Origin of the sequence: Eubacterium sp. AF36-5BH (assembly GCF_003460505.1) — a bacterium.
GTDB lineage: Bacteria > Bacillota > Clostridia > Lachnospirales > Lachnospiraceae > Eubacterium_G.
Genome location: NZ_QTVG01000003.1, coordinates 271482 through 319539, shown reverse-complemented (window position 1 = coordinate 319539; position 48058 = coordinate 271482). Strand labels below are relative to the sequence as shown.

Genomic DNA, 48058 nt, shown 5'->3' with positions numbered 1-48058 from the left:
TTGTGTTATTTTGTGGTGATTTAATTATAATGGATTTGGGTGTCTATACCTATTTTTTTATTTATAGGGCGCAGCCCTCTACTGAGAAGAAGCGACCAGAGGGAGCGTATTCGAAGTAGGGCACGGCTGGAGTAGTAGCACACGAAGAGAGAAAATTGAGTTATGCTTGCAAAAACGAGAATTTCTCTCTTTTTATGTTATGCGTCATTCTGGGAATGACGCGTTCTAATTGATTTGTGGAACAAATCAATTAGAGAAGTGGTGTGGTAAATTACCGTTCATATTACACCAAGTTGGATAGAATGGGGGAATAGAGTAATTACCAAACCTTTCCAAATTTTTAGTGTGTGACAACGTGAGATTACTAACTTTGGGTAAGTTGTTGTGGAAATATTTTCCAATTGAAGAAAAGTGGAATTGAGATTATAATAGGGAAAAACAGGTGGACGAATGTTATGATGAAGGTATATATAACATATAAGTTTGAGACTTATAAATAGGGTTGATTTGTATAATAACTTTGCATTATATAGAAAATTAAATGAAAAGAAGTTGTGTTGGTAGGATAATATTTTAACTTAGGAGAAAATAAAATGATTGATTACGAAAAATGGGATAAATACTACGACGAAAATTTTGCAGATGATGAATCTGTAGATAGTTTTTGGAAAGAATATGATGCTAAAAGATTAGAAGCTCAAAAAAATTATTATTATGGTCAAAAGACTAATGTCACAGTTGAACAAATTATAAAAGAAATGGGAGTAAAAGCAGTGAATGATAAATTTTTATACGGAGAAGATATTGTTGTTGTTCTACTTGATTATTCCAAAGGCATTTTTGATAAATGGAAGAATGGTACAATATTGTATTGTAATGGAGAAAAAGATTACACAATAGAGCAAGATATTGAAAATTTATCTATAATTGACAGTATGCTTTTTAATGCAGATTCTATTGGAAAAACCATTATTCGTGTATTCTGGAAGGATGGAGACAGTAATTATAGATTTGTCAATGGAGAGTTGATGCTAGGAAAAGAACGACCATATCAAATTGAAGAAAACGGAAAATATAGATGGGTATTTCCTTTATCATTAATATCAACATATCATTTTCGTATGCCTGAAAAATACTCTTTTTACGTGGATGTAAGGAGAATTAAACAGTCAGTAATTGAAGAAATAAATAAAGAAGATGAGACAAGATTGTTGGAATTTAATAAATATGCTAATTTTGATTCATACAATGGAGTATGTGGGTATAAACTTATACCACAAGAAAAGAATTGTTACCTTAGTGTTAAGGAAAAAATAATAAGAAATAGGAAAAAAGCAGAAAATGCCTTGCTTATTGCTGATTTTAAATGCGAAATAGATAAAAAACATATTACTTTTGTTAGAAAAAATCAAAATGTACCATATATGGAAGCTCATCATCTAGTTCCATTAGCGTACGCAGATTTGTTTAGGTATTCATTAGATGTGGAAGAAAATATAGTTTCCTTATGCAGTACTTGTCATAACCAAATTCATTATGGTAAAGATGCCGAATTACTTATTAAAAAATTATATTCAAGTAGGAAAGAATTATTGAGAAAAGTAGGAATTATATTATCAGAAAAGGAATTATTAAAAATGTATGATATTTAATAGATTTCGCAAAACGCTAAGATAATGTAAAATCTAACCTAGACGTATTTTCTCAAAAATTAAGTGAGATGAAATAAAAATATACGAGAAGAACGATGTAAAAATAGATAATAAAGTTATGTCGACCACAACAAATAAGCGGTAGTATTGAAGTTGGACTCAACAAATAATTGTGTAAGACTAAAATTCGCTTTGCCCACTTTAAAGTGAAAATAAACTTTTCACTTCACGCAAAAAATAATTGTGTATACAAATGGAGAAAAATTAGAAGGTGTGAAAAATAACAATCAGTTAATGAAGTCACCAAAAACATTTGAGGAACAAATGAAAATTATTAAAGAAAAAGGCTTTATAGTAGATAATGAAGAGTCATGTATTGAATTTCTAAAACAGGCAAATTATTATCGCGTATCAGCTTATCTTCTTCCGTTTCGAAAAAGAGATGGAAAATATTTTCCAAATATAAATTTTCATAGAATTAAAAGGATTTATGAATTTGATAGCAGATTAAGGGGCGTATTGTTTAATTGTATAGAAAAAATTGAGTTGCATTTGCGAACACAGTTAGCTTATTACAGTGGACATAACTATGGTGCCATAGGATATACGAATGCAGACATATATAATGAAAAACATAACGATGAAAAATTTAAGAATTTGATTCAGGTATGTATTGAATAAAATAAGAGAACATTGGTTGTTAAACATCATAATGAAAAGTATGGAGGAAAGTTTCCTATATGGGTCATAGTTGAGTTCTTTTCAATGGGAATGCTATCATATTTTTACGCCGACATGTTATCAGTAGATCAGAAGTATATAGCAAAAGCGTTGTATCAAACCTCTGTGCCATGTTTAAAAAGTTGGTTAAGGTGTACTACTGAATTAAGAAACAGATGTGCTCATTATTCAAGATTATATTATTGGTCTTTTCCAGCATTGCCTAAAATGCCAAAGGAAATGGAAGTATCTGGGAATAGAAAATTATTTTCACAAATACTGGTTTTAAAGTTGTTGTATCCAGACAAAGATGAGTGGAATAATTCATTTTTAGTAGAAATGAACTCAATTGTGGAAGAATATGAGCATGATATATGGTTAAAGCACATAGGTTTTCCACAAGATTGGTATAGACAATTAGTAAAATAGAAGAATACTGGTAAGGGGCTGTTGAATTAACGACAGCCTATTTTTATGTGATTGGAAAGATTACAAACATAGCAATTAAAAGAAAACTGTTTTGTGAATGTTAATAATATAACAAAGGTTGAAATTTGAAGCAAAATGTCACATAATTATAGGTGTATGTGAGGGACAAAATGGAAAATTGTAACATAGATGCCTACACGAATTAATTTGGAGTTATCCATTGAAATTTGAGTAGGATTTTTTACTATAAGTGAAGTGGTAGATAAAAAAGCGAAACAGAAAGTTTTAGGAAGCGAGGAAAACAGTGGCCAATAAGAATAATGCGAACATTGGATTTGAAAAAGAAATATGGGATGCGGCGTGTGTGCTGTGGGGACACATTCCAGCAGCAGAATATAGAAAGGTTATTGTAGGACTTATATTTTTAAGATATATATCAGCAGCATTCGATAAAAGGTATAAAGAGCTTGTGGATGAAGGCGATGGATTTGAAGATGATATAGATGCATATACAATGGAGAATGTATTCTATGTTCCTGAAGAAGCAAGATGGGAGACTATAGCATCAGCAGCACATAAAGAAGAAATAGGAACCGTCATAGATAATGCGATGAGAGCAATTGAAGCTGATAATAAAACATTAAAAGAGGTGCTTCCGAAAAATTATGCAAGTCCTGATTTGGATAAAAGAATATTAGGTGATGTAGTGGACATATTTACAAATAGTATAGATATGTCATCTACAGAAGTAGACGAAGATTTATTAGGAAGAACTTATGAATATTGCATTGCCAAATTTGCAGAAAAAGAAGGAGCTAGTGGAGGAGAATTCTATACACCAGCAAGTATTGTAAAAACATTAGTTGAAATTCTAAAACCATTTGACAATTGTCGTGTATATGATCCTTGTTGTGGTTCAGGAGGAATGTTTGTACAAAGCTCAAAGTTCATAAAAGCACATAATGGAAAAATAGGAACGATATCTGTATATGGTCAGGAAGCAAATGCAGACACATGGAAAATGGCAAAAATGAATATGGCAATCAGAGGAATAGATGCGAACTTAGGAGCATATCAGGCAGATACATTTACCAGTGATTGGCACAAGACTTTGAAAGCAGACTTTATATTAGCAAATCCTCCATTTAATTATCACCCATGGAACCAGGAAAAATTAATTGATGATCCAAGGTGGAAGTATGGATTGCCACCAGCAGGAAATGCCAACTATGCTTGGATTCAGCATATGATACATCATCTTGCACCAAATGGAAAAATAGGCTTAGTACTTGCAAATGGAGCACTTTCTACACAAACCAGTGGAGAAGGAGAAATAAGAAGAAAAATAATAGAAGATGATTTGATTGAAGGAATTGTAGCTATGCCTACACAGCTTTTTTATAGTGTAACAATTCCTGTAACATTGTGGTTTATAACAAAAAATAAGAAACAAAAGGGAAAGACTTTGTTTATAGATGCCCGAAATATGGGACATATGGTAGACAGAAAACATAGAGATTTAGATGATGAAAAAGATATAAAACTATTAGCGAATACTTTTGAGGCTTTTCAAAATGGAACGTTAGAAGAAAAGAAGGGATTTAGTGCAATAGCAACTATAGAAGATATTGCTAAACAAGATTACATCCTTACACCGGGACGTTATGTGGGAATTGCAGAACAAGAAGATGATGGTGTACCTTTTGAAGAAAAAATGACAAGACTTACATCTGAATTATCAGATATGTTTAAAAAGTCACACGAACTTGAAGAGGAGATTAAGAAAAAGCTAGGAGCTATTGGATATGAAATGTAAATTAAAAGATATTGTAAATGTTACTATGGGACAATCACCAAAATCTGAATTTTATAATACAACTGGAGAAGGAGTTCCTTTTTTACAAGGAAATAGAACTTTTGGATTGAAATATCCAACATTTGATACATTTACAACAAAGGTTACAAAAATGGCTAATGCTGGGGATGTAATTATGAGTGTACGAGCGCCAGTTGGTGATTTAAATATTACACCAAGTGATGTATGTTTAGGAAGAGGTGTTTGTTCTCTGAGAATGAAAAATGAAAATCAGGAATTTTTGTATTATATGATGAAATATTATGTTCCAAAGTTGGTAAATATGGAAAGTGGAACAGTGTTTGGTTCCGTAAATAAAAATGATATAAATGAATTAAAAATTGATATACCAGCTGATGAAAATCAACAGTTGAAAATATCAAAAATTTTATCAATTATAGATGAAAAAATAAAAATTAATAATGATATAAACAATAATTTAGTGGCTTAAAGTTCAATGTTTGAAACATCAAGTTCACCGGACATCAGTTTCGGTAAAAAAGTATCTCTGATTTCAGCTAACCTCTTTGTTTCTCTTGTTTTTGAAAGCATCATAGAGAAAATAGGTTGAACTAATCCGTCAAATTCTTTCAAGACATTTTCGGTAGGCAAATATGTTGGATAGTTCTTTAGAATATCCGTTTTCAAATTTGTGAAAACACTACCATTACCAAGTGCAATTAGATTGCCTCGAATGTGTTTGAAATAAAGATACAGATACTCATTTGAAAACTTTGACGATGGAAAATAGAGCCAGCCATCGTGTATACAAGTATCTATATCAAGTATCTTAGGTAAACCAGGTGTGGCACTATTTGATAAAACCAAACTTCCTGATTTAAGGTAAACAGTTTTTTTCAAACCAGCCTCAATGATATATTCCTTGATTTCATTGATAAATGGAGAACTAATACAAGTTGCATCAGATATTTTCAGCCAATGAAATCCATTATTTGATAAAAATTTTTGGATAGGTCGAGGTGAACCACCACGCTTTATTTCAACAAATTCGCCAAGTACACCATTTATCCAAGTTTTAGGTACTTGCCATTCAAATGGTTCAAAATCTATGAACCACGATTTGAAAAGAGCCATTGCTTGCTGCTCTAAATTATTGTTTACATTAATTGAAGTACTTTGGCTTGCAGTGAAAGAGAGGCGTGTATTAATTGCTATTTCGTCGATCATAGTTTTGTTGGTTGTAACTATAGTTAGAACTGTGTGTAATATGAGAGGGGATGGTGCTATGAGGAGTATAATAATAAAAAGTATAAATGTAAGTTTCGACATTGTATATACTATGAGTGTAAATATAGCAAGTGGTGCACTGCTAGATAAAGTGTTTCAATACCTTAGTGTTTAAAAGAAGTCCCATAACTTTTGTGGGTGGCAAGAGTTGACAAAGGGAACGTCCACCTATAATTGTTCTCTAAAAAATATTAAAAAAGGAGAACATAAAATGAAAGATAATTTAATTAAAGATATTATTCAAGAAATGTTACCATTTTTGAATAATGCACAAGGTGAAAAATTAAGGGATGTTTTGCAGTATACTTTTGCAAAATATGAGATTAATGGCAATGTAACAGAAGATAAAGAAGTAGAACAAAACTTTGTGGAGTTGTTTTTGTCTGCAAAAAGAATAGAAGGTTGTTCAGAGAAGTCTTTAAAATATTATCAAGCAACTATTGATAAGATGTTAGATGAGCTAAACAAAGATGTGAAAAGAATTAGTACGGATGATGTAAGAACGTACTTGATACGATATCAAGAGAGAAAGAAGTCAAGTAAGGTTACAATAGACAATATACGTCGCATTCTATCAAGTTTTTTTTCATGGTTAGAAGACGAGGACTATATATTGAAAAGTCCTGTTAGGCGAATACATAAAATAAAGACAAGAACAAATATAAAAGAAACATATTCAGATGAAGCATTGGAAATGATGAGAGACAATTGCAAAGAAGTGAGAGATTTGGCAATTATAGATATGCTTGCATCAACAGGGATGCGTGTTGGTGAAATGGTTTTACTAAATCGAAATGATATAGATTTTAACGAAAGAGAATGCATTGTTTTTGGAAAAGGGAGTAAAGAAAGAGTTGTTTATTTTGATGCCAGAACAAAAATACATTTACAGAATTATTTGGAAAGTCGAAAGGACAATAATCCAGCTTTGTTTGTGTCGTTAAAATCACCGCACGAAAGATTGAAAGTAGGTGGTGTTGAAGTTCGTTTGAGAGAATTTGGAAAGCAATTAGGACTTAATAAGGTACACCCACACAAGTTCAGGCGTACACTTGCAACTATGGCAATAGATAAAGGAATGCCTATTGAACAGTTGCAACAACTTTTAGGACATAGAAAAATAGATACAACCTTGCAATACGCAATGGTTAAACAGAGCAATGTTAAGATTGCTCATCGTAAATATATTGGATAGGAAGGGAAATTATGGCTGAGTGGAAAGAATATACAGTTGCAGATGTGATTTCGACTGTTATTGATTACAGGGGAAAGACCCCTAAAAAGTTAGGTGGAGAATGGGGTGATTCAGGATATAGGGCTTTGTCGGCTAAGAATATTAAAACAGGAAAGATCGTTCAAGCTGACAGTATTAGATATGTTTCAGAAGAAATGTATAAATGTTGGATGAAAGAAGAAGTACAAAAGGAAGATATTCTTATAACATCTGAAGCTCCTTTTGGTCAGATATACTATTGGGATAGTGATGAAAAAATTGTTTTAAGTCAAAGACTGTTTGCTGTTAGAGTCAATCAACGATTCTATCCCAAATATATTTATTTTTATATGACATCTTCTTTCTTTCAAGCGGAGCTTGATGGTAGAGCAACGGGAACAACTGTCGTAGGGTTACGTCAGCCAGAATTATTAAAATGTAAAATTTTTGCTCCTGACTATCAAGAACAAAAAAGAATAGCGGATACACTATGGTGTATAGAACAAAAAATAAACAATAATGAAGCGATAAACAATAATTTAGAGCAGCAAGCTCAAGCTATCTTTTCAAATGAGTTCTTAACTCTTGAAACGCTGCCTGACGGTTGGAAGCAAACCAGTTTGATAGATATTGCAGACTATCTAAATGGTCTTGCTATGCAAAAATATCGTCCAACTGCTAGCGAAACAGGCATTCCGGTTCTTAAAATCAAAGAACTTCGTCAAGGCTGCTGTGATGATAACAGTGAACTGTGTTCTCCAAACATTAAAAGTGAGTACATCATTCACGATGGCGATGTTATCTTCTCTTGGTCAGGCAGTCTGTTAGTTGATTTTTGGTGTGGCGGTATCTGTGGCTTAAATCAGCATTTGTTCAAAGTAATGTCAAACAAGCATGACAAGTGGTTCTATTATGTTTGGACAAAACACCATCTTGACCGCTTTATTGCCGTTGCTGCCGATAAAGCTACAACAATGGGACACATCAAGCGTGATGAACTTTCAAAAGCAGAGGTTCTCATACCCAACAAAGCAGACTACAAGCGAATTGGAGCCTTGCTTCAGCCAATTTATGATTTGATTATCGCAAATCGAATAGAGAACAAAAAACTTGCTGAAACAAGAGACACGCTTCTTCCAAAACTTATGAGTGGAGAGATTGATATATCGGAGGTGGATTATGAATAAGAAAGACCTCTCAATACCTTTTAATGTACTGCTACATTCACAAGACACAGAATTACAAGCATACGTTTGCAGAGCTAATAACCCAGATATATGTGGGAATAACGGATTACCGAATGTCTGTGCCTTTTCCTCGGAAGATTGTTTTTGCAAAAAGCCGTCACGAACTTGGAAAAAGCAATATGCCAAGCTTAAAGGCTAAGCCACTAAATTATTGTTTATTGTAATTATATTAAAGAAATAAAATATGTAAAAATGATATGCTGAGTAGCAAATTATATTATTGGCAATTTATACAAACGAGAAGGAGACAAAGTATGGGGCTTGTTTTAAATAATGAGAAAGAAAAACATCTGATTCTAAATACAGATAATGGAATTGAAATAAAATCAGTAGATGATTATATAAAAAAAGTAGGAATATTAAATTCAAATAAAAATAATCCTAGCGCACAATTATTTTTTAGGGGACAGGCTGTAGATTATTGGAATATTAGTTCAACTATTGTTAGGGATAAAAAGTTGGGAATAGAACATTATTTGATGTCAGAGCCATTGAGACAAATTCCAAATGAGTTTGTCAACATAGGTGATGGCTTTGAGATTATGGAGAAATATCAACATTATGGCATGTGCACTAGATTGTTAGATGTAACAACTAATCCGTTGGTGGCACTTTACTTTGCTTGTGAACATCATAAGGAAGAAGAGTACACAGATAGTGTTTCAAAAGAAAGTTTAAAAATGTCACCAATGGGTATTGTATATTTTAAAGAAGAAAATGCACCGTTAAAATATGATGATTTTGAGGTTAGAATTATATCGAAATTAGCAAGTTATGATTTAAATGAGTCTAGAACATTAGAAGAAGTCATTCATAAATTATATGAAGATAAAATTATAAGTGGTGAACAATTGAAAACGTGGTCTAATGATAAAGGTCTATTGGAATTTATTAACATTTGTCAGAACGTGTTTACAGTATTGCCAATTATGAATAATGATAGATTGATTAGGCAGAGTGGAGCATTTTTATTGCCAGGTCAATTTAATATTGAATGCAGAAAAGAAAAAATAAAAGATGCTGTAATTACTAAAGCAGAAGCAAATTTAAGAAGCGAATTTGAAAAGGAATTTTTTTATATTGATGATGAGGATAAGGAGAAAGTCAGGAGAGAATTAGAGCATTGTAATATAAGTGAAGCAAATTTGTTTCCTGAATTAGAATATCAATTAAATTATATTAGAAACAATAACAATCAACAAAAAAGAGCGGTTTCAGATTTTAAAAGATTTGAAATTTTTTCTAATATAACAGATGAACGCTTGGTAGTATCAGATGAATATAATTTGGATGATATTAAAAAGTCTATAATTGAATCAGGAATAGAAGAAAAATTGGCAGATGATTTGATGAATATACTGAAAGAAAATCAAGAGGTCGATTGGTTAAAGAGAGAAAGAGTTTTAAGCAGAATAAGAGTGTTAATGTGTAAAAAATTAATAAAGAATAATTATTCTAAGCGTGATGCAGAAAATATAGTAAAAAATCTTATTGATAAAATAATTGAAAAATATACAACGAGGTGATACATATGTTCACAGTATTTACAGAAGCTGACTACGAAAATTCCATAATAGAGTTATTCCAAAATATGGGATACGAGTACGTTTACAGTCCGGAGATTGAAAGAGATTTTTATAGTCCGTTATACAATGATGTGTTAATTGAATATATGCATAGGTTAAATCCTTCTCTTCCAGAGGAGGCTATTTCTGATGCTTTATACAAATTGAAAAATTATGATAATGGAGACATTGTACAGAAAAATGAAGCATTTATGGAATATATTCAAAATGGAATTCCTGTTAGGTATACAGTCGATGGAGAACAAGCTTCATCTATAGCATATATTGTGGATTATAAGAATGTAGATAACAATTCTTTTATTGTAGCAAATCAATGGACATTTATTGAAAATAGTAACAAGAGACCGGATATAATATTGTTTGTTAATGGATTACCGGTTGTATTAATAGAATTAAAATCACCATCGAGAGAAGAAACAGATGCTTCAGAAGGTTACGCACAGATACGAAATTATATACATGAGATTCCATCTATGTTTATTTACAATTGTATAAGTGTAATAAGCGATCAGTTAACATCTAAGGCGGGTACAATTACTTCTGGTGAGGACCGTTTTATGAAGTGGAAGACGAAAGATGGAAGCTATGAGAATACACAGCATGCTCAATTTGACACATTTTTTGAAGGAATGTTTGATAGGGCAAGATTATTGGATATTATTAAAAATTTTATTTGTTTTTCTGACGAAGGTTTAAAGAAATATAAAATTTTGGCTGGATATCACCAATATTTTGCTGTAAATAAAGCTATTGAAATGGCAAAAAAGGCTACAGTTACAGATGGAAAAGGTGGAGTTTTTTGGCATACACAAGGTTCAGGAAAATCTCTTTCTATGATATTTTATGCACATTTGTTACAGGAAGCACTAGACAGTCCAACTATAGTTGTTATTACAGACAGAAACGATTTGGATGATCAGCTTTTTGGTCAGTTTGCAAAATGCAGTAAATTTTTAAGACAAATGCCAGTTCATGCTACATGTAGAAAACTTGGAAAGAATGCATCAAAAGATGATATCGGACTAAAGGATTGGTTAGACGGCAGACAAGCTAATGGAATTATATTTACTACAATGCAGAAGTTTGAAGAATCAGAAGAACCATTATCAGAAAGACGAAATATTATTGTAATGGCTGATGAAGCTCATAGAGGACAGTATGGTTTAAAAGAAAAGGTCAAAATGGTAAAAGATGAGGATGGAAATGAAGAAGCAAAGATAGTAACAGGAACTGCAAGAATTATTAGAAATTGTTTGCCAAATGCTACTTATGTAGGATTTACAGGCACACCTATATCTATGAAAGATAGAAGTACAAGAGAAGTTTTTGGTGAGTACATAGATATATATGATATGACACAGGCAGTAGAAGATGGTGCCACAAGACCGGTTTATTATGAAAGTCGAGTTATTAATTTAAAGCTTGATGAAACAACTCTTAAATTAATTGACAAAGAATATGATCTTATGGCAATGAATGCAGATGCTGAAGTTGTACAAAAAAGTAAAAAGCAATTAGGACAAATGGAAGCTATCCTTGGAAATGACAAGACTATAGATTCTCTTGTTTGTGATATTTTAGATCATTATGAAAATAATAGAGCAAATATTCTTACAGGAAAAGCAATGATAGTTGCATATTCACGTCCTATTGCAATGAAAATATATAAGAAAATATTAGAACTACGTCCTACCTGGAATGAAAAAGTAGGAGTAATTATGACTGACAGTAATAAGGATCCTGAAGAATGGAAAGAAATTATTGGAAATAAACGTCATAAAGAGGAAATGGCAAAAAAATTTAAAGATAATGATAGCCCATTTAAAATCGCAATAGTAGTTGATATGTGGTTGACAGGATTTGATGTACCTTCATTGGCAACTATGTATGTTTATAAACCAATGAAGGGATATAATCTTATGCAGGCAATAGCAAGGGTTAATCGTGTTTTTGAAGATAAAGAAGGTGGACTTGTAGTTGATTATGTTGGCATTGCATCAGCTCTTAAGGAAGCAATGAATGATTATACTACTAGAGACAAGAAGAATTACGGGGATACTGATGTTGCAAAAGTGGCATATCCTAAGTTTTTGGAGAAGTTATCTATATGTCAGGATTTCTTCCACGAATATGATTATTCTAAATTCATTACAGGAACAGATTTAGAAAGATCAAAAGCAATAAGTGGTGGCGTAAACTTTATAGTGGACATAGGAAAAGAGGAAGAAAAAGCAGAGTTTCTAAAAGAAGCATTGCTCTTGAAAAAGTCGTTATCATTATGTTCATCTATGGTAGAAGAGTCATTACGTATTGAAGCAGCATTTTTTGAGTCAGTTAGAGTGCTCGTGACAAGATTAATGAATCAAGGACAAGGAAAGAAGATTTCTCTTCCTGAAATGAATGCAAGAATAAATGAATTATTAAAAGCAAGCATTAAAAGTGATGGAGTTATTAATTTATTTTCAGATGTGTCACAAAATTTCTCGCTTTTTGATCCTAAATTTTTAGAAGAAATATCTAAGATGAAGGAAAAAAATCTTGCGGTTGAGTTGTTGAAGAAACTTATAGCAGAACAGGTGCGTATATACAGAAGAACAAATGTAGTTAAATCTGAGAAATTTAGCGAAATTATACAGAGTGTTATGAATAAGTACCTTAATGGAATGCTTACAAATGAACAGGTAATAGAAGAACTTCTTAATATCGCTAAACAGATTACATCAGCAAACAATGAAGGGGAGAAGTTAGGGTTAACAGCAGATGAATTAGCGTTTTATGATGCATTGACTAAACCACAAGCTATTAAAGATTTTTATGAGAATGAAGAGTTAATTGCAATTACAAAAGAATTGGCAGATACATTACGAAAAAATAGAACAATTGATTGGCAAAAAAGAGATTCAGCACGTGCAAAAATGAGAATGATGATTAAACGTTTACTTAAGAAACATAAATATCCACCGGAAGGTATGGATGATGCTGTTCAGACAGTAATGACACAGTGCGAATTATGGACCGATAATAATGATATGGAAAGAGAAAATGATAAAGTTATAAAATTCAATAAAGGTACTGTGTTATACGGAGATATGCAGGAAAAATGTATGAAGATTGCTGAGTCGGAAACGGGATATGATGAAAAAAGATAAGAGGTGTAAAATAATATGTGGATAATTGCGGGTATTACGGTTATAATTTTTCTTTCGACAACAATTTATGCAATAATTACGAAAAATAGCTATGAAATAAAAGCACCGGATAAAGAGAATGTTAATATTAGATTATTTATGATGCAAGGAGCAATATTTGTAGTTGTTTTTTCAACGATAACATTTTATATAGGAACATTTATTGATGAAAAAACAGCATTGATTTATCCTTTTCTTTTAATATTAGTGTATATCTTTTACAATGTTATGTTTGACATATGGTTTAATAAAGAAGAGCTAAGCAAGGAAGAGAAGAAATGGGTTATATTAGTTACGGAAATTAGTTGTTGTATTGTAATGGTAAGCTCAGTAGATGTGAAAGAAATAAAATTAACAATTGTGTTAGTATTAGCATATATGTTTTCAGCACATTTTCCTTATATGGATATGATTAAAGAAGATGCTAGAAAAGAAATTAGCATAAAATATTTGCTTGCAACATTAAAAAAGAATATGCTTAAAATAAAAGATATTTTATTGTTAGAGAAAAACAAACGAATGAGTTTAGTACTTGGGGGATTGTTGACAATTGTGTTTATTTTTTTAGAAAGATACCGTGATTATACTATTCCAATAATAAGAGGGATAGGTATAGGAACAGGTGTATCAGTCCCGTTGATATTTATATTATTTTTGGGAGAAGATAAAATTTTAAAAATTGAAACCAATCTAAAAGAAAAAGTGATATTTTACATAAAACATAGGAAATAGTTGTGATATAAAAAATGAAATAGGAGAGAATTTGTAAATGAAAAAATAGAAGAATATATATGATGATCAGCGAGTTTTAGAAATATGGAAAAAATGGTATAGCAAATCGGTAGAGGATAATTACTTAACGAGAACATTTTGTGTGTTTTTTTCCGAAAGTGAGGATCAGCTGAGCCAATGGAGAGGATATGCACAAAATGGAAAAGGTCTTGCTATAGGATTTGATAAGAGAATACTTGAAGAATTAAATTTAATAAATGAGTATAATATTGCATTTGGAAAAGTAATATATAATGATACTGAGGCATATGTTCAAGATATAGTTCAAGATAATATTGAAAAATTTCAATGTAAAAGCCTTGTACATGTAGCATTGGAGTTATGCCAAGATTATAGATTAAAATTCCCATTTATGAAGAAACCAGGATTTGAAGAGAAAAAAGAATGGCGCGGAATTGTATGTTCGAGAATTGGAAATTATAACATTCCTTGTTCAGAACAAATACTGTTTTCAAAAATCAAATATATCATATCGATAGAAAGTGTTGTGATAAAAATGGAAATATATATTTGAAAGTTAAAATAAAAGTGTCTGAAATATGGTGAAGGATAAATAGAAAATGAAAAAATCGGAATGTAGAATGGAAGAAGGTGCGTTATGGATTCAATTGTAAATATAATTTTAAGTGGAATAACTTATGATTTAATAAAAAAAGGAACAGAGTTAACTTTTAATAATGTATTTGGAAGATTTCATGGAAAAAGAATTAATGAAAACATTAATATATACAATAATTTCTTAGATGAAATTAATAACGAAAAAGACTTAAATAACAAAGAAAGAGTTATGCAGGATATTTTATCAAATAAAGAGTCATACACAAATATATTCGAAAATGATTTGTATAATACAAATTTTGCAAAGAGACTTGATTACATAATATTTCTTATTAATAAATCAAGAAAAAATAGTAAAAAGATAAACTTAGAATATTTAGGAGAGTTTTTAGGTCTTAGTTCAGTAAATCCATTATTGAAATATTATAAATGTGATGAAGAACCATCATATAATTTTTGTGAATCTGTTGCTGAGAAGCTAGGTGTAAATACAGAATGGTTAAAAAATGGAAATATTAATGAAGCTGTATTTGGAACAAGCTTGCCTACAATATATGAGCCAGAGAAATTATTGGAAAATATAAATCAAAGAGATGATAAGATTCATTTTGTGATTAATGAAGATGAAAATAATCGAAGAATAATTGTAGTTAAAAAATATAATGAATTAAAATATGAATATTATCCATATGAGTATGTTTTTAACAGTAGTGTAGGTGCGAGTGGAATGAGCCAGTTGGTATCTTTGTATAAGTTTTTATATAAATTTAGAATCAACGAAGGAAATATAGATAATGTACACATAGTTACGCAGGAAACATTTGATGGAATTTTAATGGGAAATATATATTGTGGAGTTATTGAGCAATATATGCCGATAAAATTTAGAAATATTTTAGATGATTTTTTAGATATATGCTATAAACATTTTACAACTAGGGAGTATAAGGAATTGTATGGTGATGATTTTTTGAAGATACAAGAAATAGTGATGGCGGAACTGAAAAGAGAAAACTAATAAAGAATAAATAGAAACAAATGTATAACAGATTTTTTTGCGAAAAATTTAATTGAAAATAGTTATTATTTATTAATAAAGCAAATTTTGAAAGTTACAGGAGGTAACAACCATGGAAGATTGTGGATTTACAAAAGAAAACAAATGGTTTAGATATCGTGCAGCAGCAATTATAATTGAAGAAGGTTATGTGCTATTTGCAGGAAATGAAATAGATGACTATTACTATTCAATTGGTGGTGGCGTTCATATGGGAGAAACATCTGAGCAGGCAGTAAAAAGAGAAGTCCTTGAAGAAACAGGTGTGCCTTATGAAATCGACCGCCTTGCTGTTATTCACGAAAACTTTTTTGATGAAAATCAAGGAACTTTAAAAGGAATGGATTGTCACGAAGTTTCAATGTACTATTTAATGAAGCCTAGAGGAACAAGAAAAATTAATAGCAATAGTTACACGCAGGGAGTAAGGGAGAAAATGCATTGGATTCCACTAGAAGATTTGGATAAATATAAGGCATTTCCAACTTTTCTAAAGGAATATCTTAGCGTGGAACATACTGGTATTGAACATATAGTTACAGATGAAAGAAAATAAACCACCGATATAAACCGGTGGTTCTCATTGAATTTAACTTAGAATCTATTTAAAAATGTCACTTTGGGCAATATCTTTCAATGCATTAATAGCAACTTCATAAGGTATAGATTCTTCTAGAAGTTGAGTGGTTAGAGTATCATAATCGTTTTTGTAGGCTTTTTCCGTTATAATTTGTTCAAGTAGTTGTGGAACATTTACATCTGGAAGAGCAGAGGGACAAATTGGTGATTGTGCTCTAATGCTTCTTACTTCATTTACAAGATTTTTGAAATTCTCATCAAGACGAACAAGTGGAAGTAACTTATAAATATCATATATGTGTCGTGAATGTTTTTGTTTTTTACCTTGCAAATAGTAATCACAAATGGCAAAAATTTTGTCTGCTAAAGTACGATCAATACCTTGTATTTTCATAGAAAAGGGTATTAATGAAAATTCTTCAGCATAGTCTGGTGCTTCTGTTTTCATCATATCGCCAATATAGCTGTGAACAGGCAATATTACTGTTGGAAAAGAAACAGCAGTATAAGAAGTTTCTAGTAGCACAGCAGGTTTTAAGGCTACACTGGGTAAGGGAAGTACAGAATTATAACTGATGATATAGCGATTATAATCACGACGGCTTCTGGTTTCATTGAGATTTTCAATATTCATTCCCAGTTCATCTGCTGAAGAAACAATTGCCTGTTTTATTTTCTTCTTTTGCCCCTGTGATATTTGAGTATCAATTGTAATATCTATATCTTCTGAAAAGCGTTGTATAACTTTATGACATTTACTTAAAGAAGTGCCCCCTTTGAAAACGATGTAAGGCATTTTTTCGGACAATAGTCGAAGAAGCATGGTGACATAATAGTCCTTTTCTATTGCCTGTGCCATTATACCAGTCTGTTCGTAAGCTAGTTCTATTGCGTTTAGAAATTGTTCATTATTCTTGTGTAAGTACATCATTGTAAATCACCCTAGTTTCTACCAGATTTTTATAAAGTTTGTCTGGATAATATGGAAAATAAGATTCTAAATCAGAAATTCTTAAACCTACCTTGCGCATATATTGATATAAACGTTTCTGCAAAGCTATTCCAGACATTTCAGAATAGACATCCACATCTTTTAACATATCAAGAAACTGTAAAGCCATATAATTTTCTTCTGTTACAGGGACTTTAGGCTTTCTGATAATTATACGGGACTTAGCCAGAAAAGTTTCACGGTATTCGTTTGTTGCTTTGTTTGTTACAATCTCATATTGCATTGGAACCTGTGTAGTAAGCCCCAGCTGGTTGAAAAATAATAATCCACTGATATAACCACAACGATTACTTTTATCACAAAGATATTTATATTCTAAAACTCTTTCTAATGTGGGTCTTGCCCCAGACTTGAAAATGCTTGGCTGGGGAAGGTAATAAATACCTTTGTCAAAACGTTTTACTTTTTCTGAATCAGTTAACTTTTTGAGCTGTTGGCGAATATTATTTTCAGTCATTCCTTCAATCTGTATGTCGGAAAGAAAAAAAGGCTCATTTTCTTTGTAATTTTCCGTAATGTATTGATATAAATTAGACATTTCATACCTCCAATAACAAAAACGTATTTTCATATTTCTCTTTTGTTATTATATCTGTTTCTGAAATAAATATCAACATTTTAACAAAAGAAATCGACATCGAGGTTGAAGGCAAAACTAACTTATGGTTTGCTTTTCCTGTTTTAATTTTGCAGGATAAAATCAATCTTGATTCAGAAAAAATCATGGAGATTGCAGAGTTTAGAATAGATGGATAAATTGAAGGAATAATGGCATCTGATGGCGAAGAACAGGATGCTTACATATTGGGAGTGAATCAACCGGTGGAAGAATTTACAGGGAAGATAATTGATATCATTCATAGGTTTAATGATGTTGAAGAGAATACAAAAAAGCGACTAATCCATATTCTGATTATGGATTAGTCGCTTGATTATTGTTTGAAGAATGTTTATAGTAATCTTAAATATTGTTCATTACATTAAATATATGGAAAAATGTGCAGAGATAAGATGTATTGTGTAAGGAGATTATTATGGCTAAATTATGGGATGCATATGACAAAAATTTTAAAACCAAATATATCAAATCACAATATTCCTTTAATTTACTTTTCAGACAAAAGAGAGAATGTATTGGTGTATTTAAGCAATGCTATTGAAAAATTTTGTAAGGAAAAGCATTTTAAGTTTGAGGGCTTCTGGCATAAATGGGGACCGTATGGATTTGATAAAGATGGTAAGTTGTGCCTGGAAGAATATTATCCAAATGCATTGAAAGAAACGTATAGTGGAGTGGAAGGATATATATATTCATGCGACAATATATCAACATACAAAGAGTTAAATATTCACATTCCTAATGCATATATTTCAGATCGACCAACAAAAGTGGAACATTGCGAATATGTTTCAGATGCATATTATGAAGTAATAAAGGCTGAACAGGAAGGCTTAATAACAATTTGCCGATATGATGAATTTATAAAAAAGAGAAAAGAATGGTTACAGAAAACTATTCGAGATGAGTTTGCTAATAGTTTGTTGGCACCGGATTATAGATTTTTCCTTGAAAATAAATTTGCAGATATTTTAGCTGGTAAATAGAAAAATTGGAGCATTTATGAAATATACAATAAAAGAAAATCAATTGGATTATGAAACATATTACAACCTTAGAGAATCAGTTGGATGGAATAACTGGAGCAAGGTACAGGCACAGAAAGCACTCAAAAAATCTTATTACTCAATTGTGATTTATGATAATGAAAATGCAATTGGTATGGGAAGAGTTGTGGGCTATGGCATATATTTCACCATTGTAGATATTGTGGTAAGACCTGAATATCAGGGCAAGAAAATAGGAACGGCAATAATAAACTCTATTTTAAAGTATATTGAAAGAAATATGTACGATGGAAGTAGAGTGAGCGTACAATTGTTAGCAGAGGCAGGTAAAGAACAATTTTACATAAAGCAGGGATTCAAACTTGTGCCACATCAGTATTGTGGACCGGCACTGAGAAAAATAATATATAAAAAATAAATTAGATTTTAGGGAGATTCAAAATGCACACCAAAATAATGATAATTGGCAGTCCCGGTTCAGGGAAAAGCACCTTTGCAAGAAAATTACGAGACAAAACAGGTTTGCCATTGTTTTACTTAGATATGATAAAACATAAACCGGACAGAACTACAATTTCATCAGAAGAATTTGACAAAAAATTAAAGGAAATACTTGTTAAAAAACAATGGATAATTGATGGAAACTATCAAAGAACATTGGAAGCCAGAATGAAAGAATGTGACCTGATAATACTATTCGATTTGCCGACAAAAGTATGCTTAGAGGGAGCAAAATCAAGAATAGGAACAAAAAGAGAAGATATGCCTTGGGTGGAAACTGAGGAAACATTTGAGGGAGAATTCAAACAATGGATTCAGGAATTTTCAGATAAAAGTCTTCCTGAAATATATCAGCTTCTTGAAAAATACAAAGACAAAGAAGTTGTGATTTTTAAATCAAGAGAAGAAGCAAATCTTTATTTGGAAAATTTATAACAGCAAATCATTTCATATGTTAAACTCAATGCTCAATTGTTTTCCATAAATATCGTATTGTTTGATATTATAAATTTTCAGTGTTATATTTTAGTCACGGTACCGAAAAATTATGAGGAGAAAGCTGTCAGACAGTAGTGATAAAATATGAATTTAATAGGAAACAATATAAAAATAATTAGAAAGCAGATTGGTTTGACACAGGAAGAATTGGCATTACATATTGGTGTAACACCACAGGCTGTAAGTAGATGGGAAAACGGAACAGGGATGCCTGATATTTCTATGGTAGTGCCATTGGCAAAAACACTTAATGTTTCAACGGATTATCTCTTTGGATTAGAGAAAAATGAAATTGATGACAATGTTTATGTAGAACTAAAAAGACATATAGAAAAAATAGAAACGGAATCAGGGAGAAAGGCAGAAGCAGCACTTTTATCATGTCAGTTTATGTTAAAGAAAGTTTATGAAGCACCAGATAATTATATTTATTCAGTCTTTTTTGTAGAGCAGGTTGCAAACTTAAGCAGATTTGTAGATTTGGAAAAATATGCCGAGGACAAGTGGGCTGAGTACAGGGAATTGGCTATAAAGTACGGTTCCAATGCCATAAGATTTGCAAACAATAAGGAATGGATTGAACGTGCACATTTTGCGTTGGCGTGGATTTACATACATGATAGAAATTATGCGTATGCCAGAGAACATATTGAACAACTGCCATCAGTATCTTCTAACAGACTTCAGGAAAGTATCTTGGCACAGTTGGAAGCTTTTGAGAATGGCATTGATGCAATGGATGAAGCAGTAACTAAAAATCTTCAAAATTTTGTTCGTGCAATTAACAAGGAAAATTTGTACGCAATGGAGACTTTTTCATGGCAGAAACCTTTGCGTGCAGTGGAATTTGGTCAGTGGGCAATTAGACTAATAGAGGTATTCGGTGAAAATAAATATTTGAAATCATATTGCAGAGGTTTCTTAAGAGATATTTATAAATATCTAATTAATGCAGAGGTTATTTTAGGCAGATTTGAAAATGCAGCGAAATATTTTGAAGAATTAAAAGAGCAGATGCAAAAGCAATATGAATATCATCAAAGTATACTTTCTGATGAGGCAGAAAAGGCCAAGTTTAACGATAGACAAATTGGTTATATGGAGGCTTATACACAAGAATTTATAAAGGAAAAACAACAGGATGTAGTTAATTATATTCTGGGGTGCTGGCCTGGAAAAATGGCAGAAAAATTTGCTGAGGCAATAGGATATTCTAAATAGTTGTAGTAAAAAGCTCTGATGTTTAGGGGTTTTTTGTTTGTATATGAATTATGATTAACACACAACCACTCAACCCCCAGTTGAAAAATATCGACTTTTAATTTATTGAAAGCCATCTCCATATTATATATAATTTCATTATCGGAGGTGATTACATGGAAAATACAGTCAATATTTTGGCAACTAATATACAAACATATCGTAAAAAATCCAAAATGACACAGGAGGAACTTGCAAATAAGTTGGGAGTTTCTTTTCAGGCAGTTTCAAAGTGGGAAAATGCAAAGTCATTGCCGGATATTTTATTTTTGCCGGTTTTAGCAGAACTGTTTAACTGCAACATAGACGAACTTTTCTCAAGAAAATCAGAACCAAATGTCAATAATGAATATTGTACAGAATTGCCATGGGAGGACGATGGTGTTATTCGTGGTGTGGTTTGCAAAGGTAGAAAAATTTTACAAAAAACAGACAAAATAACTGAAAAGTTTACTTTTGAAATAATTGGTGATGCAAAAAGTGTTCAAAGCCAGTGCAATATATATGTTGAAGGTTGTGTTTCAGGTGGATGCAATGCAAATGGAGAAGTGAATATTACCGGGCATTTAAGTGGTGGTTGTAACTCAAATGGAAATGTTACGGTTGGGGGACATTTCTCAGGAGGGTGTAATGCAGGTGGAAATATAACAGTTGGTGGTGATTTATCAGGTGACATCAATTGTGGAGAAACGGTTCAGGTAAATGGAAATGTTAAGGCAGATAAAATAAAGGGCAACCTTGTTTGTAACTCGATAAAATGTGACAAGGTTGAAGGCAATGTTGTTTGTAATTCAATAGATAGTGATATTGTTAAAGGGGATATTAAAGTTAAAGAATAAATTATCCCCCAAGATGTCCCAAAATGTCCCTCAAGGAGACATTTTATTTTATGGACTATTAGTAAAATAGAATAATATTGAAAAGGCAGATTAAAAAATCTGTCTTTTTTTATAACTTGTATTTATAATCTAAAAGGTGAGATTGCTTAAAAAGCATAATGTAAAAAATCGATTATTATGCATTGAATGTATAATGATTTGTCAGTATACTTAAACCAAAATAACAATATAAATTTATGAATAAAGGTGAACGTTATGACAAAAAGAAAAGCGTTGGAAATTTTATTAATTGTATTAAATATTATAGGAATTGTGTTGTTGGTTCATTTTGCAATTCCATACATTACATACAACACTACAATATTAAACCCAAATGCCATACTACCTTTTGAGGCGTGGGACAGGGCAGGAATGATACTAACACTGGGATTTGTTCCGTTGTTAGCAATAAATATTCTTAGTTTTATTTTATAAAGTTTAAAGAAAAATATTATGGATTTATATTTTTTATTCCAAGTATAATACGCTTTATTATTGTTTTAAGTTAATGGATAAATTAGAAAAAGGAGAAGATAAAAATTGAATTTAGAAGAACAAAAGCAGTATGTTTTAAGTGGAAAAATGTACAATGATTTAACAGATGAATTGGTTAAGGCGCGTGAAGATACAGTTTTTTTAACCAACCAGTACAATGCAAGTTTCGGTCAGCCATCAGAAGAAAGGGAAGCTATTCTTAAGAAGTTGTTGAAATCAATAGGTAAAGGTGTTCATTTTGAACCAAATTTCAGATGTGAGTTTGGCTTCAACATTTCTATTGGAAATAATTTTTATGCCAACTTTGACTGCATTATGTTAGATGGTGGTGGCATTGAAATTGGCGATAATGTGTTGTTTGGACCAAGAGTTGGAATATATACTTCAAATCACGCAATAGATTCCTGGGAGCGTACTTATGGTGCATGCTATGCCAAACCAGTAAAAATCGGAAATAACGTTTGGGTGGGAGCCGGAGTCCACATCAACCAGGGCGTAACTATTGGAGACAACACAATTATAGGTTCAGGCAGTGTAATCACAAAAGACATTCCTGCAAATGTAGTTGCAGCAGGTGTGCCATGCAAGGTCATACGTGAAATAACTGAGGACGACAAAACAGGTTATCGCCCATAAGTTAAGCAGTATAGATGATTAAAATATTATGAATATTAATATATTGAAAATATATGTGTAGGCGAAATGTATATGAATATCAAGTTAGGAGAAATTGCAAATGTGGAAAATTAAACATATATTTGATGGTGACTATGGCTGTGAGGAGAGAAATCCAAACGAAGCTCCCAAAGTATCGGTGACCTTAATAAATGAAGATAATGAAGCAAAGATTATATCTGTAGAGGATCAGTGGCTTATAGATAACAATTTAGATGAAGGCGATGAATGGCCCTATTTGGCACTGTCAGAAGAATAAATTTCTCACATGAAAATTCAACGAATAATTTGGAGGAAAAACATGGAAATAAAAGAGATAATTCAAAAAAATCAAGGCTACAATAGCAACAACTTAAACGTGCCAAAGTCATTAAAAGCTACAGCACAGAAACTATGTTTTGAATACAATCAGACAGGACCGGACGAGGCTGAAAAGCGTAGAGAGATTCTTAAAAACTTACTTGGAAAATGTTCTGATTTAACATTTATTGAACCATCATTTCACTGTGATTACGGATTCAATATTTTTGTAGATGGACTGGCAGTTATTAATTACAACTGTGTAATATTAGACACATCACCTGTACATATTGGGGCCAATGCTTTCATCGCACCGGGAGTATGCATTGCCTGCGCAGGACATTCCATTAATCCTGAGCAAAGAGCGAAGGGAATCAGTACATCAAAACCAATTACTATCGGAAAAGATGTGTGGATAGGTGCCAATGCTGTCATCTGTGGTGGAGTTACAATAGGAGAAGGTAGCATAATTGGTGCAGGAAGTGTTGTAACAAAAGATATACCACCAATGGTAGTAGCTGCTGGAAACCCATGCAGAGTGATTCGTGAAGTAAGAGAAGATGATAAAATTCAGCCGGAGGATTTGGCATTTTAGGAAAACAGAATATTTATATTGTGTAAAGATGTCTTTTTAGGCATCTTTATTTAATAATAGGAATGATTACTATTTTGCTTGACTTAAATTCGAAAATAGGATATACTCTCTATTAAGAATAAATCCTAATAAGGAGAAGCAATGATAACCAGAAGGAATACTATTCAAAAAGAGTTAATACGAAATGCTGTATATGAGATGAAAAGACATGCTACAGCAAATGAAGTGTATGATTTTTTAAAAGAAACATATCCTACAATTGGAAAGGGAACAGTATATAGAAACCTTGATATATTGGCAGAAGAAGGAACTTTGAGAAAAGTTGAAGTGCCGGATGGACCTAATAGATTTGATTTTACTTTGACAAATCACTATCACGTCAGGTGTGTAAAATGTGGTGATGTGTCAGATGTGGATATGGACGAAATACCAAATTTGCTGGAAAGAATTCATGACACTCATGGAATTGAATTTCTAAATTGTGATATTTCATTTAAAGGTATTTGCCCAAAATGCAGAAAGAAGCTAAAGGAGGAATAACATGGATAAAAAAGCAATGTATAAACTAAGTTATGGTTTGTTTGTACTGACGGCAAGGGAATCAGAAAAGGACAACGGATGTATAATTAACACTGCAATTCAGGCAGCTTCGGAACCGAACCAGTTAAGCATCTGTGTTAACAAAGCAAATTATACTCATGATATGATTGAAAGAACAGGAAAATTTACAGTATCAGTTCTAAGTCAGAATGCACAGTTCGAATTATTCAAACATTTTGGTTTTCAGTCAGGAAGGGATACAAATAAGTTTGAATCATTTAGAAAGTGTACAAGAGGTGAAAATGGTATTTATTATATTACAGAGGGTACAAATGCATACATTTCTGTAACAGTTAATAAAACAGAAGATTTAGGTTCACATACAATGTTTATCGGTGAGATAACAGATATGGAAGTGTTAAGTGATATTCCATCGGCAACATATGAGTATTATCAGAATAATATTAAGCCTAAGCCACAGGCAGTTGGAAAAACAGATGATGGTCAGACAATATGGCGATGTAGGATTTGTGGATATGAATATGTAGGAGAGGAATTACCGGATGATTTTATATGCCCTTTATGTAAGCATCCGGCGTCAGATTTTGAGAAAATAGTAAACAAAACGGAGGTAAAAGAAATGGAAGAAAACAAATATGCAGGAACACAAACAGAGAAAAATTTACAGGAGGCATTTGCAGGGGAATCACAGGCAAGAAATAAATATACTTATTTTGCTTCTGTGGCAAAGAAGGAAGGCTATGAGCAGATGTCTGCATTATTTTTAAAGACAGCAGATAATGAGAAAGAACATGCAAAGATGTGGTTCAAGGAGTTAGCAGGAATTGGTGATACAAAGGAAAATTTAGCAGCAGCTGCAGAAGGCGAGAATTATGAGTGGACAGATATGTATGAAGATTTTGCTGAAACAGCTGAGGAAGAAGGCTTCGCAGAGCTTGCAGCAAAATTCAGGGCAGTAGGTGAGATTGAGAAGCACCACGAAGAAAGATATCGTGCACTCCTTAAGAATATTGAAACTGCACAGGTATTTGAAAAGAGTGAAGTTAAGGTGTGGGAATGTCGTAACTGTGGACATATTGTAGTAGGAACAAAGGCTCCGGAAGTATGTCCGGTATGTAATCACCCACAAAGTTACTTTGAAGTACATGAAGAAAATTATTAACATAAATTGATATAACAGGAAAGTCCCACAGTTTGACATAAAAGTTATAATCAAATATAGTCTATTTAAGAACTATATTAAAGCTTTCACTCATCACCGGATGAGTGGTAATAAAGCATTCAAGACTAAATCGTAGGTACGGTGTTTCGGCATTATAAGATTTAGTTTTGAATGCTTATTTTTTTGAAAGGAGATTAAGGAATTATGGAAATTGTTAATAATCAGGGAAAGTGGGCTGAGTTATTGGCGCAGGTAAGAGCGTCTGATTTTTATGAAAAAAACGGGTATATCAAATCAGCTGAAATATGTGACGATGAGGGTTGACCTCATGTGTGGATGAGAAAGAAACTAATTTGAAAGTTTAGAACAAATAAAAGGTTGTAATATTGCTTTTAATTATTGGTATTGTTATATTTTAACAAGAGTTATCTATTATAAAATTGTTATGTGCTTTAAAGCCATGAAAACAAAAACATGGGAAGCACTGTTTGACTAAAAGAAAAAGAGGAAGACAATATGGAATTTTATATGGATGACTATGTTTATAGGTTGGAAATTTAGGAGGTAAAATACATTGAGCAGTAAAACAGCATATTTTCACCTACCGGGATTATTTGAATTTTACGAACTATATAAAGTGTTCCTGCCAATTTTCAGGGAGCATAGAGAATACTTTTATGATTGGTGTGATATAGGTTCCATATATGGCTCACCTATGGATTGTATCTGGAGTGGTGGTCGTGTTGAAGTTGGAGAAGCAGAAACGTGGAAGGTGCTTAATTTAATGCAGGAATACGGCATTTCGGCAAGACTTACTTTTAGTAATTCATTGTTAAAAGAGGAACATCTTTCAGATAAAATATGCAATGACATTTGTTCTTTGTTTGCACAAAACAAAAGTGAAAAAAACAACCAGACTCGGATTAATATACAAAATGCATCAATGGAAAGTTGTGGTACTCAAAATCAAAAAATAATTAATAGCTATGTTTCAAATGGCGTAATAGTTCATTCAGATTTGTTACTTAATTACCTGAAAAAGAATTATCCTGAATTATATTTTGTATCATCAACTACAAAGGTCATAACAGATTTTCAGGAATTTTTAAAAGAATTAAATAGAGAAGATTTTAGGTATGTTGTACCTGATTTTCGATTAAATAAAGAATTTGATAAACTAAAAACATTATCAGAAAAGCAAAAGGATAAAGTAGAGTTTTTGTGTAACGAATGTTGTTGGTTTGGATGCAAGGACAGAAAAGTCTGTTATGAAGCAGTGAGCCACAAAAATCTTGGAGAAGATTTTGAGCATTATTGTAAGGCACCAGATTCAAGTGGTGGATATCAATTTTCAAAGGCAATGGAAAATCCGGGATTTATTAGTGTAGAAAATATTAAAAATGTATACTTGCCAATGGGATTTACCAACTTTAAAATAGAAGGAAGAGGACTTGGAAGTGCTTTGGTTTTGGAATTTTTACTTTACTACATGACAAAGCCGGAGTACCAAATCAATGTTAGAGAAAAAATATATTTAGATAACATGTTGGATTTATTTTGATTTAGAAAGGGTGATAAAAATATAAAGAATGCAAAGACAATTGCAGAAATTATGAGCAATGCAGGTTATGACGTGGAACTTGTTAAGATTTATGTTGATATAGGTTTATAAGTAAAAAAACGGAGGTACAAAAATGTCAAAAACATTCGTAGTATATTATTCATGGTCAAATGGAAATACAAAAAGAATTGCCGAAAAAATGGCAGAAGAATGTAAAGGGGCAGAAATTGTGCATCCTATGGAAATTCAGTTTGACTCACAGGGTGGTCCAAAACTTGAAACATCAGAGAGTAAGATAGGGCAGTGGATTGCAGAAATAATAAGCAGTTTATAGAAAATCAGTATATAATGGTAAAGAGAAAAGCAGGATAACTTGAAAGTGATAGTTAATCTTGCTTTTTTTCATAATAAATAATAATTAAAAAATCATAAATTAGAAAATTCTATTGCTTAATTTTGTCATAAATATAGCTAACACTGCTGAAATAATTCTAACAAAAACGGTGCTCCACCAAATCATTATCTGTCCACCTAAAAGTGGTGGTAATATAAGCATTAATACAAGCATAAGGACAGGTTCAATAAATGTAAGTATATAGGATGATACTGCTTTTTCTGTTGCATAAAATCCGGCTGTTGATATTCTTGTAATTGCAACAAATGGAACAGAAATCAAAAAGATAGGAATGATTTTAGCAGTCTCTGCATTTACTGCATCTGAAGAACCAAATAACGTTCCTATATGCCATCTGCCAAGGTACATGATGGCACAGCCGATGAAAGCTAGAATAATAGCAAAAATATATGCCATACGTTTAACTTCAGCTAAATCTTTTTCCTTATGTTCACCATAATATTGGCTCATAAGTGGCTGACTGCCGTCACCTACCCCCTGTAAAATCAAATAGATAATACAGACTATATAGGATATGCAGGCATAGGTGGCAATCGCTTGTTCTCCACCATAGGATGCAGAAAAACGATTGATGATTACCAAAGAAATATTAGGTGTTAGTGCAAGCCCAAAAGGAGCTAAACCTACTTTGAAAATTGATTTGCAAAGGTTACTAAATTCCACTTTATTTACACTAATAACCAAATTCTTTTTTAATATAGAATATAAGAGAGCAATAAGTAAGGTCACACCTTGACTGATAATCGTAGCAAGTGCAGCCCCTGTTATTCCAAGGCTGTAAACCCATACAAATAAGAAATCAAGAATAATATTAGTGGCAAAACCTCCAAGCATGGCAATCATTGCAAAAGAAGAATTTCCAAAGTTTCGAATAAAAGGAATTAGTCCGGTTCCTCCAATTTGCAATATAGTACCCAAGGCAATGATTTTAATATAGCTTGTTGCATAATCAAGTATCAGTCCATCTGCTCCTAAAAGAGTTAATACAGTATGAGCAGAAAAGAAAGTAAGTAAAGTAAAAATAATACTTGCAGCTATAAGTAGCCACCATGAAGCAGCAATAAACTGTTTTGCTTTTTGATGGTTTCCTTCTGCCATATTGATAGAGTAGTAAACAGCACCACCCATGCCAATGCCGGTTCCCACTGACTGTATCAGTGCAACAATTGGATAAGCTATATTGATTGCAGAAAGACCGGCATCACCTATGGTATTGCCAACAAAATAACCATCTACAATTGCATAAATACCTGACAGGGCAAATGCAATGATAGAGGGGATGACAAATTTAAAAAAAGTGTTACGATTACTCATTTTCTGTTGAATATCCGTTTCGAAATAAGTTTATAAAAAGTTCTGTATCATTATTCATTCTGGTAACGTTATCTACCCCCATGTGATTTATGGCAAACAGCTCTCTTTTATGCAGAGCTTCAATAATTTCACCGGCATAAATCTTCCCTTCCCGTGTAAGTTTTATTAATTTATTACGTTTGTCTGTTTCATCAGTAGATAATTCAATATAATTATTTGAAGAAAAATCTTTTAGAATTGTATTTATGGTTTGTTTAGGAATAGACCAATTTTGTGAAATACTTTTCTGGGTGCAATTATCTTTTGCTTCATAAAGAGAATAGAGTACAAGCACGCCGTTAGATGACAGACCATGCTTCTTTGCCCAATCCTCATACATGGCATTTCCCTCCTTCCAAAGAGCATAAAATCTTTGTAATTGTTCAAATTTATCTTTTTTGCTATTCATATTTACCTCCAAAAAAAAATGGTACGATAACGTACTAATGAATTATAGTCCTATATAGGACTAATGTCAAGAAAAAAAGTATGACATAAAATGGATATGCGAATCTGTCGATATAAGGTATAGTATATGCATTGAATTTAACAAATCGGAATTTGTGGAGAGATTTCCTGAACTTTCCTTATTTTTCAAGGCTTACAGCCTCTTAGATAGTGAAATGATATGTATTTTCCCTTATCTTTGCCCTTATGCGGAATCCGCAAGGGAAATAAGGGAAATTTTTAGTTAAGCATTGCTCACTACTTTATCAAGAAGTCTTGCGGAATCCCGTTTTGCTTTTCTTGTTGAGTGAGCGTAAATATTCATTGTGGTACTGACATCAGAGTGTCCTAACAGTTCCTGTACATCTTTCGGTGCAGCCCCATTGGAAAGCAGATTGCTGGTGTAGGTGTGACGTAACTGGTGGAAATGGAAATCTTCAAATCCTTCCAGTTTCTTTGACACTGATCTGCATACAATGCTGAGTGTACTCGGCAGTTCCAAAGAGCCATCCGGTCTTAAGCAGACAAAGGAGATTTCTTTGTAATCTGCCGGGACTTCCTGCGTTCCGTCAAGGTGATAGTATTCATAATAGACTCTGTTTTTCACATGAACTTCTTTGTAGTAATTGCGGTGATATAATTCGCCATACTGCATCCGGTTTTTGAGTTGTTCCTTTCTGGCAGCTTTCAGTATTTCAGTCAGGGTATCGCCAAAATCAACAATCCTAACTTTTTTCCGCTTCGTTGGTCCAATAATGTTTTTGTGTTTCATGCCGTCGTAGCGGATACTGCGTTTTATGGTCAGGCATTGTTCCTCAAGGTTAATGTCCTGCCATGTAAGACCACAGGTTTCTCCGATACGGAGCCCGGCATAATACGCAATCTGAATCGGTAGAATGGCAGGTGGGTTTTTCTTTTCCAGATACTTGATAAGTTGCTCGTAATCATCATGCGAAATCGGTTGTGTGCCTTCTTCCACTTCATCATCGGAAAAGAGGTCAACTTCCTCTGCCTGTCGTTTCAGTTTGATATATTGCATCGGATTGAAACTGATTAGTTGTTTTGGAAATACTGCAAAACGGAATGACTGCTGTAACACTGCGGAAAAAGAATGGATATAATCTTTGCTGTATCCCTTTCTTACTTTCCCGTCTGGAAACTCACCACCGAATGTAAGCAGATCAAGAAATGCCTGTAAATGTTCGGCAGTAACTGTTTTCAGTTTGCGGTCTGCAATCGGGTGTTTTTTGATACAGCGGATTGCACCAAGATAATTTTCCACTGTGCCGTTGCTGAGTGTCCCGGTTTTCAGTTCTTCTTCCGCCCACATATCCAGAAGCTCTCCTACCGTAAGGCTGTCTGCCTTTGCGACAAACTTCTTATTTTCGTAATCTTCCAGTGCTTTGCGGAGAAGTTTTTCCGTCTCACTTTTACTTTCGGTTCCAGCATATTCTTTCTGAACCATTTTACCGCTTGCATCTTCTACATAGAAGCGATAGTACCATTTTTTTCCTTTTTTTCTAACAGATCCTTTTGCCATAATTGTATTTCTCCTTTCGATATCAGACAATCGGAACTGTTGAAATGCTTCTTGCGTGTAAGTATATCACAACTCCGGTTGTCTTACTATACCGATTCAGAATCCTCATACATAACTTCGGATAAAAGATTGGCAAGTCTTTGTTCGGCTGCTTCCGGTTTCTTTGAATAGAGCCTTATCACATCTGCCATATCGTTAAATGCGTTGACAGTATGTGTGATCTCTCTGAGAAACATAATCTCATTATATTCATCTTTCGATTCGAATCCCATTACTTTGGCAATGTCCGCATCTTTGGTACTGCCTTTGTAATTTTTACAGGCGAACTGAAACGAATCCAGAAACAGTTCATATTGCTTTAACATTAACAGCAGTAAGTCTTTAGAAAAAGCGTCTTCTGTTTTATTAAGATCAAGAGGTAACTGTTTGAGAATATCGCCCATCACATCACGAATCTGCAATTCCTTCTTATCCGTAATATCAGTTTCATATTCATCGGTTTCCCCTTTGAGCCATTCAATCGATACATGAAGTGCTTCCGAAAGACCTTCCAGTACCATCTTTTTGGTATTGTCAATCGAACCATTCTCATAACGCAGGATTGTGGAAGCGGTAACTCCCATCTTCTCTGCGACATAAGGCTGTGTCAGATTTAATTCGAGACGGCGCTGTTTTGCCCTGCTGCCGATCAGCTTGCGTAGTTCTTTATCTTTCATGCTGATGTGCCTCCTTTTTCGGTATGTCATTACTATACCACGCAACAAAATATATTGCAATATGCAATTTATAGAAAACGAATGAAATTTCATAATGCTTGACAAAGCAATATAAACACGCTATACTGACAGCACAAATGAAATTGCATAATGCAATTTAAAAGGAGGTGGTCATATGACACAAAGAAAGATTGCCTTATCTATTGAAGAAGCTGCTGATTATACGGGAATCGGCAGGAACACCCTGAGAAAACTGGTGGAATGGAAGAAACTTCCGGTATTAAAGGTTGGGAGAAAAGTCCTGATCAAAACGGATATGCTGGAACTTTTTATGGAAGCCAACGAGGGCAGAGACTTGAGGGATAAGGGAAATGTGAAAGCAGTCACAAGAAACGGTTCAACTTAAAAAAGCGGTTCCCGAAGAAACCGCCAAAGGTTCTATCAGACCGGAGTCATGATATACCTACACGCAAACAGATTATACCATGTACTTCGTCTGACAGACAACAGGAAACTTATGTTTGGAAGAAAAAGAAAGGACGATGATATTTATGGCAAGATCAACAAAGAGTTATGAGGAGCGTATGCTCCAGTTGGAAAAGAAAGAACAGGAAAGCCTTGAGAAAGCAAAACAGTATGCAGCACAGAAACGGGAACTGAAGAAACGTCAGAAAGATGTGGAAACTAAAAAGCGGACACACAGGCTCTGCCAGATTGGTGGTGCGGTGGAATCGGTGCTGGGTTCTGCGATTGAGGAAGATGATATCCCAAAGCTGATCGGCTTCTTAAAAAGGCAGGAAGCAAATGGGAAATTCTTCTCAAAGGCAATGCAGAAAGAGCCAGTTGCGAATACGGAGGAAGTGTAATGCCGGAGGGAGTGGATTTTCCATTCCCTTCATTGCTTTTTCATGAAGGGCGCACTTATGGACAACCAGAGGTCGTCCGTATAAGTTTGCCACAGGTGGCAACCGGTCTGCGCTTATGCTTGCCGGGCTCGTTCCGTCGGCGGGGCTTTCAGCCAGACCTGCTCATGCCGCAGGAGGCACTCTTCGCCAGAGGGGCGCATTCCATGCAGGCTGTTATGCACAGGGCACTCTTACGCAGAGGGCGTTCCGGCAGATACCATTTTCTTTTTGGGAAAACGTTACCTGCCGGAAATCAAAGCCGGATACGGCAGAAAGGGGGAAACGGAGCATGGCGATTTTTCATTATACAGTAAAGATTGTTGGACGCAGCAAAGGGAAATCCATCATATCAGCATCTGCGTATCTCAATGGTGATGTGATGAAAAATGAAGAAACAGGCAGGATCAGCTACTACACTGCCAAAAAAGAAGTCGTTTATACCAGCCTGTTGATGTGTGAAAATGCACCACAGGAATGGCTGAACGTACCTGCTGAAAATATCAGACGGTTTCAGAAATCTGCCCGATATAAAAGAGCAGATAACAAAGATGCTGCACTGGGAAAATTTAAACTTACTTTTCAGAAACAGCGTTTATGGAATGAAGTTTTGAAGATTGAGAAGACCTCGGATGCACAACTCGGCAGGTCATTTGAATTTTCGCTTCCGAAAGAATGGAGCCGACAGGAACAGATTGATTATACAACTGAATATATTCAAAAGACCTTTGTAGATAAGGGAATGTGTGCGGACTGGAGTATCCACGATAAAGGAGATGGAAATCCCCATGTGCATTTACTTGTGACGATGCGACCATTCAATCCAGACCACTCATGGGGGAACAAAGAAATCAAGGATTGGGAGTTTGTCAGAGATGAAAATGGAAATATTGTGGTGGATGAATCCCATCCGGACTGGTGGCAGGATAAAAAGAACCCTGACCGTCATGGAATCCGAATCCCCGTACTTGATGAAAATGGAGTCCAGAAAGTCGGGACAAGGAACCGCAAACAGTGGAAACGTGTATTAACCGATGCTACCGGGTGGAACAATCCGAAAAATTGTGAGCTATGGCGGAGCGAATGGGCAAACGTCTGTAATGCACATTTGAAAACGGAAAATCACATTGACCACCGTTCTTATGCAAGGCAGGGAAAATTAGAGATACCGACGATCCATGAGGGCGCAGATGCCAGAAAAATTGACGAGAAATTTCAAAACGGACAGACATCCTCTACTTCATGGAAAGTAGAGGAAAACCAGATCATAAAAAGACAAAATGCACTGCTGGATAAAATACAGATTTCTTTTGGAAAAGTATCCAGTGCATTAACACAATGGAAGGAGCGATTGCGTGACATTAGAAGAAAGCCGGGAAGTCATTCCCATGATGGAGACAATGATAAACCAGATCGAGGAACAGCAGAATCTTATGGCAGAGATGGTACAGGAATTGCAGGAACGGGACAGGCAGCTCCTGTCTTTTCAGGAGCAGAACCAGAGTTTAAAAAGCTTAAACAGCGAATTATCCAGGCTGCTAAATCTTTTGCCAGATACAGAAGAACTGCTCTCACAGATCGAGCAACAGAAAACCAGAATCGAACAGTTGGAAAACGAGAATCAGCAATGGCAGGAATTAACGCAGAAGCTGAACAACGAGAACAGCTTATTGCAGAAACAGAACAGCGAATTGCTGACCTTAAACAGCAGATAGAGAAAGCGAGGGAGATCGATGAGCGAATGCAGAAACTTAGAGAACGTCGGGCAGGTGGAAGAACTTCTGCTGATGACCGAACAGATGCAGGACGAACTGGATCAGAAAGACCAGACAATCCAGGAACTAAACAGGCAGCTAAGCGAATCGCTGACCTTGAACGAGAAATTGAACAGCGAAAACAGAGCCGAGAATATCGAAGCATTGCGGACAAGATTAAGGCAAACAGAGGAACGATTGACCAGCGAGACAGACAGCAGGAAAAGAGCCGACGCAGAAGCCGTGGCATGGAAATTTAAGTATGAAAAAGCAGAGCAGGAAAAACTTTATGCACAGACACACCAAAAGACGGTAGAGGTAGCTGTTGAGAAAAAAGTGCCTTATGAGAAATGTGAAAAATGTGACCGTACTGCTTACCGGAAAGCAAAAGAAAAATGCGATAGCCGTAAAAGCCAGTTAGAAAAGAAATATAAAAATATGACGATTGGTTATGAAAGTATCTTGTTTCTACTGGCATGGTACAGCATAACAACAACACTGTTTACTGCGATTCTTTCGCCGGTTTTCCTTAACGACTGTATCGTCTTTTTCGGTGCGTTAGGAAAAGGAATGGGAAGTTTATTTCGGGAGTTTGTGACAGGTGCAGACTCTTTCGGACAATTAAGCAGTGGAATACCTAACAGTATTCTTTCCGGGATTGTGTACTGGCTGATTGCCGGTACTGTCATGGCAATTTTATTCGTAATAACCGGGTGGCTGATAATCGGGATTGGTTATCAGGTAGGAAAAATCTACCGGAAATATTGTTGGGATATCATCAGTATCGTGGTAGCGATAACGAGTACAGCTGTTGTAATTTACTTTGGAGAATGGATTAAAAACGCTAATCCGATAAATCTTATTGTATTGCTATTACTGTCGCATATTATTTATATTGGAATCAGATGTTATGTGAAAGACTGGATGGAAGAACGAGGATATTATTAAAAGAGGACAGGGAAATTTCATAATCTTCCTGTCCTTAGTAAGGGACTATTGATTGTTTATATAAAGAAAAAGTATATAAATAAATCTTGACAATTAGTACGAACTCGGACTATACTATAAAAGTCCGGATTCGTACTAATTTAAGGAGAAAAAAGATGAGAAAAGATAATAATATGATAATACAGTTGCAACGATATTATGCTTTATGGAAAGAATGTACAGCAATGTATGAGGAATGGTCAAAGGATCAGGGACTGTCTTCAAATGGAGTTTTTGCTTTGTATTCATTTTATGAAAGTAATGGAAGATGCACGCAGAAAATGATAAGTGAAAAATGGAATATACCTAAGCAAACGGTAAATACGATACTAAAAGATTTTCAGAAAAAAGGATACATCAATATGGTATCTGATGATTCAGACAAGAGAAATAAGCTGATATGCCTCACAGAATCAGGAATGGAATATACGAAAGATATCATAGAAAAACTGCACTCAAAAGAAATATATGTAATCGAAAAAATGGGATTAGAGAATATAGAAAGTCTTAATGATAATACAGAGCTGTTTATCAGACTTTTCAAGGAAGGAGATTGTAAGAAAAATGAATCATAAATCATTATTTTTTAAATATGTTATTCCATCTATTATAGCATTTGCATTATCAGGAATATATGCGATAGTGGATGGATATTTTGTAGGCAATACCATAGGAGATGCTGGACTTTCGGCTATTAATATTGCATATCCGATTGTGGCTTTGATTCAGGCTCTTGGAACAGGAATTGGTATGGGAGGAGCTGTTTATTACTCAATTAATGCAGCAGAAAAGAAAGGAAAACGGGCAGAAGAATTTATTGCTACAAGCTGGTGGCTTCTTGTAATAGTAAGTGTTATCAGTACCATAATTATTTACTCCTTTTCGTCTAAAATTTTAGGATTGCTTGGAGCAGATGGAATTATATTAACAAATGCGACAGATTATATCAAAATTATAGCACTTGGAGCAATATTGCAGATTCTTGGAACTGGAATGATGCCATTCATTAGAAATTATGGAAACTCTTTCTGGTCAATGTTTGCGATGGTTGGTGGATTCATAACCAATATTGTTCTGGATTTTATCTTTGTATGGATATATGAAATGGGCATGAAAGGTGCAGCCACAGCTACAATAGCCGGACAGGGTGTGACTGCAGCAATTGCAATCATATACGCATTATATAATAAAAAGTTTTATGTGTATGTATCCTTAAAAAATGTAAAAGAAATGTGTGGCGCTATATTCAGAGTAGGTCTTGCACCATTTGGGCTAGCATTGACTCCTAATATTTCATTGGTGTTTATAAACCGATTCTCCGCTTCTTATGGGGGAGAAAAAGCTATTGCAACTTATGCATGTGTATCCTATATTATCTGTATCATATATCTCATATTGCAGGGCGTAGGTGATGGAAGTCAACCTTTAATGAGCCGTTTTTATGGTGAGAAGGATCAAGAAAGCCTGAGAGGAGTTCAGAGAATGGCATACATTTTTGCAATAATTCTTGCTGTTTGTGGTGGAATTATCATGTATGTAAACAGAGCAAATATTGGAGGGGTTTTCGGAGCTTCTTATGAAGTAAGTATTGAGATTTCTAAAATTGTACCTATATTTTTAGTGTCATTACCATTTGTTGCGATTACCAGAATAGCGACAGCTGGATTTTATGCTACTGAAAAAAGTGGATTGTCATACATTCTTACATTCATTGAACCAGTATTGATGCTGATATTTATGCTTGTTTTACCACCTTTATTTGGTGGACAGATTATGATATGGTGGAGTACGGTATTGGCACGTGTTTTTTCAGCGATTCTGGCATTTATACTAATAAAATATTGCGAAAAGGGAGATTTGCAATATGGAATACAGAAAATTTAACAATCAGATAGTAGCAAGAATAATCTAGGTTTATCTATTGTATTTTTAAGGACAGCCTCATAGCAATAGGGCTGTCCTTTTAAAATTATGAAGCTAATTTTTAATAAATTCTAGTAGATTTTGATTGGAATAATCATAACTCTAATGAATCTTCAGCATCTACCCACATCTGTAAATTCCCATCAAGATATAACCTTGCATATTCTAATGGCTCATCGATTGCAAGCGATGTCAAAGCACAATCAGATCCAGGTGTGGTTCTTAAATTTTTTTCTGCTTCCCAACAATCAATACGGAGTATATAGCCCGTATTAGTATATACATCAATGCTGTTGCACTGTGGATTGTATTCTGCAAATATTGTTCTCATCGTATCCCATCTCCTTATCATTTAATCAATCAGTAGTAGCAAAAATTAAGAAGCATTTCAATCAGTTCACCATGTCACTTTTATTTTGTGTTATACTGTCTTATAGATTTTTCTTGCCCTTGTATTTGCCCTTATCAGAGTGCATAAACACTGATGGGACGATATAACACAAGGGAAATAATAAGGGAAAGCTCACCTGCGACAAATCCAGTGTTTTCAAGGGGGTGCGAAGAATTTAATAATAAAATATAACAGTTATTAAATTTCTTAAAACAGGTGAAATCTCAATCGGAATTGGCACAACATTTTTGGATGAGTAAATGTTGCGTTTTACATTGTGGATATGATAAAATAAGGTCAGATAAATTGGACGAAACTATTATAAAACTTATGTATTCAGTGATTGATTTGTGTCGGATGAAACGCATATTGCAATGTTTTGTATCGGGCAATCAAGGAATATAAGTTTATCTGAAAGGAGTATTGTTATGTACAAAAAAATAATATCATATCTGTTAATTTTTACCTTATTTTTAGGAACATTACAAAATGTAGGAATAGTCAGAGGTGATACAGGAAATGAAGAAAGCTGGGAAATAGATTTATCATCGAATAACACCAGTATGACATTTATGTACGAACCAAAGAGTGATGGAATATATCAGATATATACGAAAGGATCCTATTGGAATAGGGTTTTATTGACGGTAAAGGATATTTCTACGGGAACAATTATTTCTAGTACAACAGGTGATTGGGCAACTGCACGAAATGATCATTTAGAATTATTTAACTATAAAAGATATTCATTTACTTTTTCGTTGATTGATGACGATGAGGGATTTGCTGGAAATGTATCAATTAATTTGTTTAAAGAAGGTTTGCAAGATTTATTTACAATTGAGAATGGTGTATTAAAAGATGTTAGTGAGTATTCTCAAAATTTTATTATACCAGAAGGCGTAAAAGAAGTTGACTCAAATATATGCGGTAAACTTGGAAAATATTATAATTATTTTCCGTCTACTTTAGAGAAAGTAGACGCATATTATTTGGGACGAGTAACTAATATATCATATTATGATATTGATGTGAATAACAATTATTTAAAATCTATAGATGGAGTAATATATTCAAAAGATGGAAAACATCTAATAGCATTTCCTCCATGTGGTAAGAGTGATTTTAAGGTGGCGGATGATACAGTTTATATAGATAATTACGCATTTGCGTATTCTTATGTTAGAAATGTGGAATGCCCAAATACAATTGTGAAAATAGGAGAGGAAGCATTTGTACAAGGGAGTATAAAGAAAATACATTTAGGAAATAAATTAGAAGAGATTGGATATGGAGCGTTTTGGGATTGTACTGCACTAGATTCAATGGAATTACCAAGGACATTGAAAGTAATTGGAGGGACGGCATTTTACAGTTGCACAGACTTAACAAGTATAACATTACCAGAGAATTTAGAGGAAATAGGCTACCATGCATTTTGCAATTGCAAAAATCTAAGTACATTAGTAATAAATAGTAATATATATTTGGATGATGGAATATTTGAGTCATGTTCAAAATTGAATGATTTTAGCGTAGGGGATAAGTGCAATAAATATAGCGTTAGGGATGGAATATTAATACAAGATGATGATAGGTTATATTTATATCCAAGTGATAAAGAAGGTGATTACACTGTTCCTTTATTTGTGAACAGCATAAGCGATGGTGCTTTTTATAATAGTCAAAAGTTAACTAAGCTATATATTCCATCAAATTATGAGGGAAATGTTCCTATAATACAATCACCAATGATTGATGAAATTATCGTTGATGCGGGAAATAAATATTATTATTCAAAAGATGGAGTATTATTTGAGATTGTTTATGGCGAAACAAAATTATTGCAGTATCCAATAGCAAATAAGAGAACTGAATATACAATACCGTCTGATGTAGATGAAATAGAATATTATGCTTTTTGTTCGTTTAATGATGCAATACGTCAATTAAAAACGCTTGTCATTCCTACGGGAATATATGTTCCTGATTGCTTAATTTTTGACACAATTGCAGAAACGAGATGGTGGCATTGGGAAGGGGCTGTAGAACAACCATACCTTACAATAAAAGGCTATGATGGTTCCAGTGCACATGACTATTATTTAAAAAATGGTGAAGATGAAAACTTAAAGTGGGAAAGTTTGGGAAAAGAAGACACACAGATAGACAACGACAAAGATGACAAAGACGAAAATAAATTTATGCTTAATTATGATGCCAATAGTTTTACACATTCTTCAAATAGTAATAAATATTTAACAGCTGGATTTAAGGGAGTAAAAGACTATAAGTTAGATGAATCATATTTCAATAAACTGATAAAATATAGTACAAAGGGAGAGAAAAATAGAATTAAACAAAGCATGAATTCTTCGTGGGGAGGTTCCTGCTATGGAATTGCTACAACCATGGGGATGGTATATAAAAATATGATAAATATATCGGAAATTAATAGTAATTCAGCAAATTGTTATTATAAGTTACCATATCCTTATAAAGATAAAAAGTTATTGAATACCATTCAGTATTTTCAATTATCTCAATCTTTAGAATATGGAGGGTCGTATGCAGCCAGTAAATCTTTTACCACGAGAGGGAAGAATGATGAAGCGGATAGTTTGAGTGAATTTTTGAAAGCTGTTGTAAAAACAGTAAAAGAAGAAGGAGTATCATTATTCACATTCGCAACAAAAGAGTCAGGACATGCAGTGTTAATGATTAATTGTGAAGAAACAGATGAAGGCTATAGGATTAAAATGTATGATGAAAATACATATAATGATAATCATAAACCAGGTTATTATAGTTATTTTGATATTTCATCCGATTATAAATCTTTTTCTTGGAAAGATGAAGGGTTGACAAATGAGAATTATATGCAAATGCAAATTATTGATTGGAATTTGATGAAACAATTAAATGGTAATGGTTCTTCGTCTGGAAAAAAGGGAAAAGGGCATAGTTTTGTTACAGTTGGTTTAGATGATTCATTTACAATTAGAAATAATGAAAATGAATATTTAACATGGGATGGAAATTCTTTTTCGGGAAATTTAGAGATATTATCTGAGAATTATGAATATAAAAATATTTCGGAAAGTAATTCTGAGGCAATGGTTAATTTAGAGGTTGAAAATAGTGAGTACTTTACATTTTGTGACATAACAGGAGAACTTAATGCAAGTATTGAAGGTGATGACAAGTATCAATCAATAGAAGCTTCTAATGTATCTTTAGTTAAAATGAATTTGAATGAAGGTGTTATTATTGATAGTAATAATGCAGAGTACCAGTTTAAAACTTTTATAACAACAGATGAAAAAGTGTCAGAAAATGAAAATAATCTTATATCTGTATCTGCGAAAACAAAAGGGAAAACGACTTTATCTGTTAATAATACAAATGTAGATGTAACAAATGAAAATGGTATGGACGATATATATACATCTAATTATGTAGGTGTGAAAACAGCAACGAAGACATATAATACTTCAAGTAAATATATTTCTGTTGATAATATATATAAAAATCATACGCATCAATATGTTCTTACAAATTCAAAACAAGCTACATATGCAGAAAACGGATTAAAAACGTATATATGTGATATATGTGGAAATATAAAAACTGAAAATATTGCTAAATTGATGAAAAAGAATAATAAGCCTGCTAAATCTTCTATTAAGAAAATTAAGAAAAAAAAACACGGCTTAATAGTGACGTGGAAAAAAGTTAAGGGAATAAAAGGGTATGAATTACAATATTCGCTCAAGAAAAATTTTAAAGGCGCAAAAACAAAGACAATAAAAAAAGTATCAACTACTACTGTTGCTATAAAAAAACTTAAACGTAAGAAAAAGTATTATGTAAGAATTAGAACATATATCGTTTCCAATAGAAAGAAGATATATTCTGATTGGTCTAAGTTTAAAGTAAAAAAAACCAAATAGTAATAGTTTATTCGGATATAAGAAACTCCAAAATACTACAGGGATATTCTTGTATAGTGGAAATATTCTTTTAATGGAATTTTTATGATCTGAAAAGTTGCTTTTAAAAATCAAAATTTATTGTAGTTTTATGCTAACTTCCAGTTTATAGCGTAAATATACACAATCTTGACAAATAAAGATAACACGTTTATTATCGTAATTAAATTGATTTAGAGCTTGTCTCGGCATAAATGAAGACTATAGATTTTACTGTTTCTGAACACAACAGTGCGTCTATAGTCTTTTTTGTTTTTGTGGCAAAATGCAAATATAAGAATTGCCTTGATAAAACAGAAAGTGTGGTTGTAGCAATGAAGGAATTAAATCAGAAAGAGGGACTGTAGCAATGAGCAGATTAGAATGGACAAAGAAAATAATTATAATAATGGTTGGTTCAGTAGTGGCAGCATATGGTATCACCCTTGCCCTATATGCCGGGTTTGGTGGTGCGACTCTTGCAGTTTTGTGGCAGGGAATTTCTAAAACTTTTCATGTAAGTATAGGGATGGCATCAATGATAGTTGCGATAGTTATGATTGCATTTGCATTTTTTTATGACAGATTTCAGATACATATTGGTACTGTTTTATATCAGATTGTATATAGCTTTTGCGTGGATTTATTTGCAAATATGCATGTATATAGTACGCATTTGTGGATAAATGCACTTATCATGGTAATGGGAGTAATCTTTTTTGCAGTGGGAACGGGAGTTTATGCGGCAGCATCTTTAGGACGTGGTTCGTATGAGGCATTAACATTTTCGCTGGCAGATAAGAATGGCTGGCAGGTAAAAGTTGTGCGAATGATACTTGATGTTGCAATGGTTGTTATAGGCATTGCTCTTGGTGGAAAGTTTGGTTTATGTACTATTTTTACAATCATTATATCAGGACCGGTTATTCAGTTTACAGCATCAAAAACAAAAAAAGTATTGAACATCTAAATGGAGAGGATGTGTATAATAAAAGAATAAATCGGAATTTGTAGATGCAAGATAACCAAGAGTATATAATTGACAAGCAATGAATCATTTGCTATTATTGAGCCGTATATAAATAAGACAGTTCGTTTGTACCATCCTGTCTCTAAATAAAACCAGGACTATTATTTTATAATTCATAATTGGAATTTTTTAGAAAAGTAATCTATTAAGACACGGGTACAGATGTATCCGTGTCTTTTTATGTAATAAGAAATTCCTTCAGAATTTCGTATTACATAAAAAACGTTCCACTATGGATGCACACTTGCACGAAAGGAAAAATGTTGCTAAAGCAACACGTGCTCGGTGCGTAGAATATCGCAAGCGACATTCTTGATTATACAATTACAATACAAGCAAATGGAGAAAAGTTTTATGTATATTTTAAAAACGGAGGCTAGTTTTGACTCAGCGCATTTTCTTGCAGGATACAACGGAAAATGTAGCAATCTTCATGGACATAGATGGAAGATTGTTCTTGAAGTTCAAGCTGAGGAACTAAAGGACGACATTCAACATAAGGGGATGTACGTAGATTTTGGAGAATTGAAAAAAGATTTAAGAAACCTTGCAGACTCAATGGATCATGCCTTAATTATAGAAAAGAATTCATTGAAGCAGACTACTTTGGAAGCTTTAAAAAGCGAGAATTTCAGGATTATTGAACTTGATTTTCGTCCGACAGCAGAGAATATGGCAAAGTATTTTTATGAGAAAATAAGAATACTTGGATACAATATGAAAGCTGTAACGGTATATGAAACTCCTGTCAATAGTGCAACTTATATGGAATAATTATAAATAATTTTCTAATCTGAAAGGAGTTATATATGAGTAAATATGAAGTAGTTGAAAAATTTGTAAGTATCAATGGTGAAGGAACTAAAGCCGGACAACTTGCAGTTTTTATACGTTTTAAAGGTTGTAATCTTAATTGTAAATATTGTGATACCAAATGGGCTAATGAGCAAGAAGCACTTTCTCAAACAATGACGGAAGAAGAAATACTTGATTATGTTTTATCAACGGGAGTTAAAAATGTCACTCTTACAGGTGGAGAACCATTGTTAAGAAATGACATTGAAAAAGTTATTACAGTTCTTGCAGAAAACAATCTGAATGTTGAAATAGAGACTAACGGTAGCATTTATCTTGACAAAATCCGTAAGCTTAACAAAGAAAATGTAACTTTTACAATGGACTATAAGCTTTCCTGTAGTGGAATGGAACAGTCCATGAATCTGAAAAATTTTGAAGTTTTAAATAAAAATGATACTGTTAAATTTGTAGTAGGAAACCGAGAGGATCTTATAAAGACAAAACAGATTATAGAAAAATATAATCTGTATGGAAAATGTAATCTTTATATAAGTCCGGTATTTGGGTTGATAGAGCTTGAGGAAATAGTTGATTTTATGAAAGAGAATTTAATGAATGATGTTAATATGCAGATTCAGTTACATAAAATAATATGGTCACCAGATAAAAAAGGAGTCTAATATGGAAAAACATAAGAAAATAGATACTAAAGCAATTGAATATCATATAGCTGGTATTCTTAAAGCTCTGGGTGATAATCCTGAACGAGAGGGATTAAAAGACACACCTAAAAGAGTTGCAAAAATGTACGAAGAAGTTTTTGAAGGAATGAATTATACAAATGAAGAAATTGCAGATATGTTTAACAAAACATTTGCACTTGATAGACTGGAAGAAGCGTCCGAAAATGTAGAATGTAAAAGTCAAAATGGAACTTCTGACATGGTAGTAGTAAAAGACATAGAACTTTTCAGTTATTGTGAGCATCATCTTGCACTTATGTATGATATGAAGGTAACAGTTGCTTATATTCCAAAGGGAAGAGTGATAGGTCTTAGTAAGATAGCAAGAATAGCAGATATGGTATCAAAAAGATTGCAGCTTCAGGAAAGAATAGGAAGCGATATTGCAGATATTATGCAGATGGTTACTGGAGCAGAAGATATAGCAGTACTTATTGAAGGATGTCATAGTTGCATGACTGCGAGAGGAATTAAAAAAACTAACACAAAAACATACACACAAACATTAAGAGGGAGATTTAATAATGAAAGCAATGGTTTTATTCAGTGGTGGAATAGATAGTACAACATGCCTTGGTATGGCAGTAGAAAAATATGGTTTAGAAAATGTTATTGCATTATCAATAGCATATGGTCAGAAACATACAAAAGAGATAGAAGCATCAGATAAAATTGTAAAATATTATAATGTAGAACATATTTATCTTGACCTTGCAAAAATATTTCAATATAGCGATTGTTCACTATTATCACATTCTGATAAGGAAATACCTAAAGAATCATATAATGACCAGATTAAGAGTACAAATGGTTCACCTGTGTCAACGTATGTTCCATTTAGAAATGGATTATTCTTATCAAGTGCTGCAAGTATAGCAATTTCAAAAGGCTGTAGTGTAATATATTATGGTGCGCATGCAGATGATGCAGCTGGAAGTGCATATCCTGACTGTAGCAGTGATTTTAACAATGCAATAAATGAAGCAATATATCTTGGAAGTGGAAAGCAGATTAAGGTTGTAGCACCATTTATCAATGCAACTAAAGATCAGATTGTAAAAAAAGGGCTTGAGATAAATGTACCATATAAATACACATGGAGCTGCTATGAAGGTGGAGAAAAACCTTGTGGTAAATGTGGAACATGTATAGACAGAGCTAAAGCGTTTGAGTTAAACGGAATTAAAGATCCGGCAATGGAATAAAAGGGAGAAGAATTATGACAGGAAGAAGCAAAGAAGAAACAGCAGATATAACATTATTAGGTAATCAGAAAACACAGTATCCATGTGATTATGCACCGGAGATGTTGGAGACTTTTGAGAATAAACATCAGGGAAATGATTATTTTGTAAAATTTAATTGCCCTGAATTCACAAGTTTGTGTCCCATAACAGGTCAACCGGATTTTGCCACTGTTACAATATCATATGTACCCAACATTAAAATGGTGGAGAGTAAATCATTAAAACTATATTTATTTAGTTTCCGAAATCATGGTGATTTTCATGAAGATTGTATGAATATAATTATGAAAGATTTGATAAAACTTATGGATCCAAAATACATTGAGGTATGGGGGAAATTTACTCCTAGAGGTGGAATATCAATAGACCCTTACTGTAATTATGGAAAGCCTGGAACAAAATGGGAAGAAATTGCATTTAATAGAATGGCAAATCATGATATGTATCCGGAAAAGGTTGATAATAGATAGGAACAAAGATACTGGATTTATTGGGATAAGGTTCAAAGAGTAGATAACCTGAAACATGGTTATCTATTTTTAATTGTCTCGATTTTCTTTACCATTAAAGTTATAATGTTTAGAAAGATTTTAGGAGAGCAAGTCATGAGTGAGTGAAATACAGTATTATATGATAATGAACAGTTTATTGAAAGAGATTTGTAATTAATATTTGAAAATATATGGAGAAAGTCAATTTTGGATAAAGAAAGAAGAAAAAAGAAAGTAGCATTTATATGTGTTCATAATTCCTGTAGAAGTCAAATCGCAGAGGCACTGGGAAAATACCTGGCTTCTGATGTTTTTGAAAGTTATTCTGCAGGTACTCAAACAAAGCCACAGATTAATCAGGACGCAGTGAGAATTATGAAAAAAATGCATGGAATCGATATGGAAAAAAATCAATATTCTAAACTTATTAGTGAGATTCCGAAACCTGATATAGCTATTTCAATGGGATGTAATGTAGGTTGTCCTTTTATAGGAAGAAGTTTTGATGATAATTGGGGGCTTGATGATCCAACGGGAAAAAGTGATGAGGAATTTGAAATAGTTATTAAGGAGATAGAACGAAAAATAATCGAACTTAAGGAGAGCATAGACCAGTTATAAATTTCGTTGTGCAGGAAAGTAAATGAAGATATATGAGACGGAAAATAGAACAGAAAAGAAAAGATAACAGACCAGCTATTAATAGTTTGGGAACAGTCTGTTAGGGCTACACATCTATTTCTTTCCGATAAAGAAGTAGAGCAGATTAAAAAGTATGTGCCACAGGCATTAAACAGCGTCGAACATTTAATAATTGCAGAAAATGAGCAAAAAGAACCGATTTAGATGAAGAGGGAAATCCGTATCCGCTTTTGTATATGAAAATGCAAAATTATTGCTGTAAAATAGTGGTTTATCAACATTTACAATAACATTATGCAAAGTATTTAAGCTACAATAATTGAACGATTTGTAATTTAACTTATGAGAAATTAGAAAAGGTAATTTAGTATGACAAAAGAACAATGGTATAAGCAGTTATTTGAACGTCTAGGCAAATCAAAATTTCGCAGTAGTTTTTACCTAAAACAAAAGGACATAGACTACATCAACGAAAAAGGATTAGAAACAATCAGGAAGCATGCTGAGGATTTTATTGCTAAAAGAGAAGCACCGGCGCATATACCAAATGACGGAAAGCAAACTCCAATGAAAGGGCACCCGGTATTTATTGCACAGCATGCAACGGCAACATGTTGCAGGGAGTGCATTCGCAAGTGGCATAAAATAAAACCGGGAGTAGAATTAAGTCAGGTACAGCAGGACTATCTGGTGGATGTGATTATGACGTGGATAAAAAGAAATATGTAAAAAATAGAGTATAGTATACAGCAAAGTAAATAAATACTAAGCAGCAAAGAGCAGAATAGGATATATAGTAAATAATAGAAAATATTATGCACCAAAGGGCAGAATAGGATATACAGTAAAAGATAGAAAATATAATGCACCAAAGGATGGAAAATAATATATAAAGGACAGGTAATATTGTATGGTTAAAAAGATTATAAAAGGCAAACAGATTTTTGCAAGAAAAGCACAAAGTGCCACAGAGGCAGATAAACAAGTTGTAACAGATTTATTAGATACACTTAAGGCTAATAGAGAAACCTGCGTTGGTATGGCAGCTAATATGATAGGAGTTAATAAATCAATAATAGTTGTGGCAACAGGACCATTTCAATTTGCAATGATAAATCCTGTAATTACAAAGAAATCAGTAGAGTACAAAACGGAAGAAGGATGTCTTTCTTTGGAGGGTATACGACCTTGTATAAGATATGAAGAAATTGAAGTTGATTATTTAGATTCAAACTTTAATAAAAAACATGACAAGTATACAGGTTTTACAGCACAGATTATTCAACATGAAATCGACCACTGTAATGGAGTTGTTATTTAGATATTTTTTCAAAAGTACACCCTTTTTAGGCAAAAACAAGCAAAAGGGATGTATTTTCCCAAGCATGAAATTGAAAAAATAAAGATGATTCTCCAAAAGTACACCCCTTTTAGCAAAAAACAAGCAAAAGGGATGTATT

The 48058-nt window shown here is 33.2% G+C and carries 52 protein-coding genes and 2 pseudogenes; 46 read left to right on the top strand and 8 right to left on the bottom strand.

What is annotated here, in order from left to right; translation table 11 throughout:
• The first annotated feature begins 593 nt into the window (after positions 1 to 593).
• The 4 genes and pseudogenes from DW006_RS04440 to DW006_RS04425 all read left to right on the top strand — a co-directional run bounded on the left by DW006_RS04440 (position 594) and on the right by DW006_RS04425 (position 5107).
• The gene (locus tag DW006_RS04440) at positions 594 to 1652 is read left to right on the top strand and encodes an HNH endonuclease (protein ID WP_199521882.1); all 1059 of its coding nucleotides are present in this window, start codon (positions 594 to 596) and stop codon (positions 1650 to 1652) included.
• Between the two features lie 294 nt (positions 1653 to 1946).
• Positions 1947 to 2801, top strand: a pseudogene (locus tag DW006_RS04435) (Abi family protein).
• Between the two features lie 304 nt (positions 2802 to 3105).
• Positions 3106 to 4617 (top strand): class I SAM-dependent DNA methyltransferase, encoded by a 1512-nt coding sequence (locus DW006_RS04430; protein ID WP_117999211.1) that lies wholly within the window; start codon positions 3106 to 3108, stop codon positions 4615 to 4617.
• The gene (locus DW006_RS04425) at positions 4607 to 5107 is read left to right on the top strand and encodes a restriction endonuclease subunit S (RefSeq protein ID WP_117999210.1); all 501 of its coding nucleotides are present in this window, start codon (positions 4607 to 4609) and stop codon (positions 5105 to 5107) included. Before DW006_RS04430 ends, DW006_RS04425 begins: the two co-directional genes overlap by 11 nt.
• On the opposite strand, the gene DW006_RS04420 is transcribed toward DW006_RS04425, so the two are convergent.
• Positions 5104 to 5844 (bottom strand): restriction endonuclease subunit S, encoded by a 741-nt coding sequence (locus tag DW006_RS04420; protein ID WP_158561069.1) that lies wholly within the window; start codon positions 5842 to 5844, stop codon positions 5104 to 5106. The two genes, DW006_RS04425 and DW006_RS04420, sit on opposite strands and share 4 nt — an antisense overlap.
• A 271-nt stretch (positions 5845 to 6115) precedes the next feature.
• On the opposite strand from DW006_RS04420, the gene xerA reads away from it, so the two are divergent.
• From xerA to DW006_RS04375, 9 genes are all read left to right on the top strand, one after another.
• Positions 6116 to 7099, top strand: coding sequence for a site-specific tyrosine recombinase/integron integrase (xerA, locus tag DW006_RS04415; protein WP_117999208.1), 984 nt, complete (start codon positions 6116 to 6118; stop codon positions 7097 to 7099).
• An 11-nt stretch (positions 7100 to 7110) separates the two neighbouring features.
• Positions 7111 to 8304, top strand: a complete 1194-nt coding sequence (locus DW006_RS04410) for a restriction endonuclease subunit S (RefSeq protein WP_117999207.1) — start codon at positions 7111 to 7113, stop codon at positions 8302 to 8304.
• Positions 8297 to 8503 (top strand): hypothetical protein, encoded by a 207-nt coding sequence (locus tag DW006_RS04405; protein WP_117999206.1) that lies wholly within the window; start codon positions 8297 to 8299, stop codon positions 8501 to 8503. The genes DW006_RS04410 and DW006_RS04405 overlap by 8 nt, the downstream gene beginning before the upstream one ends.
• 115 nt (positions 8504 to 8618) lie before the next feature.
• Entirely contained in the window at positions 8619 to 9890 is a 1272-nt protein-coding gene (locus DW006_RS04400) for an FRG domain-containing protein (RefSeq protein ID WP_158561068.1), read from the top strand.
• Positions 9891 to 9895: 5 nt separating this feature from the next.
• Positions 9896 to 13099, top strand: coding sequence for a type I restriction endonuclease subunit R (locus DW006_RS04395; protein ID WP_117999204.1), 3204 nt, complete (start codon positions 9896 to 9898; stop codon positions 13097 to 13099).
• A gap of 15 nt (positions 13100 to 13114) precedes the next feature.
• The gene (locus DW006_RS04390) at positions 13115 to 13870 is read left to right on the top strand and encodes a hypothetical protein (RefSeq protein ID WP_117999203.1); all 756 of its coding nucleotides are present in this window, start codon (positions 13115 to 13117) and stop codon (positions 13868 to 13870) included.
• A gap of 142 nt (positions 13871 to 14012) precedes the next feature.
• On the top strand, positions 14013 to 14444 hold the full coding sequence (locus DW006_RS04385) for a DUF2971 domain-containing protein (protein WP_158561067.1): 432 nt from the start codon (positions 14013 to 14015) through the stop codon (positions 14442 to 14444).
• Positions 14445 to 14528: 84 nt separating this feature from the next.
• On the top strand, positions 14529 to 15506 hold the full coding sequence (locus DW006_RS04380; RefSeq protein ID WP_117999201.1) for a hypothetical protein: 978 nt from the start codon (positions 14529 to 14531) through the stop codon (positions 15504 to 15506).
• Positions 15507 to 15618: 112 nt separating this feature from the next.
• Positions 15619 to 16101 (top strand): NUDIX domain-containing protein, encoded by a 483-nt coding sequence (locus DW006_RS04375; protein WP_117999200.1) that lies wholly within the window; start codon positions 15619 to 15621, stop codon positions 16099 to 16101.
• A 45-nt stretch (positions 16102 to 16146) separates the two neighbouring features.
• Here the strand turns inward: DW006_RS04375 and DW006_RS04370 are convergent, their stop codons facing one another.
• Complete coding sequence (locus DW006_RS04370; RefSeq protein WP_158561066.1) at positions 16147 to 16983, bottom strand: nucleotidyl transferase AbiEii/AbiGii toxin family protein; 837 nt, start codon at positions 16981 to 16983, stop codon at positions 16147 to 16149.
• 49 nt (positions 16984 to 17032) lie between these two features.
• The gene (locus tag DW006_RS04365; RefSeq protein WP_199521881.1) at positions 17033 to 17674 is read right to left on the bottom strand and encodes a DUF6088 family protein; all 642 of its coding nucleotides are present in this window, start codon (positions 17672 to 17674) and stop codon (positions 17033 to 17035) included.
• A gap of 230 nt (positions 17675 to 17904) precedes the next feature.
• Between DW006_RS04365 and DW006_RS04360 the strand changes: the two genes are divergently transcribed.
• From DW006_RS04360 to DW006_RS04295, 15 genes and pseudogenes are all read left to right on the top strand, one after another.
• Positions 17905 to 18060, top strand: coding sequence for a hypothetical protein (locus tag DW006_RS04360; RefSeq protein WP_243002576.1), 156 nt, complete (start codon positions 17905 to 17907; stop codon positions 18058 to 18060).
• A 132-nt stretch (positions 18061 to 18192) separates the two neighbouring features.
• Positions 18193 to 18741: a hypothetical protein gene (locus DW006_RS04355; protein ID WP_243002575.1), complete on the top strand. Its 549-nt coding sequence runs from the start codon at positions 18193 to 18195 to the stop codon at positions 18739 to 18741.
• 16 nt (positions 18742 to 18757) lie between these two features.
• Positions 18758 to 19180 carry a GNAT family N-acetyltransferase gene (locus tag DW006_RS04350; RefSeq protein ID WP_117999196.1) on the top strand — a complete coding sequence of 141 codons (423 nt, stop codon included), beginning with the start codon at positions 18758 to 18760 and terminating at the stop codon, positions 19178 to 19180.
• A gap of 23 nt (positions 19181 to 19203) precedes the next feature.
• The gene (locus tag DW006_RS04345; RefSeq protein ID WP_117999195.1) at positions 19204 to 19698 is read left to right on the top strand and encodes an adenylate kinase; all 495 of its coding nucleotides are present in this window, start codon (positions 19204 to 19206) and stop codon (positions 19696 to 19698) included.
• A gap of 147 nt (positions 19699 to 19845) precedes the next feature.
• The gene (locus DW006_RS04340) at positions 19846 to 20982 is read left to right on the top strand and encodes a helix-turn-helix transcriptional regulator (protein ID WP_117999194.1); all 1137 of its coding nucleotides are present in this window, start codon (positions 19846 to 19848) and stop codon (positions 20980 to 20982) included.
• A gap of 155 nt (positions 20983 to 21137) precedes the next feature.
• Positions 21138 to 21860 (top strand): helix-turn-helix domain-containing protein, encoded by a 723-nt coding sequence (locus DW006_RS04335; RefSeq protein WP_117999193.1) that lies wholly within the window; start codon positions 21138 to 21140, stop codon positions 21858 to 21860.
• A 255-nt stretch (positions 21861 to 22115) separates the two neighbouring features.
• The gene (locus DW006_RS04330; protein WP_117999192.1) at positions 22116 to 22334 is read left to right on the top strand and encodes a hypothetical protein; all 219 of its coding nucleotides are present in this window, start codon (positions 22116 to 22118) and stop codon (positions 22332 to 22334) included.
• A gap of 105 nt (positions 22335 to 22439) precedes the next feature.
• Positions 22440 to 23030: a sugar O-acetyltransferase gene (locus tag DW006_RS04325; RefSeq protein WP_199521880.1), complete on the top strand. Its 591-nt coding sequence runs from the start codon at positions 22440 to 22442 to the stop codon at positions 23028 to 23030.
• Positions 23031 to 23130: 100 nt separating this feature from the next.
• Entirely contained in the window at positions 23131 to 23328 is a 198-nt protein-coding gene (locus DW006_RS04320) for a hypothetical protein (RefSeq protein WP_117999191.1), read from the top strand.
• 42 nt (positions 23329 to 23370) lie between these two features.
• Positions 23371 to 23964, top strand: a complete 594-nt coding sequence (locus tag DW006_RS04315; RefSeq protein ID WP_117999190.1) for a sugar O-acetyltransferase — start codon at positions 23371 to 23373, stop codon at positions 23962 to 23964.
• A gap of 141 nt (positions 23965 to 24105) precedes the next feature.
• Positions 24106 to 24504: a transcriptional repressor gene (locus tag DW006_RS04310; RefSeq protein WP_117999189.1), complete on the top strand. Its 399-nt coding sequence runs from the start codon at positions 24106 to 24108 to the stop codon at positions 24502 to 24504.
• Between the two features lies 1 nt (position 24505).
• A pseudogene (locus tag DW006_RS12425) lies at positions 24506 to 24961 on the top strand (flavin reductase family protein); the annotation flags it as partial.
• 54 nt (positions 24962 to 25015) lie between these two features.
• Complete coding sequence (gene rbr, locus DW006_RS12420; protein WP_347475053.1) at positions 25016 to 25687, top strand: rubrerythrin; 672 nt, start codon at positions 25016 to 25018, stop codon at positions 25685 to 25687.
• Positions 25688 to 26261: 574 nt separating this feature from the next.
• On the top strand, positions 26262 to 27248 hold the full coding sequence (locus tag DW006_RS04300; protein ID WP_117999187.1) for a hypothetical protein: 987 nt from the start codon (positions 26262 to 26264) through the stop codon (positions 27246 to 27248).
• Between the two features lie 133 nt (positions 27249 to 27381).
• The gene (locus DW006_RS04295) at positions 27382 to 27582 is read left to right on the top strand and encodes a hypothetical protein (RefSeq protein WP_199521879.1); all 201 of its coding nucleotides are present in this window, start codon (positions 27382 to 27384) and stop codon (positions 27580 to 27582) included.
• 99 nt (positions 27583 to 27681) lie between these two features.
• Here DW006_RS04295 and DW006_RS04290 read toward each other — a convergent pair whose 3' ends face one another.
• The 4 genes from DW006_RS04290 to DW006_RS04275 form a co-directional block, all read right to left on the bottom strand.
• Positions 27682 to 28977, bottom strand: coding sequence for an MATE family efflux transporter (locus DW006_RS04290; RefSeq protein WP_117999186.1), 1296 nt, complete (start codon positions 28975 to 28977; stop codon positions 27682 to 27684).
• A complete protein-coding gene (locus DW006_RS04285; protein ID WP_117999185.1) occupies positions 28970 to 29425 on the bottom strand; it encodes a MarR family transcriptional regulator in 456 nt (151 codons plus the stop codon). Before DW006_RS04285 ends, DW006_RS04290 begins: the two co-directional genes overlap by 8 nt.
• Before the next feature lie 282 nt (positions 29426 to 29707).
• The gene (locus DW006_RS04280) at positions 29708 to 31003 is read right to left on the bottom strand and encodes a tyrosine-type recombinase/integrase (protein ID WP_117347818.1); all 1296 of its coding nucleotides are present in this window, start codon (positions 31001 to 31003) and stop codon (positions 29708 to 29710) included.
• A gap of 86 nt (positions 31004 to 31089) precedes the next feature.
• On the bottom strand, positions 31090 to 31719 hold the full coding sequence (locus DW006_RS04275; protein ID WP_117347817.1) for a helix-turn-helix transcriptional regulator: 630 nt from the start codon (positions 31717 to 31719) through the stop codon (positions 31090 to 31092).
• Between the two features lie 175 nt (positions 31720 to 31894).
• On the opposite strand from DW006_RS04275, the gene DW006_RS04270 reads away from it, so the two are divergent.
• From DW006_RS04270 to DW006_RS04240, 7 genes are all read left to right on the top strand, one after another.
• The gene (locus DW006_RS04270; protein WP_002578307.1) at positions 31895 to 32125 is read left to right on the top strand and encodes a helix-turn-helix domain-containing protein; all 231 of its coding nucleotides are present in this window, start codon (positions 31895 to 31897) and stop codon (positions 32123 to 32125) included.
• Positions 32126 to 32270: 145 nt separating this feature from the next.
• Positions 32271 to 32585, top strand: a complete 315-nt coding sequence (locus DW006_RS04265; protein ID WP_002578306.1) for a DUF3847 domain-containing protein — start codon at positions 32271 to 32273, stop codon at positions 32583 to 32585.
• Positions 32585 to 32938: a hypothetical protein gene (locus tag DW006_RS12415; RefSeq protein WP_009243740.1), complete on the top strand. Its 354-nt coding sequence runs from the start codon at positions 32585 to 32587 to the stop codon at positions 32936 to 32938. Before DW006_RS04265 ends, DW006_RS12415 begins: the two co-directional genes overlap by 1 nt.
• Complete coding sequence (locus DW006_RS04255; protein WP_009243741.1) at positions 32914 to 34635, top strand: MobA/MobL family protein; 1722 nt, start codon at positions 32914 to 32916, stop codon at positions 34633 to 34635. The genes DW006_RS12415 and DW006_RS04255 overlap by 25 nt, the downstream gene beginning before the upstream one ends.
• Positions 34574 to 35323 carry a DUF6040 family protein gene (locus DW006_RS04250; RefSeq protein WP_009243742.1) on the top strand — a complete coding sequence of 250 codons (750 nt, stop codon included), beginning with the start codon at positions 34574 to 34576 and terminating at the stop codon, positions 35321 to 35323. Before DW006_RS04255 ends, DW006_RS04250 begins: the two co-directional genes overlap by 62 nt.
• A gap of 155 nt (positions 35324 to 35478) precedes the next feature.
• Positions 35479 to 35937, top strand: coding sequence for a MarR family transcriptional regulator (locus DW006_RS04245; RefSeq protein WP_108817235.1), 459 nt, complete (start codon positions 35479 to 35481; stop codon positions 35935 to 35937).
• Positions 35927 to 37246 carry an MATE family efflux transporter gene (locus DW006_RS04240; protein WP_109214827.1) on the top strand — a complete coding sequence of 440 codons (1320 nt, stop codon included), beginning with the start codon at positions 35927 to 35929 and terminating at the stop codon, positions 37244 to 37246. The genes DW006_RS04245 and DW006_RS04240 overlap by 11 nt, the downstream gene beginning before the upstream one ends.
• A gap of 133 nt (positions 37247 to 37379) precedes the next feature.
• Here the strand turns inward: DW006_RS04240 and DW006_RS04235 are convergent, their stop codons facing one another.
• The gene (locus tag DW006_RS04235) at positions 37380 to 37616 is read right to left on the bottom strand and encodes a DUF6061 family protein (RefSeq protein ID WP_002578301.1); all 237 of its coding nucleotides are present in this window, start codon (positions 37614 to 37616) and stop codon (positions 37380 to 37382) included.
• Between the two features lie 488 nt (positions 37617 to 38104).
• On the opposite strand from DW006_RS04235, the gene DW006_RS04230 reads away from it, so the two are divergent.
• From DW006_RS04230 to DW006_RS04175, 11 genes are all read left to right on the top strand, one after another.
• Entirely contained in the window at positions 38105 to 41629 is a 3525-nt protein-coding gene (locus DW006_RS04230) for a leucine-rich repeat domain-containing protein (RefSeq protein WP_158561065.1), read from the top strand.
• 233 nt (positions 41630 to 41862) lie between these two features.
• A complete protein-coding gene (locus DW006_RS12030; protein ID WP_158561064.1) occupies positions 41863 to 42015 on the top strand; it encodes a hypothetical protein in 153 nt (50 codons plus the stop codon).
• A 2-nt stretch (positions 42016 to 42017) separates the two neighbouring features.
• Positions 42018 to 42617, top strand: coding sequence for a YitT family protein (locus DW006_RS04225; protein WP_117999183.1), 600 nt, complete (start codon positions 42018 to 42020; stop codon positions 42615 to 42617).
• A gap of 414 nt (positions 42618 to 43031) precedes the next feature.
• Positions 43032 to 43451: a 6-carboxytetrahydropterin synthase QueD gene (queD, locus tag DW006_RS04220; protein WP_117999182.1), complete on the top strand. Its 420-nt coding sequence runs from the start codon at positions 43032 to 43034 to the stop codon at positions 43449 to 43451.
• A 35-nt stretch (positions 43452 to 43486) separates the two neighbouring features.
• Entirely contained in the window at positions 43487 to 44155 is a 669-nt protein-coding gene (gene queE / locus DW006_RS04215; RefSeq protein ID WP_117999181.1) for a putative 7-carboxy-7-deazaguanine synthase QueE, read from the top strand.
• Between the two features lies 1 nt (position 44156).
• On the top strand, positions 44157 to 44780 hold the full coding sequence (folE, locus tag DW006_RS04210) for a GTP cyclohydrolase I (protein ID WP_117999180.1): 624 nt from the start codon (positions 44157 to 44159) through the stop codon (positions 44778 to 44780).
• Positions 44743 to 45423: a 7-cyano-7-deazaguanine synthase QueC gene (gene queC, locus DW006_RS04205; RefSeq protein ID WP_117999179.1), complete on the top strand. Its 681-nt coding sequence runs from the start codon at positions 44743 to 44745 to the stop codon at positions 45421 to 45423. Before folE ends, queC begins: the two co-directional genes overlap by 38 nt.
• 14 nt (positions 45424 to 45437) lie before the next feature.
• A complete protein-coding gene (queF, locus tag DW006_RS04200; protein WP_055214233.1) occupies positions 45438 to 45935 on the top strand; it encodes a preQ(1) synthase in 498 nt (165 codons plus the stop codon).
• 228 nt (positions 45936 to 46163) lie between these two features.
• Positions 46164 to 46577, top strand: a complete 414-nt coding sequence (locus DW006_RS04195; protein WP_117999178.1) for an arsenate reductase ArsC — start codon at positions 46164 to 46166, stop codon at positions 46575 to 46577.
• 390 nt (positions 46578 to 46967) lie between these two features.
• A complete protein-coding gene (locus DW006_RS04185; protein WP_117999177.1) occupies positions 46968 to 47327 on the top strand; it encodes a DUF4186 domain-containing protein in 360 nt (119 codons plus the stop codon).
• Between the two features lie 181 nt (positions 47328 to 47508).
• Entirely contained in the window at positions 47509 to 47919 is a 411-nt protein-coding gene (locus DW006_RS04175) for a peptide deformylase (protein ID WP_117999175.1), read from the top strand.
• Positions 47920 to 48058: the final 139 nt, after the last annotated feature.

Bases quoted from the DNA above. Each gene is read 5' to 3' on its own strand.
- DW006_RS04440 (WP_199521882.1), top strand. From the start codon at position 594: ATGATTGATTACGAAAAATGGGATAAATACTACGACGAAAATTTTGCA.
- DW006_RS04425 (WP_117999210.1), top strand. From the start codon at position 4,607: ATGAAATGTAAATTAAAAGATATTGTAAATGTTACTATGGGACAATCA.
- DW006_RS04420 (WP_158561069.1), bottom strand. From the start codon at position 5,844: ATGATCGACGAAATAGCAATTAATACACGCCTCTCTTTCACTGCAAGC.
- xerA (WP_117999208.1), top strand. From the start codon at position 6,116: ATGAAAGATAATTTAATTAAAGATATTATTCAAGAAATGTTACCATTT.
- DW006_RS04410 (WP_117999207.1), top strand. From the start codon at position 7,111: ATGGCTGAGTGGAAAGAATATACAGTTGCAGATGTGATTTCGACTGTT.
- DW006_RS04405 (WP_117999206.1), top strand. From the start codon at position 8,297: ATGAATAAGAAAGACCTCTCAATACCTTTTAATGTACTGCTACATTCA.
- DW006_RS04400 (WP_158561068.1), top strand. From the start codon at position 8,619: ATGGGGCTTGTTTTAAATAATGAGAAAGAAAAACATCTGATTCTAAAT.
- DW006_RS04395 (WP_117999204.1), top strand. From the start codon at position 9,896: ATGTTCACAGTATTTACAGAAGCTGACTACGAAAATTCCATAATAGAG.
- DW006_RS04390 (WP_117999203.1), top strand. From the start codon at position 13,115: ATGTGGATAATTGCGGGTATTACGGTTATAATTTTTCTTTCGACAACA.
- DW006_RS04380 (WP_117999201.1), top strand. From the start codon at position 14,529: ATGGATTCAATTGTAAATATAATTTTAAGTGGAATAACTTATGATTTA.
- DW006_RS04375 (WP_117999200.1), top strand. From the start codon at position 15,619: ATGGAAGATTGTGGATTTACAAAAGAAAACAAATGGTTTAGATATCGT.
- DW006_RS04370 (WP_158561066.1), bottom strand. From the start codon at position 16,983: ATGGCACAGGCAATAGAAAAGGACTATTATGTCACCATGCTTCTTCGA.
- DW006_RS04365 (WP_199521881.1), bottom strand. From the start codon at position 17,674: ATGTCTAATTTATATCAATACATTACGGAAAATTACAAAGAAAATGAG.
- DW006_RS04360 (WP_243002576.1), top strand. From the start codon at position 17,905: ATGGCATCTGATGGCGAAGAACAGGATGCTTACATATTGGGAGTGAAT.
- DW006_RS04355 (WP_243002575.1), top strand. From the start codon at position 18,193: ATGACAAAAATTTTAAAACCAAATATATCAAATCACAATATTCCTTTA.
- DW006_RS04350 (WP_117999196.1), top strand. From the start codon at position 18,758: ATGAAATATACAATAAAAGAAAATCAATTGGATTATGAAACATATTAC.
- DW006_RS04345 (WP_117999195.1), top strand. From the start codon at position 19,204: ATGCACACCAAAATAATGATAATTGGCAGTCCCGGTTCAGGGAAAAGC.
- DW006_RS04340 (WP_117999194.1), top strand. From the start codon at position 19,846: ATGAATTTAATAGGAAACAATATAAAAATAATTAGAAAGCAGATTGGT.
- DW006_RS04335 (WP_117999193.1), top strand. From the start codon at position 21,138: ATGGAAAATACAGTCAATATTTTGGCAACTAATATACAAACATATCGT.
- DW006_RS04330 (WP_117999192.1), top strand. From the start codon at position 22,116: ATGACAAAAAGAAAAGCGTTGGAAATTTTATTAATTGTATTAAATATT.
- DW006_RS04320 (WP_117999191.1), top strand. From the start codon at position 23,131: ATGTGGAAAATTAAACATATATTTGATGGTGACTATGGCTGTGAGGAG.
- DW006_RS04315 (WP_117999190.1), top strand. From the start codon at position 23,371: ATGGAAATAAAAGAGATAATTCAAAAAAATCAAGGCTACAATAGCAAC.
- DW006_RS04310 (WP_117999189.1), top strand. From the start codon at position 24,106: ATGATAACCAGAAGGAATACTATTCAAAAAGAGTTAATACGAAATGCT.
- DW006_RS04295 (WP_199521879.1), top strand. From the start codon at position 27,382: ATGTCAAAAACATTCGTAGTATATTATTCATGGTCAAATGGAAATACA.
- DW006_RS04290 (WP_117999186.1), bottom strand. From the start codon at position 28,977: ATGAGTAATCGTAACACTTTTTTTAAATTTGTCATCCCCTCTATCATT.
- DW006_RS04285 (WP_117999185.1), bottom strand. From the start codon at position 29,425: ATGAATAGCAAAAAAGATAAATTTGAACAATTACAAAGATTTTATGCT.
- DW006_RS04280 (WP_117347818.1), bottom strand. From the start codon at position 31,003: ATGGCAAAAGGATCTGTTAGAAAAAAAGGAAAAAAATGGTACTATCGC.
- DW006_RS04275 (WP_117347817.1), bottom strand. From the start codon at position 31,719: ATGAAAGATAAAGAACTACGCAAGCTGATCGGCAGCAGGGCAAAACAG.
- DW006_RS04270 (WP_002578307.1), top strand. From the start codon at position 31,895: ATGACACAAAGAAAGATTGCCTTATCTATTGAAGAAGCTGCTGATTAT.
- DW006_RS04265 (WP_002578306.1), top strand. From the start codon at position 32,271: ATGGCAAGATCAACAAAGAGTTATGAGGAGCGTATGCTCCAGTTGGAA.
- DW006_RS12415 (WP_009243740.1), top strand. From the start codon at position 32,585: ATGCCGGAGGGAGTGGATTTTCCATTCCCTTCATTGCTTTTTCATGAA.
- DW006_RS04255 (WP_009243741.1), top strand. From the start codon at position 32,914: ATGGCGATTTTTCATTATACAGTAAAGATTGTTGGACGCAGCAAAGGG.
- DW006_RS04245 (WP_108817235.1), top strand. From the start codon at position 35,479: ATGAGAAAAGATAATAATATGATAATACAGTTGCAACGATATTATGCT.
- DW006_RS04240 (WP_109214827.1), top strand. From the start codon at position 35,927: ATGAATCATAAATCATTATTTTTTAAATATGTTATTCCATCTATTATA.
- DW006_RS04235 (WP_002578301.1), bottom strand. From the start codon at position 37,616: ATGAGAACAATATTTGCAGAATACAATCCACAGTGCAACAGCATTGAT.
- DW006_RS04230 (WP_158561065.1), top strand. From the start codon at position 38,105: ATGTACAAAAAAATAATATCATATCTGTTAATTTTTACCTTATTTTTA.
- DW006_RS12030 (WP_158561064.1), top strand. From the start codon at position 41,863: ATGAAGACTATAGATTTTACTGTTTCTGAACACAACAGTGCGTCTATA.
- DW006_RS04225 (WP_117999183.1), top strand. From the start codon at position 42,018: ATGAGCAGATTAGAATGGACAAAGAAAATAATTATAATAATGGTTGGT.
- queD (WP_117999182.1), top strand. From the start codon at position 43,032: ATGTATATTTTAAAAACGGAGGCTAGTTTTGACTCAGCGCATTTTCTT.
- queE (WP_117999181.1), top strand. From the start codon at position 43,487: ATGAGTAAATATGAAGTAGTTGAAAAATTTGTAAGTATCAATGGTGAA.
- folE (WP_117999180.1), top strand. From the start codon at position 44,157: ATGGAAAAACATAAGAAAATAGATACTAAAGCAATTGAATATCATATA.
- queC (WP_117999179.1), top strand. From the start codon at position 44,743: ATGAAAGCAATGGTTTTATTCAGTGGTGGAATAGATAGTACAACATGC.
- queF (WP_055214233.1), top strand. From the start codon at position 45,438: ATGACAGGAAGAAGCAAAGAAGAAACAGCAGATATAACATTATTAGGT.
- DW006_RS04185 (WP_117999177.1), top strand. From the start codon at position 46,968: ATGACAAAAGAACAATGGTATAAGCAGTTATTTGAACGTCTAGGCAAA.
- DW006_RS04175 (WP_117999175.1), top strand. From the start codon at position 47,509: ATGGTTAAAAAGATTATAAAAGGCAAACAGATTTTTGCAAGAAAAGCA.